We start from the raw sequence: 57,671 nt of genomic DNA, 5'->3' as shown, positions 1-57,671 counted from the left end.
CTACGCTATCTTTCGTCAAATCGTCATCAGTTGGCCCTAAGCCACCGCACAACACTACTAAATCACTTCTACCATCTGCTAGCCCCAAACACTCTTGCAAGCGCTGAGGATTATCGCCAACCACGTCATGGTGATAAATTTCAAAACCCAGTCCAGTTAATTGTTGTGATAAATAAGTAGCGTTAGTGTTCACCACTTGACCTAACAACAACTCTGTCCCCACTGCAATAATCTCCGCCTTCATAACTGCCTCTTTTCTTGCCTACATAATAAACATACGCAATCCTTTTTAAAATATTTTACCACAATTAAAAAAATATTGAAAAACACAAAAAAACAGAAGTCGTAAGCGACTTCTGTTTGAATGAACTTTTTTAGTTTACACGTACTGCAAAACTTGGTGCATAGTTTGAGTATGATGAAATAGATACTGTTTGACCAAATGTTGGTGCATGCAGATATTGTCCGCCACCCATCGCTAAAGCTACATGATGAGTGCTACCTCTTGAACCCCAGAATAATAAATCACCAGCTTGTGCTTGAGAAATATCAATGATAGTACCAGAGCTTTCTTGAGGTACTGTCCAACCACCAATATTTTTGCCAGTTACATTTAAGTACACGTAGTAACAAAATCCTGAGCAGTCAAAGCCACTTGGAGATTTACCGCCCCAAACATAAGGCACACCGATAAATTGCATCGCATAATCAACAATTGCACTACCAGAGGCATTTGGGCTTGGTGGTGCTACCGGGCCAGGAGCCACTGGATTAGGGGCAACTTCTGAAATACCGCCACCGCCAGTTGAGCCAGCATTTGAACCGCTGTTGCTGTCACCATTATCCACAACATTATTGGTATTATTATTACCAGCTGATTGTGCTGCTTCGGCTTCAGCTTGGGCTGCTACCACTTGCGCTGCTAAGGCTGCCGCCGCTGCTTCAGCTTCGGCTTTTTGTTGTTCTAAGCCAGCTTTTTCACTTTCAACAGTTGATTGTTCAAGCGCTAAAGTTGCTGTTAATACATCTAATTCGGTTTGTTTAGAAACTAAATCACCTTTTTGAGCTTCAAGCTGTGCTTGATTTTCAGAGATTTGCTGTTGTTGGCTTTCATTTTCAGCTTTTTTCTCTTCAACAGCTTCTTTATCTGTTTTTTGTTGAACAACTAAATCATTGTTAGCTGTCACGATTGTTCCCATGGCAAATGCCCGAGAAAGTAAATCTGATAAAGATTCGGCTGCTAATACGGCGTCGAATAAATCAGTTGTTTGACCGTTGACTTGCATTTCGCGAACTTGATCTTGAATTGCTGATTCACGTTTAGCAATTCGTTCTGTTAATGATTCAATTTCACTAACTAATTGTTGAGAAGCTTCGCCTAAAACTTGTTGTTGCGCTACTAATTCTTCTGCTTGTTGGTTAATTGTTGAAATTTCACCTTGTAAAGCTGAAATTTGGCTTTCAATTCCTGAACGTTGACCTTGAATATCAGCAATTTTTTGTTCTTTTTCTTGAATTTGTGTATCAAAGTCTTCAGCTGACGCCACAACTGGTGCTGCTAAAGATAGAACTAAGGTTGCTAACATTAACTTAGAAATCGTCTTTTTAATCACTTATATTCCTCCGAAAAAAATTTCACTTTATATTTAAATGTATGAATTTTATTTATTTTGATAACACTTAAGATTCTAGCACATCTTTATGACAAGTGGATAAAAGAAACATTACAAAAAGATTGCAGTTAGATTGACCGCTTAAAATCCCCTGTAATTTTTATCCTTTTTCAAAGATTTTTTGAAAGGGATAGACAAAAACGATAAATAATAAAATATTTAATAACAAACTAGGACCTAAGTAACGGGTCACAAAAAACAAAGTATTGACTCTGCCTAGCTGAAAAACTAGGTGAATAATCACAATATAGAGCTCATAGCCGGTTATCGCAATCACCCAGCCAAAAAACATCGTAAAAATATTCGTGTAAACCGCCGTTTTCATACTATACATAAAGAAAACCACCAACGGCAACGCCACCGTATAAATCCCAATGACGCCCGTATAATAACAATCATATAATAAACCTAGACAAATCATCACGCTAAGTAAATACTTTCTCGATAAAAAAGGTACCGCCACTAAAGCGACTAAAATCACTAAATGGGCATTCCCCACAAAGATGCCTTGACTGACCCGTTCTAAAAACTTAGTAACTTGGGTATCAATCAAAATTAGCAAAAACATAATCACCGGCAAATAATACTGAATATATTTTCTCAAAGCCGCTTACTCCTCTCCAACTGTTCGCTTAATAATAGTAACAGCAGAAAAATCGTACATATCAGCTGAGGCTTGCACATAAGCTTGCCGCTTCATTCCTAATTTATCCGTTTGCACGCTGACCACTTCACCGACAATTAAGCCCGCGGGTGAGTTGCCCCCTAAACCAGAAGTTTGTACCAAATCTTCTGCTTCAATTTCAAAATCACCAGTAATTTGCGTTACTAAAAACAGCCCAGTTGCTTCATCATATTCTTCTAACAAAGCATAAGAAACCCCAGTTTTTGAAGTGATTTTCACAGGGAAATGGTTGGCAGCTTTATTATCAGAAGTTAGCAGTTCAATTTTTGAAGTATGTTCACTAACTTCGATTACCCGACCGATTAAACCATTTTTCGCCATCACTGCCATGTTGACCTCTACGCCATCTTTGGCACCACTGTCTACGACTAACAATTCTTGCCAGCTATCAGGGGAACGAGAAATCACGCTAGTGACAATTTTTTCATAAGACTCTAAAGTTTTATTCATGTCTAAATCTTCTTGTAAATCTGCTAGTTGCCGCTTGTAATCATCATTGACTTGAACAATCATATCATATTCATCTAAGGCACTTTTCAAACGTTGATTTTCTTCATAAGTGTCAAATAAATCACCAATCGCGCCAAAAGCATTACCCACTAGCTTAACAGGTGCCTGCAAGACCTTATCTACCAAGCCTAAAGTATCATTAACCGTGCCTTGCACCGCATTGGCGTTACCGTCATTATCTCGCTTGGCTGCTGATAAACTAATCACCGCAATCGCCACAATCACGATTACCAAAGTTATAATTATATTTTTATTAGGATTAAACTTCTTCACAAAAGCACCTCATATTTTCTATAGTAAAAAAACGGAACAAGCAATTTCGATCTTATTCACGTAGTTATTTGCAAAATTTCTTCTATTATAATAGAAGTTTTATTTTCAAAAGTTATTTAGTTGATTTATTTTTAACCATAAACTGATAAATTTAATTTTAACATTAAACCAAAGGAAGCGAAAGTCTCTCAAGCAGACTTAAATGAATTTTTAGAAGATTTATTGCCACTTTAAATAAAAGCTAGCAGCTTAGCTAAATCTTTTCAATAAATAGACTTAACTTAAAAATCAAAAAGTGTTAGCTGCCAAATCCAATTTAGCAGCTAACACTCTTTTGTTAAGTCATATTTCCAGGGCTTAGATGATTGCATAGTTCGTTACACCAAAAGTCGTACCAAATAGTTGTGTTTTGGCTTCCAACTCAATCCTTAATTTTTCTAATTCTGCTTTAGAAAGAGCATTATTTTCTTTAATGATTTGTTTAGATTTTTCAATAACTTCTTTCATCGACAATTCCTCCATTCACTTGATATTCTGGTTCTGATACTTTTTTAGATAGCCAAAAGAAATCAATGTCATGTTTTTTAAAAGGGACTAAAAAGGTTTGATACTCTCGTTTCAGATAGAAAGGACTAGCACTTTTGCGTCCAGTTAAAACGACTCTTGAGCATCTTTGTTCTCTGGCAAACTGTTCGCAGCTGTCCATCAGCTGATTTCCGATTTGTTTTCCTTGAAAAGCTGGCGCTACCACCACTTGCCGCACGCGGGCAATTCCGAAAGGATATACTTGCACCGCCGCCGTTCCCACTACTTGATTTTTTTCTTTAGCGACAAAAATTGTTACTTTATCTTCTTTTTCTAAATCAACCACTGAGCCTAAGATTTCTTCTCTTAAAGTGATTGCTTCAAAATGTTCTTTACTATATTGGGTTGCTATTTGGATTTTCATAAAAATACCTCCTCAGTTTCTGACTAAGTAAGCTGAGCTGGCAATCTTTTACTTACCAGTTATCCCACTCAGACTCTTCCGGACAACAATCATTACAATCTGACATCGGGTTCATTGGGTTCAACGGATTCATTGGATTCACAGGGCCAAAGCCACCATGACGACCAAACCCTTGATTACGACCAAATTCTTGACGCATTTTTTCACGAGCTGCGCGTTTCATTTGATTTCGCTCTTTAGGTGAAAGATTTTTCATTTCATTCGCCAATTGCTCTTTCATAGCTTTAAAAGATTCCATTGAATCAAAAGGTGAGTTCGGTAAATCACAACCGGCACCGAAATCTTCTTGCCAGCCAGCGATAATTTTTGTTAATAATAAATCTAATTGTCGCTGTTCCTCTTCATTCAAGCCGAAGAAGAAATCTTCTGAACGATCCTGTTGTTGTATAGTCGGCGTTGTTTTCTTGCGACCTGCTTCCGTTAAATAAACTGATTTAATCCGTTTATCTTGCGGGTCTTCCACTCGCTCGATTTCACCGCGGCTTTCTAATTTTTTCAAAATTTCGGTTAGTGAGCTTGGACGAACGTCTAAAATTTCTGCTAACACCCCTTGGGTCAAGCCGTCTTCATTAGCCAAAATATCCAAGACCCGTTGTTGGGCGGGGGCTTTTTTCTTCACTGGATTCATGCCCATCCCTAGCAAGCGGCGACTGGCACTACCGACAAAAGATAAATCTTTCATTAGTTTTTTTGTATACTCTGTCATGCTCTTTTCCCTCTTTCAAAAATTAGAAACCAAATACTTAGGTACCTAAGTATTGTCAACAAGTATTTAAAATTTCTTAATAAATAGCTTAATCTGCACAAAAAAAGCCAGCAAAAGCCTAATTTCATCAGCTTTCCCCAGCAATATAAAATATTTATTTATTTCCTCGCAACGCTCTTTCTTTAAAAATCGTAATATCTTTTTTATAAATGTACTGACTAAATTGCTGACTTAAATACTTACTCACGTTGTGATAAGCAATCGTCGGCGTATTAGGTACGGTATAATAATAACGGCTATTTTCTTGATAAATCGGTTCAGACACTGTTGTAAAACGATTCCCTTCAATGGCATAACCAGCATCAGCGGCAATGTCAATTAAGAAAGCACCCGGTTTTAACAATGATTGATCTGCCAGCGTTAAAATCGGCGTTCCTTGCGCCCCCACTTCAATCCCGTTAATAATTAAATCAAACTGTTCCTTTTGTTGATAAAATTCCGGCAAAGTTTTGCGGTAAAACATCCGCACTTGCGCAGTAAATTTCGAAATTCCATGAAAAGCTCCTTGGGAAACATTGCCATTACCTAAAATCGCTACCTTAGTATTATCGTCCGGCAATAAACCAAAGCTTAAACAAGCGTGTAGCACTCCAGCATAGCCAGCATAAAAACTATTTTGACTGACAAAATTGATAGGCAACCATTCTGCTGGAAAAGTTGCTTTTTGATAAAGAATCGTTGGTGTCTGATTATCTAAATCCACCACGGTTAAATTTTTCGGATAAGCTTGCTGCTCCATAAAAGGTTTGCCTGAGCCTAAAGGATGCGTCTAACCAATAATCATTTGTTCTGGCCGAATCCGGTCATAATCTTCTGGCTGCATTAATTTCAAACAAAAAATTCCGTCCGCTTCTTGAAACACTTCAGCTCGCGATAAAATTTTGCAACCAGCTTGGCGATAACTTTCATCCGCAATCCCTAAAGCTGCCCCAAATCCGCTTTCGATTAGCAGTTCGTTTTCAAATTCATGAATATCTTCTGGTAATAATGGTACCCGTCGTTCGTCTGGAAAAGTAGATTGAATAAATCCTAATTTCATAATTTTGCTCCTCATTTTATTAATCTAGCTACAAAAGCTGACATTTTACTACTTTATCATCTCTACTTTAAAACTACTCTAGTTATGCTTAATCAAGATTAACCAATTGCTTTTTCTAAAATATCAAAACAACTTGTTTACCTATTTACCAGAGAAAAATCTCCCGAACTGCCTTCACCTCCATTGAAAGATGTTAAAGTATTAAACCTTAAATCATCTTTTTCCGACAATTATTTGCCAAAAAAAGACGATTCTCTAAAAAAGAATCGTCTTGCAGTCATTATTCGAAAATGGTTATTGCCTATATTTACATTATATTCCTAAAATAGGCATCAAAATAAGAACTTAATTCTATCTTTACGTTAACACTTACTAAGAGAAATAGCAAAGATTCTTTCATAAGGCACTAAATTTGAAACTTATTACTCAGCCTAAATATTCTGTATTTTTTATCGGACTGGGTTAACAGACTTAACAAAGTGGAATTTCTCATCAGCAAAATCAAATATTAGAATACAACAATTAGAAAATTTTATTTCCTTTATTTGCTCTTGTGATAGCCATTTTTGAATAAATCTATACATGGCACCGCCATGACTCACGCATAATACTTCCTCGCCATCACGCTCATTAAAAATATTCGTTATTGTATTATTAATTCGCTCTTGGACTTCCTTACTGGATTCTCCACCATAGACAACAAAAAAATCCCCGTAAGAAGTTTCCCCTTCTTTTATCTTCGGATTTAGCAATTCGCTTTCGCCTTCAAATAAACCAAAGTTCCATTCTTTCAAACCTTTTGCTGTATTTATTTTTAAATAGTCGCAAACAATTTCGGCGGTATCTACCGCTCGCTCTTGCGTTGAAGAATAAGCCGCATCAAAAACTATTTTATGCTTCACAAAATAAGCTTTCGCCATCTGGGCTTGGCTAATCCCTAAATCTGTCAATGGCGAATCACAAGCACCTTGAATCTTCCCCATCATATTAAATTGCGTCTGTCCATGTCTCATCAAGTATAATCTTTTCATAAAGCCTTTCCTTTCAAAGTTTTTAATGTCAAAAAAAGAGAGACCTATGCCCCTCCTACAAATTACTCCGGTTGTTTAAAGACCGGCAAAAGTTTTGAATAACTAATCACTAGCTTCGTTTGATTTTCTTTATCGAAATTTTCATTATATAAAATAATGATTGCTGAATTTTTCAGCATTTTCTCAACTAAACCAACATGTATCTCACTTTTATAAATAAAGGATACTTCTTGATTCACAGTAAATGTTTGTCCTAACTCAGATGGTTCTGTATCTTTTGGCCAATAAGGTCTCAAAGCTTTCACTTCCTTCTAATTTAAAAGATTATTCATTATAAATAATCTAGGTAGACATTCGCAGCTTGAGGGTTTCACAGCTTTTTAGCCGTTAACCTTCACCTAACAATTGAATCCGTTTTCTTTCCAACGTAAAGAACTGACAACAAAATCATCTTTAGTAAAAAAATGACAAGGGAAATTAGCTAAATTTCCACTTGTTTCTCTCTCTAGGTTAACAGAGAAACGGCAAAAAGGCAAATTTCCACCAGAAAACACCTGAGTAATCACTAACAATCCAGCACTTGATCTTGAATGACGCCAGCAGCTTTCAGAAACATGCAGGTAACGACTGGCCCGACAAAAGCAAAGCCCCTTTTCTTCATATCTTTAGCGATAATTGTCGCTTCTGGCAAGATGTTAGGTACCAAATCAGCTGATTCATATTCTTTAATTAGCGGAACGCCTTGATAAAAATCCCACAAATAATCGGCAAAACTTTCATATTCCGTTAATAAACCAACAATCGCCCGGGCATTTTGCACAACGGCCTTAATTTTACGAGGATTGCGAATCATTTCCGGGTCTTTTTCAATCGCTTCTATATCTTCAGGAAAGAAAGCCGCCACTTTACGAAAGTCCATCTGACAAAAATTACGCAAAAAAACTTCTTTTTTACTAGCGGCTGCTTGCCAACTTAAGCCCGCCTGAAAAACACCAATTGTTAACAATAAAAACAGATGGCGATCTTCTTTAATTGGCTTCCCCCACGTATCACTGTACCATTGATAACTCTTCATTTTGACACCGCCTGACACAAAAATAATAACCGTGAGATAGCTACCTTTTCAAACAGGCCATCTCACGGTTATTTTACGTGTTTACGATTAATAAAACAACTAGTCTTTAGCAGGAATAATATCGCTGTCTTTAGTTTCTTTAAATAAGCGGTAGCATAAGAAAGATACTGCTAAAATTAACAGGCTGATAATTAACATTGGCAGCAAGACTGAGCTATTGGTTTGTTTAAATAAAACACCCATCAGCAATTGCCCCACTGGTACCGCCCCTTGCGATACTGCTGCGATTGTCGCCATAACTTTGCCTAAGCTTCCTCGCGGTGTAATTCTTTGCACCACGGAAATTAAATAAATCGAAATCGCACTTAGCAAAATGCCAATTGGCACACCAGTAATCACTAAGAAGAACAAGCCGATATTATTGCCCATTGTATTACCAGCAAATAATAAGCCGAAACTCATCACAATCAGCAATACTCCAGAAATCGTAAAAGTTAAATAGAAATTATTAAAACGAATTCGCTTCGTAATTTGCATAGCAAAAATCGCCCCGATAATACTCGCCACACTAACTAACGACATACCAATTCCGTAAACCGTATCGTTAGCTTGTAAAACCATTCTTAAAATAATTGGCAGCCCCACAATAAAGAAAGGTACTAACAGAAAATTGACCAATGCGGCAATAAAAATACTTTTAGAAATAATTTTATTTTTACGGACTTCATGAAAACCTGCCACCAAATCATTTTTCAAAGTCGTTACCATGCCAGCTTCCGACACTTTTTTCTCGAAAGGAATCTTCAAGAAAGATTCAATAACAGCTGCGATAATAAAGAAGACAATACTAAAGGCCACCAAGGCTTGTGCCCCAAAGATACCGTAAAGCACGCCACCGATAATCGGCGCTGCCACATTTGATAAAGAAAGCACGCCCGTCACTAAACCGTTAACCTTTTCCAGCTCATTTTCCGGAACCAATAAAGGAATGCTGGCTTGAACCACTGGCGTATCAAAGCTTCCTACAAAAGATAAAACGAACAGCAGGGCACCAATTAGCCAAACGGATAAACCGCCACCTAACACCAACAAAAGCATGCCCGCCAACACCGCATTAGCAACGTCCATTAAAACCATCAAATTTCTCCGATCATAGCGATCGGCAATCGCCCCACCAATCGGTGAAAATAAAACCGGAATACTGGAAATTGCTAAAATCGTCGCAAAAATATCTGCCCGTCCTGTCTGATCCAACACATAAAGGGATAATGCAAAACGTAAAATTGCGCCCCCAAAAACCGAAATAACTTGTCCTAAAAGTAAAAATAGGACATTTTTATTATTCTTCATTTCAACCTATAACTCCTCTGTGCTTTATTTGAAATTGCGACTTAGCGTAACCTTTTCATATTCTTTAATCGCTAAAATCACAAAACTTAACTAATCATAGTTTCCCATAGCTTAAAATAAATTGAATGGTACGAAAGTCTGATTTTTCAAATAAACATAAAAAAAGTCAGAAAACAGCGCAAAACTGATTTCTGACTTTTTTATTTTGGTAAATTACGCTAAAACGGTGCCTAGCGGAAAGGCTTTTCTAAATAAATAGCGAACAACTGGCCCGGCAATTAATAGTTGAAATGGTAGTGCCATAATAAAATTAGTCGGAATATTCCCTAACCAAATAAATAAAATATTGTTCCAAGCTCCGCTTTTTAAACAAACTTCTAGCGCTCCATATAATGACATAAAAATCACCATCGGAACCACCATACAAGTTGATACGGTAATCACTTTTTTCATGGAATTATCTGTTGGTTTCAGCAAATATTTAAAGCTAAAACCTTTAGCAATGCTAGATACTACAAACCAATCCAGCAACATCGCCACCACATAAGCAAAGGGCAATCCTTCCCAAGCAGCTTTTAAAGTGTCCACTGATAGTCCGCCAAAATGTAGGGCAACATTATAAATGCTCATCCACAAAACCATTAAAAAGCACATCATAATGGTATAAATCAAACTTTCTCTTTTATTCGTTGGCATTTCTTCTCCTCCATATTCCTGATTATCCGTACAAAAAAATGGCTATTGTAACTTAAAACTCGTTACAATAGCCACTAAAGTTATAAACTTTAAGACATCCTCACTGCGTCCTTTTTTATACAAAAACCATTATAGCAAAGTTGAAAAATTTCCGTAAGTCTTGTTTGAAAAAAAGTTGATTATTTTACTCATAAGAGTTAGCACTAGAAAATAAGGGAACCTCTTAATTTCATTTAAAAAAACAAAAAAAGCTTCCGTTTATCATGGAAACTTACTCTTCTTATTTACAGATTACTTATCTTTACAATCCCATTTGGATATCAATGTTTAGCTTCGTTTGCGAACGGTTTAATTCTTTATGAATTACCTGATGTAATGTACTCTTCCCTGCCCCACTTTAGCCACCTTAAAAATAAGCTACTGGTTGTTCTACAGATATTCTATTTTTTGACAATATAGCTATACTTCTACCTAAATTGTAAATAAAATCTTTTTTTTCGAATCCTTACTTAAATCATTCATTCTGCACTAGCCTTAAGGGCTAATGAGATTTTTTGAATGAATTTATCTTGGCTTTTCCAATAGAATAGATACTCATTCAACTCAACATCAGTTTTTTCAAATAAGTTAACACTTTTAATTTCAGCTAACTCATCAAATAAAATCATCATCGGATTATTTACATCTTCCAGACTTACTTCCGTTTGTCTTAAATAATTAGTCAATTTATTTTGAACATTTGCGGCATATTCGTTAATTACTTCAACTCTTAATGTATGGTTATAATCAATTGGTTTCATCTAAATTCCAACCTTTCATTTACTTTGCACTTTGCAGTTTTTCAAGATACATATTCTTTTTTACTCTTTTTCTATAAATTCGTGATATTTTACCTTTTATTTTAGAATAGGCCTATAGGATAATCAACCCTATTTTAGCCCAGCTTATCATATAGTTTGGTGAACTGTCGAGAAAGTAACTCATCAAAAACGAACAGATATTTTTTATTATTATCAACTTTTTTTTCTTAAAATGAAAAAAAAATAAACAATGTTCGGTTTTAGAGTTTTTAATGTTGACTCTTTAAAAATATTAAAATATACTGAGTATCATATAATAAAAGTTATAATATTTTGGGGAGGAAACATTTTGTTTAAAAAAATAAAAATTTCTTTATTTTCCATAGCGCTACTCAGTACATTTTCTTTAGCAACTGTTACTGCGGAAGCTGAAGATGCTGTTGAAACAAGCTTACCTACAGTAAGAGCTGCAGAATCGATTGACGATTGGATGCCAGATAAAACATTACAAAGAATGGTTGCCGATAAATATACAGGTGGCGATGTTAGTCTATTAACACCGGAAATCCTAGCTGGTGAATCTATTCAATGGGATATCGGACAAGGCTACCCAGAAGATGATGAACTGCTAACTGTCGTTGATTTTACCGGCATGGAAAAACTAGATTTTTTTAATATTTCTGTCACAAATACTAATTTTGAAGAAACATTAGATAATATCGTGAAAACAGCAAACAATTTAAAGTATTTACATTTCTATGACAATTTAAATTTAACTTTACCAAACGGCCTTGATTTTTCAAAGTTAAATATGGCTGAGCAAGTATTTTTTTGGGATTGTTTTTACACGCCCAAAACAATCACTTTAGATCAAAATAACTATTCAGATTTCTCAAAATCTTATGACGAATTAGGCTTACTTAATTTATCTGGAAATGTGGTAGAAAGATCAATTTATGAAGATGATAATTATGTACCAGTTTCAGAAAGTAACCCTCAGTTTTCTTACGCCTACACTCCTTCAACAAACGATGTAAGTTTTTCTTTTGATCCAGAAGCAGCAGGGATTGTTTATGATACTGACCTTGCAGGAAAAACGTTTACGAATGATGATAGTCAACTAGAATCAGAGCCATTTATAAGGCTTACGGTCGACTCTCCTGAAAACGAAAATAAAATAGACGGTGATATTTTTCTACACCTAAACTTTGAATATCTAGTAGCGAAAACAGAATCTTCAGTTATTGCTAAATATGGTATGTATGATGCAGCTGGCAATTGGGTAAGCTTGGCAGATGATGTTATTACTCCTGGTCTTATTGGCACCGATTATACAACGACTCAAAAAATTATCGCTGGCTACACTTTTGTTAAAGTAATTGGAGAGCCAACCGGAAAATATGCTGAAGAAGACGTTACCGTTACTTATGTTTACAAGAAGAAACCTTCAACCCCTAGTGAACCAAATAATCCCGACACCCCTGGATCTGTTCCCGATGAAGTTTTATTACCTGTTTGGCGAGCATACAACTTCGGTGACGGCGATCACTTATACACTACTAGTCGTGATGAATATGACTGGATTGTCGGTTTAGGCTGGCAAGCAGAAGGGATTGCTTTCCACAGTGTAACACCTGCTTACGAAAACGCCTTGCCTGTTTATCGTTTATATAACCCAAATTCTGGCGAACACTTCTATACTTTAAGTAAAGCTGAATATGAAGCGGTAGCGGCTGAAGGTTGGAATAAAGAAGGCATTGGCTATTATATGGTTCCTGAAAACTTAGGCTATGCGATTTACCGGGTCTTCAATCCAAACGCAACTGGTCCTGGCTCTCATTTATTTACGAAGAGCCGTGAAGAAGCCGATTGGTTAATTAGCTTAGGCTGGGAAGATGAAGGCATTGCTTTCTACAGTGCAAGATAAGTTTGTTAGTTATGTAAAAAAAGGTGTTAGTATTACTAGCACCTTTTTTATAAAGTTATTAAATTAAAAGCTTAGTAAAAAATAAAGAAAATGTTATTAGTCAGAATATCAACTTTAGGAAGCCTATAATATATCATGCGATATTATATTACTTTTGTCATCTTTAATTGGTATAGTAGTGTCAATAATCTATACAAGTAATAAATTATTGACACTACTATACCAAGCTAAATATGCTTAACTTGGTATATCTAAAAAAGAAACAATTACCTAGGGGGAACCATTATGTTAAAAAAAACAAGGACTACTTTACTTTCCATAGCGCTACTCAGTACATTTTCTTTAGCAACTGTTACTGCAGAAGCCGAAGATGCTGTTGAAACAGGCTTACCTACAGTAAGAGCTGCAGAACCGATTGACGATTGGATGCCAGATAAAAATTTACAACAAATGCTTGTTACTGCACTGAATTTGACAAGTCCTGATGAGATTACTAAGGAGTTGTTAGCAAGCCAGGACTTAACTATTTCGATTCCTGAGAATCCTATTTATTATCAAATAACAAATTTTACCGGACTAGAAAATATAGCTGAGTTATCCCTTCGATTTCATTCGGATGCGAATTGGAATCTGGTTTCTGAATGTATGATTGATAATCTTATAAAATATCCAAATGTCTGTGCTAAAGTAGAGATACAGCTAAATGGAAATCTTGATGAAATCTTTCCGAATGGGATTGATTATTCAAAATTTACTAATTTCAAAAATGCTTCTATAGATCAATACAATCATTTCAATGGTGACTTAACAGTACATTTAGATCAAACAAACTATTCTAGTTTCTTTTTAAGCTTTAGTGAGCTTAAGCTATTTAATTTCCCAGTTGATAAAATTTCTGCTCATAGCAACCTTTATTTGTATGATCCAAACACCGGTACAAGTGTAACTTACACGGCAAAAGTCTCAGACGATGGCACGGGTATCAACTTTGACATAGAAGAAAGCTCAACTTTAAATTATGAACAAACACTTTCTGGTCAATCCTTCCTTAATGAAGGACTTGAAAATTCTACGACACCAACAGGGCCTGCTGTAAGTCTTGCTGGTGGTGGTGAGGACGGACTAGATTTCTTCTTTATCAGAAATTGTGTTAATGTTGTTTTTGCTGAATACAAACTTTATGACAATACAGTCGTTGAGTATTGGGAATATGATATAGCAGGGAATCCAATTGCACAAATTGCGACACCTACTAAAATCCAAGGGGAGCAAGGTGATCGTTATCACGCAGAAGTTGCTTATATTCCTGGCTACACTTTTAACGGCGTAGTTTCAGGTGATGGTTTGAGCCCTATTAGCGGTATCTATTCTTGGGACGATCAATTGATTAAATTAAGTTATCACAAAATCACTGCTGATAGTGCTTCTCAAGGGTTAGTCCTTGCTCAGTACCAAGATACGAAAGGTAAACCAATTTCTGCAGATGTTTTAACTAAGGGAACTGTTGGCGAAAGTTATTCAACAGAACAAAAAACAATTTCTGGTTATACTTTTAAAGAAGTGATTGGAAATCCAACGGGTGTATTTAATGATGATGTCATTGTTGTGACTTATGTTTATAGTGGGGGTCCATCAAACCCTGGAAACCCAGGTAATCCTGGAAATCCCGGCACCCCTGGATCTGTTCCCGATGAAGTTTTATTACCTGTTTGGCGAGCATACAACTTTGGTGATGGTGATCACTTATATACCATTAGCCGTGATGAATATGACTGGATTGTTGGTTTAGGTTGGCAAGCAGAAGGGATTGCTTTCCACAGTGTAACACCTGCTTACGAAAATGCCTTGCCTGTTTATCGTTTGTACAACCCAAATTCTGGTGAACATTTCTACACACTAAGTAAAGCCGAATATGAAGCTGTAGCAGCTGAAGGTTGGAATAAAGAAGAGATTGGCTATTACATGGTGCCAGAAAACTTGGGCTATGCCATTTACCGTGTCTTCAATCCAAACGCAACTGGTCCTGGCTCTCATTTATTTACTAAGAGTCGCGAAGAAGCTGAATGGCTGATTAGTTTAGGTTGGCGAGATGAAGGCATCGCTTTCTATAGTGCAAGATAGATAATATCCTAATTTATTCAATATACTCAAAAACAGTTAAGCAAGTTGCTTAACTGTTTTTTTATTCTCTATAAACAATTGTTAAAGATAAAAATATGGACAATAGCAATTTAATAGTATCTAGTTAATTACATAATAAAAAGAAAAGACTTTTTATATTATTTATCAAAACATAGCGTAATCAACTTTAGACCTTTCTATGCTTGTGCTCCCTATAACAGGCATTTTTGCATTAACTCCCAGCCACTTCTCAGCAGAAACTATTTACAACGAAACAGTGACAGTTAGCACATCCGTTGGCATCGATACATGGATGCCTGACAAAACATTACAAGAAATTATCGCAAATAAGTTAGGGAAAAACATTGATGAATTGACACCAGATTTGCTAAGCGAAAGTGATCTTTATTTATCTCCTTTTGCATCGTATATATCAGGTTCAATTGATGATAAACTATATGATGTTTTAAATTTTTCTGGATTAGAATACATAAATTCAGTCAATATCATTCTTGAAACTACTAGTTTGGATGCATTAAATATTAAGAATTATCCAGATGTTTGTGATAAAACCACAATACTTATGAATCACAACTTAGATAAAATTTTCCCTAAAGGTATAGATTTCTCAGACTTGGGCAAATTCCACTCAGTAGATATCGACCCACATAATACTTATAAAAAGCCTCCTATGGTTACTTTAAACCAAAATAATTATACTGAGTTTTTCATCAGCTTTGATGAAATGGAAATTTATAATTTTCCAACTAGTGAAGACTTGTTGGAAGGCTCCATGTTAAGTGGACAGGTACCGGTAAGTATAGATGGTTATTATTTTTATTATGATTTTGAATTTTTAGCAGATGGGGTTCAATTTAATTTAGCAAATCCTGAAACTTTCGACTACTCGAAAGTAGTTAATAAAACGGCTATTACTACTGAAGATACTTTTCCAGACGGCCCCTACGCGCAAGTTTATATTCAGTATGGTGATGAAATCCACATGGTACACGGCATAATAAATTTTTGTATTGATTTAAAATTTGTCGAAGCTTCTGACCTTTCAACTGTTACAGCGGAATACTGGGAGTATGATACTGCTGGAAATCCAGTGAAGAAAATCGCTGAAGATGAACCTTTCACTGGTGAAGTAGGCACTGATTATACAACGACTCAAAAAAATATCCCTGGCTATACTTTTGTTAAAGTAGCTGGAGAACCAACCGGAAAATATGCTGAAAAAGACGTTACAGTTACTTATATTTACAAGAAGAAGACACCTTCAACCCCTAGTGAACCAAATAATCCAGGTACCCCTGGATCTGTTCCCGATGAAGTTTTATTACCTGTTTGGCGAGCATACAACTTTGGTGATGGTGATCACTTATATACCATTAGCCGTGATGAATATGACTGGATTGTTGGTTTAGGTTGGCAAGCAGAAGAAATTGCTTTCTATAGTGTTACACCAGCTTATGAAAAAGCCATTCCTGCTTATCGTCTATACAATCCAAATTCAGGCGAACACTTCTATACTTTAAGTGAGGCTGAATACGAAGCGGTAGCTGCTAAAGGCTGGAATAAAGAAGGCATTGGTTATTATATGGTTCCTGAAAACTTAGGCTATGCTATTTATCGGGTCTTCAATCCAAATGCAACTGGTCCTGGCTCTCATTTATTTACGAAAAGTCGTGAAGAAGCCGATTGGTTAATCAGCTTAGGCTGGGAAGATGAAGGCATTGCTTTCTACAGTGCTAGATAAGTTTCCATTTAATTTTATAAAAAAATCGCAAGTTCTCTGAAAGTGAGGACTTGCGACTTTTTGCTTTATACTATTTCAAAATTGCTTTTTTTCAAATCAACCAGGGCACGCGGATTAGTTGACCTTCGTTAACAAGATGTTCTTTAAAACCCAAATGAATGGCTTTTAACGTGAATTTCCCTTCTATAATTATCTTAATCGCGACTTTGAATCACCGCAATACACCCTTCACTAAAACTAAAATCAGCCTTACTGGTTAAAAACTCATTGCTGATATAAGCAGTAGCTGTTGTAACACTGACATTATTTAACAAATATTTGCTATCTCGCAAAGTTAAATTTTTCACTGGCGTTAAGCAACAATAAGCTAAATAATCAAAACCGGGTATTTGCTGAACTGTATAACTGCCTGGCAAATAATAGCGTATGCGATTTTGCTTGTCCGCAATTTCCAACTGAGAAAGATACGGTTGAAACCGTTGCTCTAAACCTAACCATAAATTCGCTAACAAGTGATCTAAACGTCCGCCAGTTGCGCCAATAATTGTGATTTCCCCTTGGGGCCAACGTTGTAGCGTTTCCCACAGAGCCAATTGGGTATCACTATCATCTTTTTCAGCGGGGGCTGTTTCAACTTCACCAGCCTTAGCAAGAACGACGGTTTTTTCCGCAGGGATTAAAGAATCAAAATCCCCGACAGCTAAATCCAGCTGGCCGACTTGCTCTAATAAATACCAGCTGCCTTTATCCACGCCTATATAACGATCGAAAGTAGTAAAATCAAAATCCGGCCAAGTTTCCGGTTTGCCACCAGCTACTAGTAAAATTTTCATAGCTTACTTCAACGCGGCTTTTAACAGTTGAATCCGTTCAGTTGGATCTTCTGCATCATAAATGTAAGAGCCGGCCACAATCACATTAGCACCAGCTGCTTTACAGCGTTTCGCGGTTTCTGGATTGCCGCCACCGTCGATTTCAATGTCATAACTGTAGCCTTTTTCATCGCGAATCGCCGCTACTTCAGCAATTTTTTCCAAGCATTCATCAATAAAACTTTGACCGCCAAAACCAGGGTTCACTGTCATAATCAACACTTGATCCACCATGCTTAAAACGTGATTAATCGCTGAAACCGGCGTCCCAGGATTAATCACAACGCCAGCTTTCACCCCTAAACCTTTAATCATTTGCACCGCCCGATGCAGATGCACGGTAGCTTCCGCGTGAACGGTAATAATATCAGAGCCAGCCTTAGCGAAAGCTTCAATATATTGTTCAGGATTGACAATCATCAAATGAACATCTAAAGGTAATTTCGTCACGGGGCGAATCGCCGCAACAACATTAGGGCCTAACGTAATATTCGGTACAAATTGGCCGTCCATCACATCCACATGAATGTAATCAGCGCCGGCTTTTTCCACCAATTCAATATCTCTTTGCAAATTAGCAAAATCCGCACTTAAAATCGAAGGAGCTATTTTCATCATCATCAAAAAATTCCTCTTTTCTACTTATTATAAAGGCGACTAAACAGCTTATTTTTTCTTTTTATAAACAGGTCGCTTGCTTTCAATTTCACTGACAAATTGTAAATAATTTTCATAGCGGGTGGTGCTAATTTCTCCCGCTGCTACCGCTGCTTTGACGCCACAATTAGGTTCATGAGTATGACGACATTCCCGAAAACGACAATTTTCAGAAGCTTGAATAAATTCCGGGAAATATTTCGGCAATTCATAAATCGTCATTTCTAAGAAATCAATCGAGCTAAAGCCCGGCGTATCGGCAACTAAACCATCATAAAGTGGGATTAATTCCACATGACGCGTAGTATGTTTTCCCCGCCCTAAAGAGCTGGAAATTTCAGCCGTCGCTAAAGCTAATTCCGGTGAAATTTGATTTAACAACGTGGATTTTCCCGCACCAGATTGCCCCATAAAGACAGTTAAACGTTCAGGAAATAGTCGCTCTAACTCAGCCACGCCTTGTTCACTAGCGAAAATCACAGTATAACCTATCGTTTCATAAGTTTTTTTAATCTCCGCAAGTAGCGGTGAAGTCGGCGCTAAATCGGTTTTACTAATATAGATTACCGGCTCAATGCTTTTACTTTCCAGCGTAACTAAAAAACGATCTAATAAATTATAAGAAAAATCCGGCTCCACTAAACTAGTCACCACCACGCCTTGATCGACATTGGCAACTGGCGGACGAACCAACTCGTTTTCTCTTGGCAAAATTTCTAGTAAATAACCATCTGTCAAATTCTCACTGCTAAAAACGACATCATCCCCCACTAGCGGCGTGATATTGCGATTGCGAAAATTCCCCCGCCCGCGAGTTTGATACGTTTCTCCGTCTGCATATACATAATAAAAACCACTTAAAGCTTTTCTAATTTGACCTTTGATGATATCAACTCCTTTAGTAAAATCGGTGCCTTTAGTCGCCTATCCAAAAATATCGGTGCCGCAACTAAATTCACAAACTTTCTTCATCACTGCCTATTTTAGCATATTTTAGTGCGGAATTAACAATAAAAGGTGGAAAGCTCGCAAGAAATTTAAGCTAAAGATAAAAGCAGGATAAGTTAGTTGCAGAAAAAAACAACTAATCTATCCTGATTTAAAATATTATTCTACTTCATGAATCTCTAATTTCATCGCCTGAAAATCGCCAGTTAAACGATGACCTAAATATAAACCAAATTTCATCAATTCTTCCCCAGAAAGTCGCTGACCTTCAACTTGATAAAATTTATCAGAAGCTAGACCAACTAATTTGATTTTCTTCAAAGGTTTAGAGGCTTGTGACAAAATTTGAAAGAGCATCACAACACCATGGCTTTTTTCTTCATCCATAAACATCCAGCTACCATAATTGCTAGTATAAGGATTTTCCAAGCGGTAAAAATCACCAAATTGAATCAGTTGGCGATTGGCTTGATACCACTGAATGGCTTCTTTAATAATTACCAAATCTTCTGCTGTCTGCATACTTGGATTAATCATTAAACCGAAATTGGCTGACATCGCTACTAAAGCCCGCGTGTTTAAATCCGTGATTCTACCAATTTGATGATTTGGCGAATCAGATAATTGAGCACACATCATCACTGGCGGAAAAATCAAACTAGTACTGTATTGAATTTTTAAACGTTCAATTGCATCCGTGTTGTCGCTAGCCCAGCTTTGCGGCATATAATAACACATCCCCGGATCAAAACGACCACCACCACCAGAACAATTTTCAAATAAAATCTGCGGATAACGGCTCGTCAATTCTTCCAACATTGCATAAAGGCCTAACATATAACGATGAGCTGTCTCCTGTTGTTGCGCTGGTGCCCGCTTAGCAGAAGCCACTTCCGTCATATTACGATTCATATCCCATTTAATATAACTAATCGGTACACTATCTAAAATTTTAGTCAGCTGACTTAATACCCCAGCTCGCACTTCTTCACGACTGAAATCCAAAATCAGCTGATTTCTACCTAACGAAGAAGGATAACCAGCGACATGTAAATGCCAATCAGGATGAGCCGCAAATAATTGGCTTTCTTCTGAAATCATTTCTGGTTCCAGCCATAAGCCGAATTTCAATTGTTGCTTTTGAATTTTTTGCCTTAAGCCCGCTAAGCCCTCGGGCAATTTTTCACGGTTTTCAACCCAATCTCCTAAAGAAGTCGTATCTGAGTGGCGTTCACCAAACCAACCATCATCTAAAACGAAAAGTTCTACTCCAAGTTTTTGCGCTTCTTCTGCCAAGCCAACTAATTTTTCTTCATTAAAATCAAAATAAGTCGTCTCCCAATTGTTGATCAATACTGGTCGTTGTTCATCCCGATAAATCCCCCGCGCCAAACGTTCCCGATACAGGTGATGGAAAGCTTGCGACATCCCGTTTAACCCCTGATTTGAATAAACCATCACCACTTCTGGCGTTTGAAAAGTTTCAGCTGGTGCAAGTTGCCAAGTGAAATTAAAATCGTTGATGCCGACTAATACCCGCGTTTGATTATAAGTATCCACTTCCACTTTCATGGTGAAATTACCACTATAAACAAAATGGAAAGCCCGCACTTCCCCTTGATGTTCGTTAGTTTCTGGTGAAACTAAGGCTAAAAAGGGTTGTTGCACCACGCCACTTGCCCCCCGTTTACTATTTAAAACATGTTGGCCGTTAGTTAACGGATTGCGGCACAGTTGCTTTTCCCGGGCCCAAGCACCAGGTAATTGAATTAAATCATATTCGCTATCTGGTAAATCTAGACAACTACTGAAAGCTTTATCCAAGGAAATTGTCTCTTCTGAGCGATTTACATATTTCGCAGCTTTCGTTATCACCGGATAATTTTTAAAAATGGTATAGGCTAAAACAACCTGAACACCGCGATATTCATCTTCTAAAACAATTTCTAGCGAGTCGGCTTCTGCCTCGGTTTCCACGTAAGTAGCCGGCAAACCTGTTAATTTTTTCTTACCAGCAAAAATATGATGCTCTTTGTATTTCATACTGGTAGCTTTAGTGCCGTCTGAATAAGTAAACTCTGCCATACCTTCCCGATAATCCCCAGCATCATAACCAGGAAATTCTTGCAAAACATTATCTAGCGAAAAGCCACTATTGGCCATTTCAGCTGGATTCGGGGAAAAAGAAGAGCGATCCACTCGCGGATAAGGTGCCGTTTGATTGAATTGTTTGATTTTTTCTCCATAATAAACTTGTAGCAAGTAGCCTTCAGCTGTGATTTCCATAATATAACTAACAAAATCATTTTGTAGATGAAATTGCTTCGTCTCATTATTAAAGTCAATTGCCATTTGGTATCATACTCCTTTAACTTAACTAATTTACCAATCTTATATTTAATTTTTTGAGCCGGTTGAAGCAACCCCTTGAATAAATTGTTTTTGGAAAATCAAATACAAAATCAACATCGGAATCGTTGCTAAAACAGCTCCTGCCATCAATTGTGGATAATTGGTGGTGTATTGTCCTTGCAATAATGCCAAGCCTGAAGACAAAGGCATTTTATCTGGCGACATATTTACAATTAGCGGCCACATTAAATCTTTCCAAGCAAATAAAGCCGTGAAGATTGCTAAAGAAACCAAAGGTGCTTTAGCTAATGGTAACATAATTTTAATAAAAATCTGCCCATAATTACAACCGTCTAAAATCGCAGCTTCTTCAATTTCTTCAGGCACACTCATAAAGAATTGACGCATCAAAAAGGTACCGAAAGTGCTAGCAATCCCCGGAATAACTAACGCCAGTAAAGTATTGGTTAAGCCTGCTTTAGAAATCAATAAATATTGCGGCAAAATGAAAACTTGTCCTGGCACCATCATCGGCAGCAAGACTAATAGGAATAATAAATTCATGCCCCGCACTTGAATACGAGCAAAGGCATAACCCGCCATCGCACTGAAAATCGTCGAAGTAATTACACGAGCAACCATCATCACTACTGTATTAAAGAAGAATTTCGGGAATGGTAACGCCTGCCAAACATCTTTATAATTATTTAAATTCCACTGATCTGGAAAAAATTTAGGGGGAAAAGTTAAAGATTCCGTCAATGTTTTAAATGAAGTTAAAATACTCCAAATAAAAGGGAAGACCATGATTATCGCCCCTAATGTTAAACAAGCATATATTATAATATAGCCTTTACTTTGTTTTTTTCTCATTGAAACATCCCACCTTTTATCATATTCACTTTATTAACTGGCTTAGCCATAATGAACCCATTTCTTTTGCAGCTTCATTTGAACAGCCGTACAGATTAAAATCAGCACCAATAATAACACCGCAATCGAGGCGCCATAGCCTTTATTATTAGATTCAAAAGTTTCTCGATAGAAAAGATAAACGACTGATTCAGCTGATTTTAAAGCCGGATTCTTTTTATCAACCATCATGAAAATCGTATCAAAAACTTGCAAGGAACTGATAAAAGTCGTCGTTACGACAAAAAATAATGTTGGTGACAACATCGGAATGGTAATATTGAAAAATTGCTTAATTGGTCCAGCGCCGTCCATTTCAGCAGCTTCATAATAAGTTTTCGGAATATCTTGCAAGCCACCTAATAAAATAATCATGTTATAACCCAAACCCGACCAAATTCCAACAATCATAATTGCAATTAAAACTACATTGCTATCAGCAATCCAGTTAGGCCCTGAAATACCAATAAATGAAAGCATATAGTTAATTAAGCCAGAATCGTAATTATATAACCAACGCCACACCATCGCTACCGCTGCTGGTGCTGAAACGACCGGAATAAAATATAATACTCTAAAAAATGATTTAAACTTGATTTTACTATTTAAAAATACCGCAGTTATCAGAGATAAAGCCGTGCCTACCGGTACTGTCACTAATGTATAGACAAAAGTATTCCACAAAGCTCGGCGTAATTCAGTATCTTGAAAAGCTTTTACATAATTATCTAAACCAATCCACTTAGGCTGCCCCAAACCTTTAATCTGGTTAAAACTAAAATAAATGGATTGAATAATTGGCCAAACGTTCATGACTAAAACATAGAGCACAGTTGGTAAAATAAACAGGCCTGCCCAAATCATTCGTTGTCTTTTTAAATTCGCCATTGACCCCATAAAAAAATCCTTTCTTTAGAAAGCGAGCTGCTAAATAGTTAAACAATCCAGCAGCTCTTTTCTTTTTTATTCTAAAGCTTCATCAATTTCGGTTTGAATCTGTTCTGCCATTTCTTTGCAGCCGTCTTTAACGCTGATTTCTTGGCTGAAAATTTTAAGAATATATTCTTGTTCCGTTTTTGCCCATGCATCTCTAGTAGAAACATGCATTGAGTTATGGCCATACGCTTCAGCGTCAACAAAAACTTGTGCATTAATCGTCGGGAAAGTGTTCACCCAAGGTTCTTGTGTATCTTTTAAAGCCGGAATAGCTGCTCCTGATTCAGCTTGAATCAAGTTGGCTTCAGCACCAGCCATATAATTAACAAATTTCCAAGCTTCTTCAGAGTGTTTGCTATTATTGGCAATTGCATAACCCATACCTGAAGATACTGAACCACGGTCAACATTTTTTGGCATTGGCGCTACATCAGCATTTAATCCATCAATCGCCGTGTATTCCGTTGCCATCCATGAACCGGCAATCATCATTGCTGCTTTACCAGATTCAAAATATTGATCTGGTGTCGTATTGGCTTGATCAGAAGTTGTTGGTGAGTAACCTTTTTCGATAAATGATACCCCATACTCAAGAGCTTCCACCGTTTTCGGATCATTCATCATGATTGTCTTGCCATCTTTTGAAATCAAATCAGAACCATTTTGCCAAACTAAGTTGTACCAGAAATTTTGGCCATCAGGTTGAGCAATCATGCCATAAACACCAGCATCTTTATCCGTTAATTTTTCAGCGGCTTCCATCCAAGTATCCCAAGTCCAAGTTTCATCAGGATAAGCTACACCAGCTTGATCAAATAAATCTTTGTTATACCATAACCCTAACGTTCCATAATCTTTAGGAATCGCCAATTGTTGCCCTTCAATATTAAAGCCGTCGCCAATATAACTTGGAAAATCGGCCATCTCTAATTTGCTATCAGCAATATAATCAGTTAAATCTAGCAAGGCGTCGCCACTAGCGAAGTTATATACTTGATCTGGATGCATCCAGAATAAATCTGCCATTTCACCACCGGAAGCAGAAGCTTGTAATTTCGTCCAATATTGATCCCACGGGGTTACTTCAACTTTCACTTTGATTTCAGGATTTTCTTTGGTAAAGGCTTCAGCCATTTTTTCCATACCAGGCTGTTGATTTTTATCCCAGATTTGGAAAGTTAAGGTGGTGTTGCCATCGCTGCTCTTTTCTTCTTTTGAACCACAGGCGCTTAATGTTGCTAAGGTTGTCACTGCTGCCATTCCTAAAACTATTTTTTTAAGTTTCATTTCTCCATCCATCCTTTTCTTCTATGTTTAATATTTTATGACTTCAGTATAATACAGCGCTTTCAAAGCGAAAATGGACGATACTATAGAAAGCTAGACTTTCTTACACTGAATCGTTTTTCACGCCAAATCGCCATTGAGTCCAACTTGAAAATTTCTGTCCTTTTTTAACAATTATTTTAGGATTATTTTCACCATTTTTCGTTAGATATAATTCTTGTGTTTCTAAAGCCACCCCTCCGTGAAAAGCAACTTCTTTCGCGAGTTTAAAGTGGTTTCCTGTATAACAAACGACACTAGCTGCACTGGTAGTTAGCTGTAAACGCCTACCCGATAACGAGTGAAAAAGCGTCACCTGAGGTTGTGAATTTTCTAACAATAAAAATGGATGATTCAAGCCTTTTTCTTGTACTATCTGATTATTTTCAGCAGAAAAAACTTCTGTCAAAGTCACTGGTTGTTGAAAATCAAAAGCTGTCTCCGCAACTGATTGCAACGGAAAAGCCGGCAACTGATTTCTTTGCAAATAAGCGACTTTTTGACTGTTAATCTGTAAAAAATGGTCAGCCAGCGTCTCATGATTACCAGCCAAATTAAAATAAGTATGATTGGTGGGATTTAATAAAGTATCTTCATCCGCTAAGCCGCTATATTCAATTTCAACTGTTTGATCTGGTGAAATCGTATAACTAATTGTCATCGCTAAGTTCCCTGGATAGCCAGCTTCGCCCGCGCTGAAATTTTTCGTGAACATAACTGTCGTGGCTGCCGTTTTTTCAATCACTTGATAATCCCAATAAACATTATCAAAACCCTGACTGCCGCCATGTAAATGATTATCGCCTTCATTTAATTCTAAATTGATTAACTGATTATTTAGCGAGAACTCACCTTTTTCAATTCTGCCAGCACAGCGCCCCACACTACTGCCTAAAAAACTTCTTTCAGCAAGATAGCGTTTTTTATCTGGAAAATGCAACACGATATTGGCTAGTTTTCCTTGTCTGTCAGGCGCCCAAATTCCGCTAACGCCAGCACCATAATTCAATAGCTCTACCATAAAATCTGGATAACTAATTGTAATTTCAACTAAGTCTGTCGTGTCAGCTACTTTTTCAATTTTTATTTGTGGCCAGTCAGACATTGCGATTACTCCTTTCACAATTTTTATAACAAGCGATTAGAGACTGAGCATTTAAATTTTTGTCATAAATCAACTCTTCTACCCAGTCTCTTAATCAAGATAAAGCTTTTTACTTAATAAAAGCTAAATGTCGCAAAGCTCCTTGGTGATCAGGAACCTTCACCAAGATTTCTGTTAATAATTTTTTAGCTACAGTCATTTCTTTTAAGCCAATATGCCCTAAGGCAATTAAATAAGAACAGTAGATACTATTATTTTGCGTTAAATCGTTTTTAAAGACAACTGTTTCTGGCATTGAAACTGCAAAGAAATCATATTCTACTTCGTCAAAGAGATGTTTTTTTCCGTAACTAATTAACTGATAATAACAGCTGCGAGCTGCTTCTGCTTGACCTAATGCTTCGTGAGCCAGCCCGCGATATAAAATTGTATCCGCTGGTTGATCATAATAATAAAGAACACTTTCTGGTTGATTGCTGCCGCGGCTAGCTAATTCATAATAGACCGCTGCTTGGGCAGCATCACCTAATGCTTTATAGGCTTTGGCAATATAATAGTTAGAAATATTATCTTCAACGTTAGGTAATTTGCCTTCCCCTAAATTATCAGGATAACTTTGTGAAGCCAATAATGCCTCAATCGCTTTTTGTGGCTGACTAGTTAAATTCATTTTAGCTAGTTCAATTAAACTGAACATATATTGGGCGCTAGCTTTGCCTTCGCCACCTTCCCATGGATGAAACTGGCGTTGCATCATTAAATCAAAAGCTTCTTGATAACGCCCTTGACTATTTAACAAACCTATATAAACGATGAATAAATCATCCCGCTCTTGCGTGGTTGCCATATAAGTTTCTAAAACTGCCACCCGTTCTTTAAGGCTGGTACCGGCTTTTTGCGCTAACAAATCTCGTTCCATTAAAACTCGACCATCAGCAGGATTCAACTCAAAAGCTTTAATAATTAACTCTTGAGCTCTAGCTAAATCATCCAACTGATTGTAATAAGCAAAAGAAAGATTGCGATAAACCGTTGGGAAATCAGGGATTTGTTTGGCGCTATCTTCCCATAAAACAATCGCTTCATCGTAGCGGCGTTTATCATAAAATAAATTCCCTAAATAATATTTCGCGTATCCAGTTTTTTCTGGTAGTAAATTAATAGCTGCTTGTAAAATATGAATCTCTCGTAATTTATTGGGGAAACAATAATCTGGTGAAGCTTTTTCGGCTTTTGCCACTAAAGTTTTAGCTTTTTCGCTTGCGCCTAATTGTCGATAAATATCTGCTTGATAATAATAAACTAACGGTGATTCCTGTGGACAAGCTTGTAAAATTTTCAAACTATCTTCAAGTAAGCCAAAATGATAATAATCCAGTGCTAATTCCAGATAATTATTTAAGCTTCCTCGCATGACTTTTTCCCACTGAGTAGCAGCGCCTTTTTCATAGTAACTTCCTAAATCAAGAGGATCAAGTTTTAAAGATTCCACTAACCAATCTTCGGTTGTTTGACCGGTCTTTCGTAAAATCGCAGTTTTTAACAAGCGAGCTTTCATATTATATTGATTACGGACCAAAGCCCGCTCGACAAAAGTTAGAGCTTCTGCTGTTTGACCTTTCCCTAAAGCTAAGCAAGCCAGTTGGAAGAAAGCCGCTCCTTGCGTATCATCACTCCAAGTCGCTTTATAAAAACTATCATAGGCCGCAGCGTATTCACCTAATTGCAACTGCGCTAAACCTAAGTTAAATAAGGGCTCCCCATAATAAGGATTTGGTGATTTCCATTTTTGTTTTTTAACTGCCCGTTCAAAATAAGTTAAACTTTCCGCAAATTGCCCCCGTTTATAAAGAAACATTCCATAGCCATTATTCAAGCGAATATCGGAAGCATCTCTACGTAAACCTTCTAAGTAATAACTTTCCGCATCAGAAGTTGCATGGCGATATTGTTCAATATGCACCGCCGCTAAAAATAATTCTTCTGTGGATTTGATATCAGCCGGTTTAGCTAAAGCTTCTGCTGGTTCCGGCAATTTTTCTTCCTTAGCTGGCAATCCTTGATAAGCAACGATTTCCTGACCAGCTTCATCTAAAACTTCAATGCGGAAACGCTCATCAAAAGCTTCTGCTTCAACCGCCAGTTGTGTTTGATAATAGTCCACCGGTGAAAGATTAACCTGTTCTTCAAAAATCACTTGCTGATCTTGATAAATTTTAACTGTTACTTGTGATTGATTTTGGGTAGTATAAATCCGACAGAAAAGTTGACCTTCAACAATTTCAACGTTAACCGCGCCATTGATAGTAGCATTTTTCACGCGACCGACACCTTTATAAGGCATGAAATATTGTTTGAATTCTTTTTCTTCGTAGGGTTTTAACCAAGTAAAATCTGGTTGATTATCGGTGAAAACGCCGGTCATCAACTCTACATATGGTCCATCTTCGTCGGTTAAATTGCGATCCCAAGCTAAACCAAAATCACTATTGCCCCAAACCCATTGTTTTTTCCCCGGAGAAATATGGTGGTCTGCTACGTGAAGCAAGCCTGATTCCAATTTTTCATCATAATTACCCACAAAATCAAAATCAGAATGATGAGCCATGTATGAAGTTGGCACTTTAATATTTTTATATTTGGAAATATCGACACCAGCAGAATAATCATATTTATAATAGGTACCAGTAGCAATCGGAAAATCCGAAACCGCTCGTTTACCGTGGTCCATCACCGCATGAACATCCGGTGGAAAAACTGATAAGGTATGGTCATTCGCTGGCACCGCTGGATTTGCCCACCAAAGAAACGTCTGGGGAACATCCGTCCGATTATAAACTTTGCCGGTGATTTCAATATAAGCTTTATCAGGATAAAGGGTGAAACCCGCCATGCCTTTAGTACCGTACATTTGATCAATCTCGCTGACCCAGACCGTTTTACTGCCGTCAGAATTTTCAACTACTTGATATTCTGTGGGCATAAAAGTGGTTGGACGGTGATGTTGCGGCCAGTTAAATTCAATCCCGCCAGAAATCCATGGCCCCACCAAACCAACTAAAGCTGGTTTAATCACATGATTGTAATAAACAAAGTCATAATTATTCGTTTTATCTAACGCCCGCTGAATCCGCCCACCTAATGTTGGCAAAATCGTCACTTGTAAATATTCATTTTCTAAAATAAGGGCGGGATATTCCACATCCGTCTTTTCATCAAGAATTTTTTCAGTAATTGGTAAAGGATAGACTTTTCCACTACTTCCTTGATAAACCCGTTTTTCAAAAAACAGCGGGTTTTTATCTGGCGCTGAAGTCAGATAGGTGGGAATAATCAGACGCTCTTCTTTTACAGTTACTTGTTCTTTCAACTACTACTCCTCCTTATTAACTAGCTGCGAAACTTTAACCATTTATCAGACCTAATAAAAGTTCCGCTACTTTTTATCTACATTCATCTTAATATGATAGCCTTTTCAAAAAAATAGCTTAAATCAATCAAACATGGACTATATTACACTTAGTTGTTATAATAGCAAAATAAGGGGGCTTGCTTTTATGAACTTTATCAAAAAGAAAGATGGTTTTAAAGATGAACGGCATATTATTATTCCTTATGAATCCTCTAACCAATTAACCCCACATCCTTTGATTTCTGATACTTATTTGTTAGAACTAGGTTATTATCCCAGCGCTAAATACCACTATCGGGAACGGATTAACGGCGTCAACGAATATATTTTAATTTATTGTATTGATGGTAAAGGAATTGTTGAATTAAAGGATGGTCAACGGGAAGAATTACAACGAGGAGATATTTTTTGTATTCCTAAAAAAACTGGACACTATTACTATTCCAGCGAAGAAGACCCTTGGTCCATTTTATGGATGCATTTCAATACTGGCTTCGCCGAAGAATTTCACCTACAAGATAAAAAATTAATCGAAGTTCGCTCTAAAGAAAAAAATTCTTTACTGCAGAAACACTTTATTGATTTATTCAGTTTAGGGGAAACTATTAATTCCTTTGAAACGATCATTTGCATGTCTCAACTGTTAAAATTGATTTTAGCAGAAATTTATTTTCTTAAAGATCATTTACCCGCTGATCAGCAAAACATTTATTTAACCAAAAGCATCCGTTATATGCACGAACACATTGAAGAAGAAATTTCCTTAAACGATTTAGTTAGTCACTTAAAAATTTCCGCCAGTTATTTAAGTTCCCTTTTTAAAAAATATACTGGTAAATCTCCAATTGATTACTTAATCGAAATGCGAGTGGAGCAAGCTTGCAAATATTTGAAGCTCTCCCACTTAAAAGTTTATGAAATCTCCAAAAAAGTCGGTTATCAAGATCCATATTATTTTTCTCGCATTTTTAAAAAATTAATGGGCATCTCCCCAAAAGAATATCGTTCTAAAAATCAAACTAGTGAGCAATTGCAGAAGTTAGCTTTTAACGAAGACATGTTGGATTAACAAAAAAGCTGAGCCGTTTGCACGGCTCAGCTTTTTCAGATTTATTAATTCGCAGTTATCTCGCTTTCGCCAGAAACTACTTGTCCTACGATCTCTTCGGCATCGCGTTGCGTGTAAATCGTCGCACTTTCATTGCCTTTAGTAGTCACTTGAATTGTGGTGCTTTGCTCACCAGAATTTGGTGTGACGATTAAAGTTGCGATGATAGTTGATTTCCCATCGGCATCGTTTTTCCAAATATTAATTGTTTGAGAGTCATTATCTGAACTTGCTTGATATTTAGCAGAAACTCTCACTGAAAAATTATTGGTTTTCACTTCAGCACCTTTAGAAACAACTAAAGTTACTTTTTCACCTTTTTTAACTTTACTACCACTAGCTGGATTGGTACGAATCACGACGCCTTCTTCAACGGTATCGGAATATTCTTCTGTGACACTGCTAGTTAAACCTAAGTTAGCTAAATAATTTTCGGCAGAGCTTTGGCTTCTGCCAGTTAAGTCTTCCAGCATTTCTGCTTCTGGGCCGGTACTGACAACTAAAGTCACGGTAGAGCCTTTTTCTAGCTTAGTGCCTTCTTCAGGATCTTGATCCATTACATAACCTTCGTTATAAGTATCGCTGGCTTTCCGTTCAATTTTAACAACCATGCCTCTTAATTCTTCTAAATCATTTTTGGCAGTGCCTTCTTCCCAGTTTTCGTAATCTAAGATGCCGGTTTTTTCCGGCCCTTTACTAACGGTTAAAGTAATCGTATCTTTTTCTGGATCGACCTCGGAACCAGCGGCGGGTTCTTGTTCAATAATTTCATCTTCTGGGGTATCATCTTCGGTAGTCATGGATTTTTTCTTAATGCGATCGCCGGTGAAACCTTTTTCTTTCAAAATCGCTACGACGTCGCTATAAGCTTTTCCTTGATAATCTTCCAAAGTAATATTTTTAGCGCCGCTACTTATATAGAGCTTCACTTCGCGGCCTTCTTTTACACTTTCATTGGCTTTAGGATTAGTATAAACCACTTTACCTTTTTCAATTTCTTCGTTTGATACTTCAATCGTCGTTGGCGAAACTTCAAATTTAGCTTCTTGCAACTTAGTAGTTGCTTCTTCGACAGTTAAGCCAGTAACATCAGGAACATTGACATCTTTCGTCTGATTGCCTAACAGGTAAAAAGCTCCCAGCGCTAATGCAAGAATCATGGCAATGATACCGCCAATAATCCATGGTGTCTTACGACTTTTTTTCTCAGCCGGCGTTTGCGGTTTTTGTGATTGCGGCGGGGTAAACGTCGTTGGATCATTGGTCATCATTGTTTTCGGTTTATTATCATCAACAGGTGGTGTGACTGGCTGCATAACCACTGTTTCGCCGTTTAAAGCTGCACCCGGTTGCCATTTTGGTTCATTTAAACGTTCTGGATTTAAGGCAGTATCCAAATCTATTTGCATATCTTCCACGGTCGGGTAGCGATCCGCGGTATCTTTCGCGGTTGCTTTTAAAACAACATTTTCTAAAGACTGTGGGGTGTTAGGGTTATAATTACGAATCGTTGGCAAATCATCTTGAAAATGTTTCAAAGCGATCGTTACGGCAGATTCTCCGTCAAAAGGTACCTCGCCAGCTAACATTTCATATAAAATAATTCCTACAGCATAAATATCCGATTGTTTCGTTGCCATGCCACCACGAGCTTGCTCCGGCGAAATGTAGTGAACGGAACCTAACATTGAATTGGTTTGCGTTAAAGAAGTATCCGATAAAGCAATCGCAATTCCGAAATCGGTGATTTTTACCACACCATCTTCATTAATCAAAACATTTTGCGGTTTTAAATCTCGGTGAATAATCCGGTATTCATGGGCTAAGCCAACCGCCGATAAAATTTGCGTCATAATATCAGCAATCGTGCGGAAAGGAATCGGATAGTTGGTTTGAATATAACGTTTTAAATCCATGCCTCGAACATATTCCATCACGATAAAGTGCATGCCATCTTCTTCCCCAACATCGTAAACACCAACGACATTCGGATGAACAAGTTCGGTTGCAGCTAGAGCTTCCCGCTGAAAACGGCGAATGGCATTTTGATCATTTTGAAAGTCAAAGCGCAAAATTTTAACAGCAACTTCGCGATCTAAAATTAAATCTCGGGCCAAGTACACATTCGCCATGCCCCCGCGACCAATATTCCCAATGATTTCATAGCGACCACTTAACTTTCTTCCAATATCAATCATTGGTCTTCCCCCCCACATTCAATAATTAAGACAGTGATATTATCAGTCCCCCCGGCAGCATTAGCTTGCTGCACAAGGCGATTAACTTTTTCAGATAAAGTATTGCGACTATCAACAATTTGCGCGATTGCCCGTTCGGTTACCATGTTGGTTAAACCGTCCGAACATAAAATAATATAATCATCTGGCCGCCGCCGATGTCTGAAAGTATCTGCTCGAACCGGTCCCGGCATGCCAATTGTTCTTAATAAAACATTCCGTCGCGGATGGGTACGCGCCATTTCTTTGGTGATTTCGCCGCTTTGAACTAAGGCGTTCACCAAGGAATGATCTTCAGTCACTTGATGCAATAAGCTTTCCCGCAACAAATAACCACGACTATCGCCAACATTTGCAAAAATCATTTCTTCTGGTAATAAAGCCACCATTACAACAGTGGTGCCCATCCCTTGATATTCTGGATTGGCTTGACCCGCCGTATAAACTTGAGTATTAACTTCTTCGATTTGCTCTTTCATCCAATTTTCAATGGCCGTAGCTTCTGATAATTGATTTTCTTGCCAAGACGCGCCAAGGGCTTTCACAACCATTTGACTGGCAACTTCACCAGCTGAATGCCCACCCATGCCATCAGCTAAAATCGCCAAAATAATACCTGCCTGATTTTCAAAGACATCTGTATAATCTTGGTTAATCATTCTTCTTTGCCCAACATCAGATTGAAACCGAATTTCCATCAAGTTAACCTCCAATACAATACACAAGGAACCCCTTGTTTTATAAGAAAAGCTGAATGAGCTGGTCAACTCCCGAGTAAAATGCATAAACAAATATAGTGGTGTTCTTTACCACGGATTTGTTTATCATTTTATCGAGCGGAGTTAGCTCATGAAGCTAGACATTTAGAAAAGCGTAGAGAGTTGTTCTGCACCCGAGTAAAGTGCAAAAATAAATTATAGAGGTGTTCTCTACCGCGAATTTCTTTTTCACTTTACCGAGTGGTGCAAACTCTCGCAGCTAGACATTTAGAAAAGCGTAGTAAGCTTTGTCAGCTAAAATAAAATCAGCTTTTTATTTTTACTTTAACGACACCTATTTCTTCCGTAAACAGCCAATGAAAAAGCCGTCTGTCATAAAGTGGTGTGGGTAAATCGTAATATAATCATCAATTACCCGTTCTTTAACAAAATCATTGGTGATTGGTGCTATTTTTTCAAATTCAGGGTGCTTCGCTAAAAAGGTCGCCAGCACTTGCTGATTTTCTTCTTCAGTAATGGTACATGTACTATAAGTAAGTATACCCGATTTTTTCAAAGTTGGGGCAACACTTTCAAGAATTTCTAGCTGAATTGCTGCTAATTTTACAAAATCTTCAGGTTTTTTCGTATATTTGATGTCGGGTTTGCGCCGCATCAAGCCTAAACCTGAACAAGGGGCATCCACTAAAATCCGGTCAAAAGACTCTGGCGGAAAAGTTTCATGAACTTGGCGAGCATCTAAAGCTTGACAGTCAATCACTTCGGCCACATGCAAGCGTTGAGCGTTTTCTTCAATCAATTTTAATTTATGTTGATGAATATCTAAGGCGGTAATTTTGCCACCGGCTTCCGCTTCTAAAAAGGTCGCCATATGGGTGGTTTTTCCCCCAGGAGCAGCACAGGCATCTAAAACTTGGTGCTGTGGCTCCAATTGTAGCGTTGGCGCCACCAACATGGAAGTTTCATCTTGAATCGTCAACAAACCGTAAGTAAATAACTGATTGCTAGCTAAATGCCCCCGCTCCCCGACAATGCCATAAGGCGAAACTTGGCTGGGAACCAAATCCAAATCTTCTTCTTCGGCTAAAGCCGCCACCGCCTCTTCCTGCGAAATACGGCGCGTGTCAATGCGGGCGCTGACTTTGCTTGGCGTTAGCAAAGATAAGCCTAATTGGCGGGCTTCCGCTAACCCTAATTGCGCGACTAATTTTTTCGTCAACCATAAAGGTAAGCTAGTTTCCACTGATAAGCGTTTCACTTCATCTTCAATCTCCGCAAAATCACGGCGTGGTGTCCGCTCGTAATTGCGTAAAACGCCATTGACAAACTTAGCAATCCCTTGATTGCCCCGCGCTTTAGCGATTTCCACCGCTTCGTTTAAAACCGCATGAGCCGGCACTTTATCTAAATAAGTCAGCTGATAAGCCGACAAACGCAACAATTGATAAACCCAATCATCAATGTTCTTCGTTTTCTCCACAAAAGGTTTTAAATAAAAATCTAAAGAAAGCTTTCGACTAATGGTACCATAAACGAGTTCTGTCAACAATCGGCTATCTTTTTCATTTAAATCAGCACTAATAATTAAATCATTTAATAAAACATTCGAATAAGCTCCGCCAGCAAAAACTTTTTCAATCGCCGTTAAAGCCGCATAGCGAACAGAATTGATAATTTTTTTCGGTAATCTTTTTGCCATTAGCTTAATTGCTCCCCTTCGCTGACTTTTTGGCCACTGCCATTTAGAAATTCTTGAATCGCTAATTTCCCTTTACCAGCTGGTTGTAATTCGTTAATCGCTAAAACCGTGCCGGCACCACAAGCCACCCATAACGCATTTTTACTGCGTTTGATAATAGTACCTGGCGCGGCGCTTGTCGTTTCTTCCGCTAAAACACTAGTTTGCCACAATTTCCAACGGGTTTCTTGATACATAGTAAAAGCAATCGGCCATGGCCGCAAGCCCCGCACTTTTTGATCGACTGCGGTGGCTGTTTGTTGCCAATCTACTGCTTCTTCTTCCCGAGAAATGTTAGGTGAATAGCTGACTGCTGTTTCATCTTGCGGAATTGGCGTTAATTCGCCAGCGATAATTTTAGGCAAAGTCGCTAATAATAACTCCCGCCCTAACAAGCTTAATTTATCAAACATCGTGCCGACATCATCGCTATCAGTAATCGCCAATTTCTCTTGAGCAAAAATTCCGCCAGCGTCCATTTTTTTAATCATTTCCATAATCGTTACACCAGTTTCAGTTTCCCCGTTCATGACAGCGTAATGTACCGGTGCTCCGCCACGATATTTTGGCAATAAAGAAGCATGCACGTTTACAGGGTAATATTTAGGGGCTTGCAATAATTTTTCTGGTAAAAACTGTCCAAAAGCCGCCGTTACAATTAAATCGGGGGCTAAAGTAATAATTTCCGCCATTTCTGGTGAACCGCTGATTTTTTCCGGTTGCAAAACAGGTAAGCCATGTTTTACTGCCGCCGCTTTAACTGGCGGTGGGGTAATCACTCTTTTGCGGCCCACTGGTCGATCTGGTTGAGTTACCACCGCTAAAATTTCATAGCCAGCGTCAATTAAGCCTTCTAAAATCGGCACTGAAAAAGCCGGCGTTCCCATAAAAACAACTTTAGTCATCTGCTTCCTCCTCCTCTTTGGCTTGAATATATGCTTCTAATTGATCCACAGGAATTTTTTCAATCACTTTTTCGATAAAAAGAATACCATTGAGATGATCGACTTCATGTTGGATGGCGCGGGCTAAGTAATCGTAAGCCGTTAGCTCCATTTCTTCCCCTTCGCGATCAAAGTAGCGTACCACGATTTCTCCGGCGCGTTCCACCGTGCCGTAAGTTTCCGGAATGCTCAAACAGCCTTCCACAAAAACATCGGAACCTGTTTTCTGAATAATTTGCGGATTAATCAACTCAATCCGATCATTTTCTTCCACTTCTACCACTGCCACTTGCAAATTTCTGCCCACTTGCGGCGCCGCTAACCCCACCCCGTCATGAGCCATCATCGTTTCATATAAATTATCTAACAACTCAATAATTTCATCAGTAATCACCTGAACCGGCTCAGCCACTTGTTGCAAGCGTTGGTCAGGATATAAAATAATCGGATAGCGCATAAAATCTCCTTTGTTTGCAGCTGGCGGTGGCCATTAAATAAAGCTCAAGGGTTCATTATCAATCGTTAGATAAAGGCCTTTGCGTTGGTCCGCTTGGCTTTCCTCTAAAATCTGAGTTAAAATTTGTTGCACCTGGTCTGCTTGTTTATATTTAATAATCATTTGATAATAGTAACGATTTTTCACTCGTAAAATCGCGCTAGGACTTGGTCCTAAAACGATACAAGTATCCTTTAATTCGGCTTTTAATAATTTCGCCACTTGGAAAATTTTCTTCGCTGCCACATTTTCTTCAGGATGGCTAGCGGTAATTTTCACCGTATAATAATAAGGGGGATAGCCACCATGATGACGAATCTGCATTTCCCGCTGATAAAAAGCCTCGTAATCTTGGGTTTGCGCCAAACGAATACTGTAATGCTCAGGATTAAAGGTTTGAATGAAAACTTCACCTTTTTTCTCCCCGCGACCTGCCCGGCCACTAACTTGCGTTAACAGCTGAAACGTTCGCTCGCTAGCGCGGAAATCTGGTAAATTCAAGGAAGTATCAGCATTTAAAACGCCCACTAAAGTAACGTTAGGGAAATCTAAGCCCTTAGCAATCATCTGTGTGCCTAATAAAATATCCGCTTCTTTGTTGCCGAAAGCTTGCAATAATTTTTCATGGGCGCCTTTTTTACGGGTGGTATCCACATCCATCCGCAAAATTCGGGCTGCGGGTAATAAAGCTTGTAATTCTTCTTCAACTTTTTGGGTACCTGTGCCATAATAACGAATTTTATCTTCTCCGCAATTCGGGCAACGATGGGGAATCCCTTCTTCATGGCCGCAATAATGACAGCGCATGGTTTTCGTATCCATATGCAGCGTTAAAGAAATATCGCAATTCGGGCAAGGTAAAACAAAACCACAATCCCGACACATGACAAAAGAAGAATAGCCCCGCCGATTTAACATTAAAACACTTTGCTCTTGTTTTTCAATCCGTTCGGTTAAATTTTGCAAAAGCACTTGTGAGAAAGAAGAATGATTTTTTTGACGAAATTCATCGCGCATATCAACAATCGTCACTTCTGGCAAACTGGCTTGCTGATTGCCTCGTTGCGTTAAACGCAATAAATGATAGACATTTTTTTGCGCCCGTGCTCTTGATTCCAAAGATGGCGTTGCACTACCTAAAACCACCGGACAATGATGATAGCGCCCTCGCCAAATCGCTAAATCTCGCGCATGATAACGGGGTGTTTCATCTTGTTTATACGTGGCTTCGTGCTCTTCATCAATAATAATAATGCCTAAATTATTTAACGGCGCAAACACCGCTGAACGGGCGCCCACAACAACTTGGGCTTCATTTCGTTCGATTTTCCGCCACTCATCATATTTTTCTCCTTGTGATAAGCCACTGTGGAGCACCGCCACTTGCTCGCCAAAACGGCCTTTAAAGCGTTCCACCATTTGTGGCGTTAAAGAAATTTCTGGCACTAACATCATCGCCGTTTCTCCTTGGACTAAAACTTCCGAAATAGCTTGCAAATAAACTTCGGTTTTGCCACTGCCAGTAATACCTTCCAGTAAGAAAACTTGTGAATCCGCAGCTTCTTTACCTGCTAAAATTGCTTGTAAAGCCTGCGCTTGCTGATCATTTAGCTGCAAATGTTGGGTTGTTGCAAATTCGTGATGAGCATAAGGATCCCGATATTCTTCCACTTCAATAAATTGCAACCAGCCTTGATCCCGGCCGTGGTTTAACTGACTTAAAGAAAAACCATTTTCTTTATACCAAGCGACGGTTTGTGGCTGCTGCTGTTGACTTAAACTCACTAATAAAGCCCGCTGTTTATGGGCGGTTTTTCCTAAACTACCCGCAATTTCTTCATAAGCGGCTTCATTTAGCAAAGCTTCTACGTAACGCCGGGTTTTCACGCGATTTTTTTCTTTTACGTGATAACGAATATCGACTTTTTCTTGTTTTCTTAAAGCTAACAATTGCGGCAAAGTACCGGCCGCTTCAGCCACTTCCCAAAAAATCTCTTTTTCATCGCCAAAATACTGTAAAACTTCTGGTTCTTTTGACAAAGGAATAATGCTCTTTTGATAAGCAGCTTTCATCACCGCTGGCAACATCGTTTGCAGACAAGTGATTTTAAAAGAATAAGTGGTGTTTTTCATATAATCTGCCAAAGCTAATTGTTCAGCATTTAAAACCGAACGAATATCAATCAAGCGAATGATTGGCTTCAAGGTCATTTCAGCTTCAGCCATTTCCCCCAAAGCCACTACAAAACCTTGTAAGTGGCGATTGCCTAACCCAAAAGGAACTTCTACCCGCATGCCGACTTCAATCACTTTTGCCAAAGAAGAAGGAACTTCATAAGTAAAAGGCTGGTCGGTTTGCATCGTTGGTACATCAACAATCACATAAGCTACTTTTAACAAAAGACATTCCTCCTGATTTATTTTTTGCTATGTAATAATCATTAAAAAACGAAAGCAAGCAGGTCTCTACTGAATGCTTTCGTTTCCTGATTTCTTAAGATTCTAGTGTATCTTCGACGATTTCTTCTAACACTTCAACTGCTTCAGCAACTACTTCTTCCGCTTCAGTTAAAGCTTTCGTTTCCGCTTCTAATTGAGCTTTAGCCTCGCGAGCTTCACGATTTAAACGCGCTTGTTTAGCTTGACGCTCTTGCTCTTGGCGCATTTTGTCTTCTAATTCGCGTTTTTCTTGTTCAGCTTTAGCTTTTTTCGCTTCAACCGCTAAACGAACTTGTTCCCGTTTTAAATCAGGATTGAGATGATTAACAATCGTTGCTGCTTCGATTTCTTCTAACGCTTGACCGACGCTTTTTACTGATTCAAATTCATCAATCGTGGCTTTGGCACCCGCATCTAATTCGTGGGCTCTTTTACTTGCTAAAATTACTAAAGAATATTTAGAATTTATTTGATTCAACAAAGAATCAATGGAAGGTTTTAACATCATGGCTTTATATCTCCTTTATCATTTCTTTATATTTACCGATGACCCGTTTCACAGAAAAATGCTCACTGGCAATAATATTTTTAATTCGCTCAACAGCTAGATCGACTTGGTCGTTGACTACCGCATAATCATAAAGAGACATCATCTCAATTTCCGCTTTAGCGACTTGCATCCGCTCTTCAATCACTTCCGCTGAATCGGTTCCCCGACCAACAATCCGTGATTTCAACTCGGCTAAATCCGGCGGGGTTAGAAAAACAAATACGCCATCCGGCACTTTTTCTTTCACCTGTTGTGCCCCTTGAACTTCGATTTCTAAAAAGACATCCTTACCGGTTGCTAAAGTTTGATTGACATAAGTCCACGGTGTGCCGTAATAATTCCCGACATATTCCGCATATTCCAGCATCTCGCCAGCTTCAATCATCGCTTCAAATTCTTCCCGTGTCCGAAAATAATAATCCACACCTTCAACTTCACCTGCTCGCATTGGACGAGTCGTCATGGAAATTGAATATTCAAACTCATGATTTGTACTTTCAAAAATAGCTTTACGCACCGTGCCTTTTCCAACTCCGGAAGGGCCAGATAAAACAATTAACAATCCCCGTTCTGACATAACGACGTCCTTTCCTTATAAAAGCAATCACTTTTCTTCAAAAATCATTCACAAAGTGACTATAATCACCGGCAAAAACCAGCATCAATTCAGTGAAAAAAAGCTAGCTCTCACAGCTAACCGCTAAACAATGTACTCAATCTCTATTGTGCACTTTTTTCAGACAATTTTCAAGGACTTTGTGAAAATTTATCTGCTGTACGGAGTGAAAAAACTCCCCATACCAACTATTTTTTCACTTTTATAAAAATACACGCCATTAAACTGTAGCAAAACAATGGGTTAGGGTTTCAACAAAGGTTTCAAAAGAAGCTATCTGACTTAATCTGTGAACATTTTGCTCGTCAGTACAAATCATCGCCAAATCATCAAAAATCTCTCGAAAAACATGTCGATTAGGATAGTTAATTGATATCAAAAAGACTAACGTGACTTTGCTATTCTCCCACTGAAAACCATTCGGATTAACAGCAATTGAAATACTGGTTTGCTTGGCATTCATTGTTAAGGAATGAGGAATTGCAACGGAGCCAAAAGCAGTTGAAGAAAGCTTTTCACGTTCCATCACTTGAGAGAAAAATTGTGCATCCACAATTCCTTCTTCTTCCATTTGATTACATAGTTCTCTTAGCAAATCATCAGCTGACATACTTTCAGTTTTATAGCAAAAACGGTTCTCATCAACAATTGATAAAAAATTACTAGCAAAGCGATCACGTCGCTTCTTTTCTTTAATATCAAAAATTTTAGCGGTAACTTGTTGGCGATCTTCTAAAGTGAAAAAAGGATTGATAATCACACAAGGTGTAGTTACAACTTGATTCAGTTTAACTGCTGAAATAATTAATTCCGTTTCAATATATTGTAATTCTTTTTCATTAGTTAAAATATTTTGAATATCTAAGTCCTCGGCAAAGTTTTTTTGTAATTTCTCTAAAATTTGAATATTCATGTTGTAATACAACGGAACCAAAATCGTGCAATTAATTTTGCTAGTTCGTTGTTTTTGAACCTCTAGAGCGTAACCTAAATGAAAGGCAATATAAGCAATCTCATCTTCACTAATAGTGTAGTTTACTTCTTTTTGAATGACGTGGGAAACTTGTACTGCACAATCATAAATAAGCGGACATTCTTTTTTTAAAGTCTCAGTCATGGGGTTGCGACTGGCGTAGCCATTATCTAAACGATAAAGCAAATTTTTCAAATGTAGAGTAAAACGAATTAAAAATTCCGATTCATTATTATCAATAAAATAAAGTTCATGAACTTTTTCCAATATTTTAGTGACTAAATTTAAACAACGCTGATCCGCTACTCCAGCCAAATCTTCGCTAGAAATTTGAGTGAAATTAACACTCGTACCATTAGCAGAAATCAGCAAAGCTAAGTCACGAATTTCTTCATTGGGAAAATAAATATCATAGTGACTTGCTACATGGCTAGCCACCTCCTCCGCAATTTTATAAACCTCAGGAGGAATTGATTGCGGTGAAAGCATTTCAACTTCCGAAAATTGAAAATTACTTCTCATACGATCCACTGCAATCGCTAAATGAATCACAATATTCGTTAAAGCATAGTCATTTGTAAAAAAATCATAATTTGAAAACACTTCAGCAACAATTTCTTTTATATAATCCAAATCAAAATCAGCGAAACTCTCTTGTAATTTTGTGATATCAACAAAATTATTATCTACCTCAGAAAGTAATACGGTATGGATTAATTGCCGTTTCGCTTTTTCAGTGCCAAATAATTGTAAAGTATCTTTCGTTTGTTTGATTTCTATTGACTGCTCGGCACATTGTTTTTTCAATTTTTTTGCATCGTTTAATAAAGTTGATTCACTGATATACAGCTCACCAGCTAAATCATAAATTGAAAGAGGTTCCTCTGTTGAAATCAATTTTAACAAAAGAAAAGCCAGTCGTTCAGAAGGGGTCTCAGGAATGCTTTTTTGTGTTGCATTTAAAAAAATTGCTAATTTATCAATATCCACTCGATAACCTTTATTTGATGAAATAATGACACCTGGTGCCAAACTTTGAATATCAGAAATGTATGTTTTTATTGTTCGCTTTGATAAGGCAAATTTTTCAGCCAATTGACTGGAAGATAACCAATGATGCTGTTCACTTAAGAATTGAAGTAGATTAATATACTTTGCTTTCACTTACTATCATCCTTTCTTTCACCCCAGTGGTGCAAAAAAATATTTGCTTCACCGCTAGATATTATCTATAGTATAACCATGATTGATAGCGCTATCAACATTAAATTAAAAACGGAGGAACAACAATGAAAAAACTAAATGTTTTACTAGTCTGCGGTTCAGGTGCAAGCTCAGGTTTTATGGCAGCTAACATTCGGAAAGCTGCTGCAGAAAAAAGTTTGGATATTAAAATCACCGCTCGTGGTGAAAGCGAAATCGAAAATTACATTGATGAAATTGATGCACTAATGGTAGGTCCACACTTAGCTTATATTCTAGAGGAAGTTGAAGAATTTGTTGGTGATGCACCAGTCAAAGTTATCTTAATGAAACCAGAATATTACGCTACGTTAAACGGCGAAAAAGCCTTAGAACATTTGTTGGCAGAAGTTGAATAATCTTGAAATGGGGATATCAAAATGAAACCTTTAATTAATTGGTTGGAAAACAGCTTTACACCAAAAATGAATAAAATCAATCATAACACTTGGATTGTCACGCTAAAAGATTCAATTATGCAAGCTTTACCTTTAATCTTTTTAGGCTCTGTTTTTTGTATGTTAGCTATCTTAAATGAATATTTCCCAAGTCTACCTAATTTTTGGGTTCCTTATGGTTGGACGATGGGGATGATTTCTCTAGTTATTTCTTTCTTAATTCCTTTTAATTTAATGGAAAAGAAACGTTTAAGAAAACAAAGAATTAATGCGGGAATGTCTGGAATTATTTTATTTCTAATTATCATTTCTCCACAAGTTATCGCTGACGGCCAACCTGGCTTTAGTCACAGTGCACTTGGAGCTGGCGGAATGTTTGTTGCTATTGTTGCTGGGTTATTTGCTGGCTTTGTTTTAAATCTATTTGGCAAATTTTCATTTTTCGGTGAAGAATCAGTCATCCCAGACTTTGTACGTTCTTGGTTTGACGCAATGTTACCAATTGGTATCGTTGTTTTAATCGGTTGGATCTTAGTTGATATTTTAGGCTTTGATGTTTATAACGCTGTACCGGCCGTCTTCATGCCTTTACAAAATGTTCTTGAAACACCATGGGGCTTCTCACTAATTATGTTTGTTGTCTGCTTCTTATATTCACTAGGCATTTCTACTTGGGTATTAACACCCGTTTTAAACCCTGTTCTATTAGCAGCTATCCAAGCAAATATTGATGGTACTGCATTGAACTTAGTAACTGACCCTACAATATATTCCGCTTACTTATGGATTGGCGGTATCGGTTGTACAATGCCACTAGTCTTTATGTTAATTCGTTCAAAATCAAAAAAATTAAGAGCTTTAGGAACTGCTTCAGTAGCTCCAACCATTTTCAACATTAATGAACCTGTTGTTTTTGGTTGTATCGCTTGGAACCCTATCTTAATGATCCCAATGTGGCTTCAAGGCCTGATTTTACCTTTAATTGTTTGGTTATTTACAAAAGTAATTGCTTTTGCACCAATTCCAACAGTAATGTTTCAAATGTGGTACTGCCCATTTCCGATTGCTACTTGGTTAACAACTGGAACAATTTCAGGAATCTTATTAATGTTACTAATTTTTGTTGTTGCAACAATCATCTGGTACCCATTTTTCAAAACTTATGAAAAACAAGAATGTGAAAAAGAGGCTAATGAAGCTTAGTTTTTATAAATAAACTGTAAGAAAAGAGGAGTGATTAAATGGTTAAAGAACTCGTTGTTCAAAATGCCATGCAAATCATTTTGCACGCAGGTGATGCAAGAAAACATTGCATGGATGCTTTAAAAGCAATTGAAACTAATAATTTTGAGTTAGCTGAAGAAAAAATGGTTTTAGCCAATGAATCAATTGTTCAAGCACACCATGTTCAAACAGACGCAATTACTGAAGAAACTTCAGGGGCACAAGGAGAATACTCTGTTCTATTCACACATGCTCAAGATACTTTAATGACGATTTACAGTGAAATTAATATCGCCAAGCGTTTATTAGCTATTTTCAAAAATTATGATTATCGTATCCAGCAATTAGAAAATAAATTAGAAAGTAGGGAAGATGATGAATAAAGTACCTAGCGGATTTCCCAAAGACTTTTTATGGGGTGGCGCAATTGCCGCAAACCAAGCAGAAGGTGCTTGGGATATTGACGGCAAAGGCTGGTGCGTAGCTGACATTAATGAATTTCGTGATGATATAGACTTAGAAAAAAAATCTAACATGGAAATGACCACGACCTATATCAAAGATGCAATGACTAACACCGATGCTATTTTCCCTAAACGTTGGGGAATTGATTTTTATCACACTTACAAAGAAGATTTAAAATTACTTGCTGAATTAGGTTTAAAAACTTTCCGCACTTCGATTAACTGGGCAAGAATTTTTCCAAATGGTGATGAAACAGAACCAAATGAAGCTGGTTTAAAATTTTACGATGACTTATTCGATGAAATTATCAAAAACGGCATGGAGCCTATGATTACCATGTCTCATTATGAAATTCCAATTCATTTAACAACCGCTTATAAAGGGTGGTACTCAAGAGAAGTTATTGATTTCTTTATTCACTACGGTAAAGTAATTTTAGATCGTTACCATGGTAAAGTAAAAAAATGGATTATTGTTAATCAAATTAATTTAATCATTCATGAATCTTTTAACCACCTTGGCATTGCTGAAGATGTTGTTGATGATTTATTATCTGCAAAATATCAAGGGGTTCATAATGAAATGGTAGCTAGTGCTTTAATTACAAAATACGCTCACGAAAACTATCCCGATAACGAAATCGGCATGATGCTTTGTGGTGGACCTTCTTATCCAGCCACTTGTAAAGCTGAAGATGTTTTAGCTACTTTAAAGCTGAATCAAATGGAATATTTCTTTGCGGATGTTTTATTACGTGGGTACTATCCTGGCTATGCTTTCCGCTACTTTGAAGATAAAGGTATTAACGTGACCTTCGAACCTGGTGACGAAGAAGCTCTGCAGCATACCGCTGATTTTATGTCATTCTCTTATTATTACACACAAATCTGTGATAAAGACTCATACGATAAAGATTTAGGCCCTCATAGAAATAAAGAATTGGATGCAAATCCTTGGGGCTGGGCGATTGACCCAACCGGTTTGAGAATTTTATTAAATGACTTCTACGACCGCTATCAATGTCCGATTTACATTACCGAAAATGGCGTTGGTTATTTTGATAAATTAGAAGACGATCACGTTCATGATGATTATCGAATTGACTATTATCGTGATCATATCGCAGCTATGAAAGAAGCGATTAAAGACGGTGTTGATTTACGCGGATACTACACTTGGGGGCCAATTGATATTGTTAGTTGTTCGTCTAGCGAAATGAGCAAACGTTATGGCTTTATTTATGTAGATATTGATGATTACGGTAAAGGCAGCGGAAAACGGTTGAAAAAAGATAGCTTCGCTTGGTATCAAAAAGTAATTCAAAGTAACGGTGAAAATCTAGCATAGATAAAGGAGACGAACATGAAAAAATTCAAAATATGGGGTAGTCTTTTAATTATAAGTACCTTTTTAGTTGGCTGTGCTTCAAATCCAGAGCCAGAAACCACCACTCAAGAATCCAGCGTTACAGAAACTACTGAAACAGTTTTTTACTTTGTTCGCCATGGGAAAACAATGTTCAACACTACCAATCAAGTACAAGGTTGGGCCGATACGCCTTTAACTGAAGTTGGTGTCCAAGGTGCACAAGATTTAGCTAAAGGTCTTGCAGAAGTTCCTTTTTCATTAGCTTTTTCAAGCGATTTAGGTCGCGCTGTGTCAACTGCAAATTATATTCTTGAAGAAGGTGAACGAAATCAATTAACCCTTCAACCATTATCTGGTTTACGAGAATGGAATTATGGTGGTTATGAAGGTCGCGATAATTCTGAAATGTGGCAACCAATTTTTGAAGCGCAAGGTTTAACTTTTGATGATGATTGGTCTCAATATGCAGAGTTAACAGAAAAGCTTTCCGATGCAGATATTGCTAACGAAATCGCTAAAAATGACCCTACCCAAACAGCTGAAACTTATGCTGAAATTGTAAAACGATCTGAAGAAGCAATGAATGAGATCATTACAGCAAGTGAAAAAGCTGGGGGTGGCAATGTTTTAATTGTTGCGCACGGTAGTGAAATTCCGACTATCTTAGAAATTTTAGTTCCTGGTGGTTATAAAGGTGAATCGATTGGCAATTGTAGTGTCACAACCGTTCGAATACACGATGGTGAATTTACAATTGAAAAAATTGGTGACACTAGCTATTTAGAAAATGGTGAAAAAAAATAACTTTAACAATAAAGAGCGTGAAAAAATAAATTTTTTCACGCTCTTTATATAGTTCAGTACTGCATAGTCAACTCTTTTGCCAATGCCAAACAGCCAAAGGTCCCTGCATTATCCTCTAAAGCCGGTGTTACAATATAATCCACTAAATCAGGGGTTGTCACATAACCTTGCAACAATTCTGTAAAAGCTTGATGAACTTTTTTCATCATATGGTGTTGTTTCATAACACCACCACCAAAAATAATCACATCGGGTGATAACATTAAGGTTGTATTGTACGCACATTGGGCGATATAATTGGCTTCAATTTCCCAATATGGATCATCTTCTGTTAAGTCTTGGCCTTTCTTTCCTAAGCGTTTTTCAATCGCTGGGCCAGCTGCCATGCCTTCTAAACAGCTCCCGTGGAAAGGACAACTGCCGCTGAAATCATCAGCTGGATGGCGTTGCACCAGCATGTGACCCATTTCCGGATGGCTGAACCCTTCAATAAAACGGCCATCTTGCAAAGCACCACCGCCAACACCGGTGCCAATTGTATAATAAACCACGCTACTTAAACCTTGTCCCCGACCCATTACATACTCACCATAAGCAGCCACGTTAACATCCGTAGTCCAAGCAATCGGTAAATCGAAATGTTTCTTCAACTCCCCGACAAAATCATAATTTTGCCATGCTAATTTAGGGGTTGAAGTAATATAGCCGTAAGTAGCTGATTCCCGATGAATATCAATCGGACCAAATGAACCAACACCTATTGCACCTAAGTTTTTTTGATATTTTTTGAAAAATTCTACAACTAACGCCATGGTCTCTTTTGGTGTAGTTGTTGGAAAATTTACTCGTTCTTGTATGTTTAACTCTTCATCGGCAACAGAACACACAAATTTTGTGCCACCGGCCTCTATCGAACCATAAATCATTCTTATCCCTCTTTCTGCAAATTAAATTCACCGCTATTTAAGGAGAATTTGACTTTACTGTCAGCAGTCAAAATGAAATCACGGCCTTTTTCTGTTTCATAAAAAGTCATGGTCATGGTTTTGCCACCATTTAGAAAAATTTCAATGGCAGAAGTATCACGAAAAATTTCGATTTCTAGTGGTTGCTGATTTAAAGCCAACTTAACGCTTCGTTCTGTTAACATTTCTTTTTCTGAACCAGGCAATTCATAGCCGATATTTTTTCGTGACATTGTAAAACAAGTTTCTGCCGCGTCATAACTTAATTCTACTGCTTCTGTAGCACTTTTGGCATATTGCAAATTGATTTTTGTCGCCTGCTGCATATCAATCACTAAATGCAAATAATCTTGCTCTGCAATACAGTCTTTCAATTCATAGCTTTGCGCTTCTAAGTCCTTCACCGCTAACGCTACCTCTTCTTCAATCGCTTGATAGATTGTAGCTATCGGTTTTTGCACAAGACAATTATTTTCAACATGTAGTTCTCTTGGTAAGGTCATGGACCCAGCCCAACCATGTTTAAATTCATTCGTCGGCATCCGCCGATCCCACATTTGCATCCAGGCTACCATCATACGTTGCCCTTGAAGGTTTTCACAAGTTTGCGGAGCATAAAAATCCAACCCACAATCAATTTCATGATAATTTTCTGTTGAAAAATGCCCAGTTTCCCAATCTACTTCACCGATAAAAGCTACTGTAGAGCTGGTATTTTTATAAGAATAGCCATCTTCTTGCATTTGAATAGGTGAAAGAATTAAAACATCTTTGCCATCTAACTCAAATAAATCCGGACACTCCCACATAATCCCTTGGTTCACTTCTCCTGTTAATAAAACCGAATAAAAGTCCCAATTCAACAAATCACTTGAGCGGAACAATAATATTTGCCCACGGGCATCTGCTGTTTTAGCCGCTACTACTGCATAATAAGCATCGCCTTTTTTAAAGATTTTAGGATCTCGAAAATCTTCTGTCGAGGCAATCCCCTTTAACTGTTCTTCGTCGATAATCGGATTGCCTGCATATTTTTCAAAATGAATGCCATCTTCTGAAACAGCTAAACATTGAATTTGGCGCATTTTACCATCTTTTTTATTACAGCCGGTGTAAACCAAATATAATTTACCCTCTTTTTCAATGGCGCTACCCGAAAAACAGCCTTCATTATCATAACTTTCACTGGGGGCTAACGCCACTGGCAACTCTTCCCAATGGACTAAATCACGACTTTTAGCATGTCCCCAATGCATCGGTCCCCAAACACTATCATAAGGATAATATTGATAAAATAAATGATATTCTCCTTTGAAATAAACAAAACCATTAGGATCATTAATCCAGCCAATCGGTGCCATCAAATGATACTGATTGCGATAATCAGTAATCACCTCTTTAGCGTGCCCCGCAATAAAGCGGTTGGCTTTTAAAAGCTCTTGCAACATCAACATTTCACTCCTACTTAATTCCCGTACCAGAACCACCTAGTCCTTGAAGAATATATTTTTGTGCGACAACATAAACAATAATTAATGGTATCGTCGAAATCGTTAAAACCGCCATTACTTGATTAATATAAACTGGTTGCGTAGTGTTAATCGTGGTAATCGCAACTTGCATAGAAAATTTGCTTCGGTCAGTTAACACCATCAGCGGCCAAATATAGTCATTCCAGCTACCAATAAAAGATAACACGCCTACTGTAGCAATTGCCGGTTTTGACATTGGCAACATAATCCGGAAAAATATTCTAACAATACCTGCTCCATCTAATTTAGCAGATTCAATAATCTCTTCTGGAATGGCAATAAAGAAATTGCGAAACAGATAAATATTAAAGGCACTGGCCATCGCTGGCAAAATAACTGCTAAACGATTATTAACTAAACCTAATGTATTAATGATAGTAAACTGTGGAATTAGCACGGTTTCCATCGGTACAATTAGCAACGCTAATAAAACACCAAAAATAAATTTCTTGCCAACGAAATTAAGCTTAGCAAATGCAAAACCAGCTAAAGAATTGACAATAATTGAACCAAAAGCAAAGGTTAACCCATAAAAAATACTATTTAATAAATAAGTTACGATGCTAAACCGTTCAATCACTTCCTGATAAGTTTTAAACCAATTAGTGGGATTTAAACTGGGTAAGAAAGCCTTTAAAGAAGAAAGGTTGTTATAAACATCAGCTTCAGGTTTCATGGAAGAAACCACCATCCAAATCATCGGAAAGATAAATAAAGCAGCTAACAACAGTAACAAAGCATATTCAAGAATCGTCATGGGTCCAAATTTTTTTCTCATGCTTCTTCATCCTCCTTAACCAGTTTTCTTTGAGCAATCGTTATTAGACCGATTACAGTTGTAAAGACTAAGGCAATCGAGCTTGAGTATCCCACTAAGCGATCTGTAAAGCCTGTTTGATAAATGTAGTAAACCATCGTCATCGTTGACCCCATCGGCCCACCTTGCGTCATAACCATTGGTTGAACAATTAATTTGAAAGCTGAAATCAAAGTGGTCAATAAAATAAAAATAGTAGTCGGTTTTAATAGTGGCATCGTGATATAGCGAAACTGTTGAAATTTTGAAAAACCATCAATTTCAGCTGCTTCATAAACATCTTGCGAAATATTTTGCATCCCGCCTAAAAATAGCAACATTTGATAGCCTGCCCCTTGCCAAGCAGAAACAAAAACAATCGTATACATCGCTTGTTTGGGACTAGTTAAAAAGGGCTGACTAGCAATTCCGATTTTACTAAGTAGAGTATTAATTAACCCTTCATTAGGATTCAATAAATACAGCCATAAAATCGAAATAACAACCAATGACATTACCACTGGCGCAAAGAAAGCCACTTTGAAAAACATGTTGCCTTTTCGTTGTTTATTAATAATTAAAGCCATCCCTAAGGCAGCTCCCAGTTGAACAGGAATAATCCAAATCACAAATTTCGCAGTATTCCAAATACTTTTAATAAAAATCGGATCACTAACTAACCTTTTAAAATTATCTAAGCCAACAAATTGGCGAGCATCTGGTGTTAATAAATAATAATCAGTAAATGCATAATAGACCACCATCGCAACAGGTATAATCAAAAATATAATTATTAATAATAGCGCCGGTGCTAAAAAGCTATACCCTAGTATATTTTCTTTAGCCGTAGGTTTTTTTAACATTTATTAAAGCCCCCTTTACAATTAAAGACTAAGACATCAATTATAAACAGTCAGACAATCACATCAGTTGAAACTAATACTCGTTTAAAATTTATGCCTTAGTCACTCTTAAATTTATCCCTTGAATCTAAAAAGAAATCTTTTTTTCATTTCACTTCAGAAGTTGAACAAGTCTTTCTGCTTTTCTTTATGTCTAGCTACAGGGCTTTGCACCACTCGACAAAGTGAAAATAAAATTCGCGATAAAAATCATCGCTATAATTTGATTCTGCACTTTGCTCGGGTGCAGAACAAACCCTTCTGCTTTTCTTATTTCAAAGAATTGTTGATTGCTTGTTGCATTTCGGTAGCACGGCTGTCGGCGATTTTTTGAACGTCGGGATTTTCTTCAAAATAACTGACATCTTGAATAGCTTGTTGGAAGGCTCTCGAAACTTGTGGATAAGCCACTACAACCGGACGTGCATGACCAGAAATTTGATTTTGTTCCATTAAAACTTGCATGCCTTCAGAAACTTCATCTTTGATCAATTCAATTGTTGAATTTCTGATTGGTAAAACACTATTCCCTAAACTAATAATTTTGCTTGATTCTGTGTTGGTCGCAAATTTGATAAACGCTGCTGAAGCATCTTTTTTCTCTGTTTTCGTCGTCATTGCTAATTGCCAGCTACCCGTTGGCGAAACTAATTGCTTCGTCTTATCAGAAACTGGATAGGGTAAGATACCGTACTCGATATCTTGATAATTTTCATCTAAATCAGCCATTGCCCAAGAACCACTTAACAACATTGCATATTTGCCAGTTTCAAAGCCTTTTTCAATAGGACTAATTGTTGTATACTCTTTTTCTACTAAATCTTGGACAAATGATAGAGCTTCAACTGTTTTTTCTTCGTTAAAATAGCCTTCAGCTTCAGTCCCCGTTTCATTAACAATTTCACCACCGTTTGACCAAACAAAAGGTGTATAAGCATAAGTTAACATTTCGTCACTAGAAGCCAGTTGCATATCAATTGCTGGAGCTTGATATTTATCTGTTAATTTTTGACAAATTGCTTGAAACTCGCTCCAAGTCCACGGATTTTCCAAAGTCGGCATTTCTTCAGCGGTAATACCAGCTTCTTTAAACAATGCTTTATTATAATAAATTCCTACATTTGATTCTGAAAAACCAAAAGCATACATTTTTCCATCGTAAGTTCCTTGCTGAATAATACTATCTAATACATCATCCATATCGGCGTCTTCCAAGTATTCCTCCAAAGGCGCAATCACACCGGAATGTGCGTAAGCAGCTGTATTCGGTCCATCCAAAGTAATAATATCTGGTAAACTATCTGTTGTAATCGCTGCATTTACTTTATCTTCATAACCACCACCGCTGCCGCTACGAGGAATATATTCTGTTACTGCTTTAAATTCACCTTCATATTCAGCATTAAAATTTTCAACAACTTCTTCCCACGCTTTTCCTTCTGGCGTTTCATCAGAAAACTGAACCCAAACCTTAATTTCTCCCGGATCACTACTGCTACTAGCTTCTTTACTACCGCCACAACCAGCTAATCCTCCTAACGCTAAAGCAGTTACTGTGGCCATTGACATTAATCTTTTCTTCATCATGTATCCTCCTTATTTTTGAAACGTTTCCGATTTTGTTTTAAAAAAGTGGAAACGTTTCAATTTCCACTTAAAAGATACCATCGAAATACTTGGCTGTCAAGATTATTTAAAAAAAATATTTACTATTGTGCTATTCCTTATTACGCAAATAAAGAGCTAATTTTAAAAAATTAGCCCTTCTCCTTTATTATTTTGTCGTTTCTCCTCCATGGAAAAAGACTGGTAAAATCACTCTTTTAGGCGGTTCTTCATTTAGAATCATCGCCATCAAGGTTTCTACTGACGTTTTTGCCATCTCTTCAATCGGTTGCACAATTGTTGAAATCAAATAATCCCGCTCCTGAGAAATTTTCACACCATCAAAACCGATAATTTGATAATCCGTTGGCGCTTGTTTCCCTAACTTTTTCATAACTTTGATTACATCCAAAGCCATGTAATCATTAACAGTAAAAATTCCATCAATATCGAGATTGTTAGTAAAAAATTCAGTAAGTTGCTGCTCCAACTGTTGAATCGGCTCTGGCATATCTAAAGTTTTCACTGGCAAACCCTTTTCCTCACAAACATTATAAAAGCCAGCTTTACGATTATTGGTTTCATTAGGATAAGGAGAGGTACCACCTACATAACATAAGCTTTTACAGTTGCGATTCAGCAATTCTTGAGCTGCAATTTGCCCGCCTACATAATTATCCGCTGTTACATAAGAAATCGGTTCAGAGAAATGTCGATCAATACTGACAAAAGGTAAGTTAGAGGATACGTATTTATCAATATCCGAATAAGTAATGCCTATAATGCCATCTACTTTATTCTGTTTAATCATTTGAATGTATTCTTTTTCTTTTTCAGCATTTCCGTTGGCGTTACATAGAAATAACTTATAGCCATTTTGACTCAAAGTTTCTTCCACATAGTAAGCAAATTCAGAGAAAAAAGGATGCCAAATAGTTGGTAAAATCAAGGCAATTGTATTACTACGATTAGTTTTTAACCCACGAGCATACTCATCAGGCTCATAATTCAACTCCGCAATGGCTGCCATGACTTTTACTTTTGTTTTATCTTTAACTTTTACGCCGTTGATTACTCTTGAAACTGTACCCACACCTACTTCCGCCAGTGCTGCTACATCTTTCATCGTTGCTTTCATAAATTTCGAAATCCTTTCCAACCTATCTTCATTCAAACATTATAGCAGAAAACTGAAACGATTCCAAATTCATTGGAATTAAAAAGCCTCTAAAAGAAAATCGGCTCCTATCGCCTGATTTTCTTTTAGGGCTTCCCTACCTACTCCACGTTCTGAATTTGCTCGCGAATCTTCTCTAAAATGGTTTTCAACTGAACTACCATGTTTTTAATTTCGATGTTGGTGCTTTTTGAGCCAATGGTGTTGACTTCGCGATTCATTTCTTGAATTAAGAAGTCCAACTCTCGCCCGATTGGTGTGGTTTTCTCTAGCATTTGCGCTAAGCTCTGTAGATGAATATTTAAGCGATCTAATTCTTCGTGAATATCGCCCCGTTCAATTAACAAAGCGATTTCTGTTAACAGGCGGTCTTCAGTGACTTTATCCCCTAACCACTGGCGCAGTTTCGATTCAAAACGTTGTTGGAAATCGGCTTCATAACTTTCATTGAAAGTTGCTAAATTATTGATTACCTCCAGCAACATTTGACGATTTTCTTCTAAAACAGCCTGGATGCCTTGACCTTCTTGGGCACGGCTTTGATTTAGGTTAGTGGCGGCTTGTTTCACCGCTGTGATTACTAAGTTTTCCAACTCTTCCACGTTGCCTTGTTGCTCTTCAATAGTGATATAAGCATCTTGGGTAACCAAAGTAGGCAACACTTTTTTCAGAATTTTTTCTGATGAGCTTTCAGGCATCCCCACTGCTAGTTCAGCTAATAAACTATTAATCAACGGCCACTGCACAACGACTTCTTTAGTGGCGCTGGCTTTTTCTTTTAAATTAACAAAAACTTCCAAGCGACCTCTTTGGATATTTTCTTTGATTTCTTGGCGAATCGTTAATTCAAAGGGGTTAATTTGCCGCGGTGCGCGAATTTGCATATCTAAAAAACGGTGATTAACGCTTTTGATTTCCACATCAATTAGATAAATTTCTGATTCTAAAGTTGCCTTGCCAAAACCAGTCATACTTTTCATAATTAGACTTCTCCATTCTCCATTTTTTTTAGTGCTGCTTGTAATGCTTGAAATTCTTCGTTAGATAAAGTTACACCTTTGCCCATTTTTTCATGTTCTGGTGCCCAATCTCGCAAATCGAATTTAGCGGGTCGACCATTCCAACTGACTAAATTTAATTCCTTGCGCCAACCTTTCGGATTTTCCGATAAAACGGCGATTTCTTCTAAAATTTCATAAGAAAAAGCTTCTGCCACAACTGCTCATCCTTCCTCTGTTTGATTAATCTCTAATAAAAAGCCCGCCAACATCATCTGAACTGGAAATAATTTATATACGGTTAATAGTTCGTTGCACCAAGCTGTTCCTTGCTCCTGCAACTGTTGATAAGCCCAAAAAATCTGTTTTTCTTCGGCTAAAGGGCTGTTTTCTCGATAATACTTCTGCAGCCACTCACTTAAAGACAACTCACTATGGACCGCGCCAGCTTCTCGTCGGGAAAGAGCTGCTTTAAACTCACTTTCATTATAAACAACCGTCGGGTCAATGGCGAGTAGTTTCCCGATTAATTCATAGAAAACCAAGCCACAATTTTCCCAAACAACGGCCTTACGATAAAACTTACGCAATTTTTTCAACATTTCATCAATTGGCAGTATATTTTCTTTGCCTAACCAATTTTGCCATTTTTCATAAAATTTTCGCCAATCTTCTTCAAAATTACTAGTTAAAGTAAAACTGTACCAGTAACCTTGCAAGCGACCAAAGGTTTTTAAAGTTTCCAAATAACCTAACTGCAAATTATCTTGCGAGCGCTCAGGGGAAAATAGTAGAAACGAACCTAAAGACCACGGGCTATGGAGCGCCAACTGATTGACTGCCGCTGGTTTCGTTACGATTTTAGTTATCCCGGGACCTTTGACGTCCACCGCTAAACAGTCAGTTACCTCTTTTTCGTAAAGCAAATCCACCGGAAGATTGTTGCGGTAACCGCCGTCAATATAGGCTTCCCCCTTGATTTTTTGCGCCGCCATCGCGGGAAAAAAGGAAGCTGAAGCCAATAACCACTGCAACCATTCCTCTTGCGTGGTCTCTTGATAAGTAATCACGGTTTCTTTTAAGCCCCGTAAGCGGGTGGTAACAAAAGAAAAATCAACCTGCTTCGCTGCCATTTTTTCATGAGAAACTAAACCCTTTAAAATTTTCTGCAAAGGTGCCGTGGAAACCCCTTGATGCACTAGCGCATGACTAGTCAAAGAAGCAATTTGTGCGATTAAAGCTTGCAAAGTTTCGGTTTTTTCCGCTGCGGCGGGAAATTGCAACACACCTGCCGTCGCTAAATCTTGCCATAACTCTTTCGCCGCTTCAAAATCACCTTGCGCAAACAAAGCACCATTTAACGCCCCGACTGACGTGCCACTGACTACTGCTATCGGCAGTTCCAGCTCTCGCAAAGCTTGCCATACGCCAATTTGATATGCCCCATGGGAGCCGCCACCACCAAAAGCCAATCCCCACTTCACTGTTATTTTTTTCGTGAAAACTTGCCCGTTTTGCTGGAAACCTGCCGCCAATAAGTTTTCTGACCAAAAAGTCCCTTGAGATTTTGAAAAATCTAAGCGAATTTCTTTTGCAAATAAAGCTCGTGCCGCTTGTTCCAGCCAGACAACTATTTTTTGTTGTGAAAATAAATCAGTTGCCAATAAATTTTTAACGGTGCAGATTCCGCTTGCAACTTCCACTTGTATAAAAAACCGCTGACCCGCGTTTTTAACTAAATAGCTTTCGCCTTTTTTCGCGCCAAGCGCCAATTCTTTGCGACCTTGGGCATGACTATCGTAAAAAGGCAACAGCAATTGACTAGCTTGCAATTTTGGAAACCACTGCTGATTTTCTGAAAGGTAGAGTTTCGTTAATTTCAAGAAGATTTCCCTCCTTTAAAATAGTTTGATTATGGCTATTTTAACAGAAAATCAACTGTTTCGTGGAGATTTCCACCGAAATTGGTTGTAATTTTTTTATTGACAGTCGTAAATTAGTGTGTGATAACCTAATAGTTAGCTAGCTAATTATATAGGAGAGAATGACTTATGGATAACTTTAATTTTATTGATCGCCCCGATAATCAGCGGATTGAACTTATGAATCAGGCTTACGCTGAGCTGAATTCCCAAATGGTCGAATTATTTATTGATTTTCAATGGACTTATCGCAATATGCAAAAAATTTACGATACCGTCCTTGATAAAAACGACCTTAGTGAATCAAGATTTATCATTCTGATGTTTTTAAAACAGGCACCGAATCGCAGCTTGCTGCCTTCTGTCATCGCCGATAAATTAGGCGCTACCCGTGCCACCGTCAGTAAATTATTAAAAGCTATGGAAGCTAAAAATTGGTTAACCAAGACAGCGTCTCCTGACGATAAACGTTCCTTATCGGTTCAGTTGACCGCAGAAGGCTTACAAGTTTTAGATAATTTTCTGCCTAAAAACTTTCAGATTGTAAACACGATCTTCAGCGACCTATCTAATGAAGATATCCAGCAATTTTCCGCCCTATTAAACAAAATTGGAAAAGGCACGAAAAAAGGTGCCCAAGAAATGGAGCAATAAATCATGGAAAACAAAAAAATCGAATTACTAGAAACTTACCTTAGTTTGTACATCAATCATTTTACCGTTTTAGAAAATATGGACAATGCCGATTCACCTTACGTGGTGCTTGATGTCCGCAATGCACCTGCCGCAGTGAAAAAGGACCAAATCAAAGGTGCGCTAGCAATTCCTGCTAAAGAGTTAGCTAGTCATTTAGATGAATTAGATAAAAGTAAAACTTATGTGGTTTACGATTGGACAGGCGGCACAACTTTAGGAAAAACTGCTTTGCTTATTTTATTATCTGCTGGTTTTGAAGCTTATGAACTTGCCGGAGCCTTAGAAGGTTGGAAAGGCATGAATTTACCAATCGAAACATTGTAAAAATTAGTGAACAAAAAGGGGCTGTGACATAAGTAAATTATGTTCGTAGTTTCAAAAAAAAGAAATTCTATGAAAACCATTATGGTTTTGTGGGATTTCTTTTTTTTTAGGTATGATTTAATTATTATTATCTTACTTTTGATAGTTTCATCATATTTATTGCGGTAATTAAAATGCCAGATTGCTTTCTGACTTT

Annotated in this window: 50 protein-coding genes and 2 pseudogenes (1 of these 52 running past the window's edge); 11 read left to right on the top strand and 41 right to left on the bottom strand. The window is 37.6% G+C overall.

The features are described 5' to 3' along the window. The 14 genes and pseudogenes from M2139_RS06295 to M2139_RS06230 all read right to left on the bottom strand — a co-directional run. A protein-coding gene (locus tag M2139_RS06295; RefSeq protein WP_280737957.1) for a competence/damage-inducible protein A crosses the window boundary here: on the bottom strand, window positions 1–244 show its 5' end (the start). The gene continues 1,010 nt to the left of window position 1, outside the view; 244 of the gene's 1,254 nt are visible here — the first part of the coding sequence; the start codon lies at window positions 242–244; the stop codon falls past the left edge of the window. A gap of 130 nt (window positions 245–374) precedes the next feature. Beyond that, window positions 375–1,613 (bottom strand): C40 family peptidase, encoded by a 1,239-nt coding sequence (locus M2139_RS06290; protein ID WP_280737958.1) that lies wholly within the window; start codon window positions 1,611–1,613, stop codon window positions 375–377. A 160-nt stretch (window positions 1,614–1,773) separates the two neighbouring features. After that, window positions 1,774–2,277, bottom strand: coding sequence for a rod shape-determining protein MreD (gene mreD / locus M2139_RS06285; protein WP_280737959.1), 504 nt, complete (start codon window positions 2,275–2,277; stop codon window positions 1,774–1,776). Window positions 2,278–2,283: 6 nt separating this feature from the next. Then, complete coding sequence (mreC, locus tag M2139_RS06280) at window positions 2,284–3,141, bottom strand: rod shape-determining protein MreC (protein ID WP_280737960.1); 858 nt, start codon at window positions 3,139–3,141, stop codon at window positions 2,284–2,286. Window positions 3,142–3,498: 357 nt separating this feature from the next. Next, entirely contained in the window at window positions 3,499–3,648 is a 150-nt protein-coding gene (locus M2139_RS06275) for a hypothetical protein (RefSeq protein WP_280737961.1), read from the bottom strand. Next, a complete protein-coding gene (locus M2139_RS06270) occupies window positions 3,632–4,090 on the bottom strand; it encodes a GNAT family N-acetyltransferase (protein WP_280737962.1) in 459 nt (152 codons plus the stop codon). Before M2139_RS06270 ends, M2139_RS06275 begins: the two co-directional genes overlap by 17 nt. Window positions 4,091–4,142: 52 nt before the next feature. Next, entirely contained in the window at window positions 4,143–4,856 is a 714-nt protein-coding gene (locus tag M2139_RS06265) for a MarR family transcriptional regulator (protein WP_280737963.1), read from the bottom strand. A 154-nt stretch (window positions 4,857–5,010) separates the two neighbouring features. After that, window positions 5,011–5,955: pseudogene (locus tag M2139_RS06260) on the bottom strand (N(5)-(carboxyethyl)ornithine synthase). 449 nt (window positions 5,956–6,404) lie between these two features. Next, the gene (locus M2139_RS06255) at window positions 6,405–6,986 is read right to left on the bottom strand and encodes a histidine phosphatase family protein (RefSeq protein WP_280737964.1); all 582 of its coding nucleotides are present in this window, start codon (window positions 6,984–6,986) and stop codon (window positions 6,405–6,407) included. 62 nt (window positions 6,987–7,048) lie between these two features. Further along, the gene (locus M2139_RS06250) at window positions 7,049–7,282 is read right to left on the bottom strand and encodes a hypothetical protein (protein ID WP_280737965.1); all 234 of its coding nucleotides are present in this window, start codon (window positions 7,280–7,282) and stop codon (window positions 7,049–7,051) included. A 269-nt stretch (window positions 7,283–7,551) separates the two neighbouring features. Continuing rightward, the gene (locus tag M2139_RS06245) at window positions 7,552–8,061 is read right to left on the bottom strand and encodes a DNA-3-methyladenine glycosylase I (protein ID WP_280737966.1); all 510 of its coding nucleotides are present in this window, start codon (window positions 8,059–8,061) and stop codon (window positions 7,552–7,554) included. Window positions 8,062–8,160: 99 nt separating this feature from the next. Further along, window positions 8,161–9,411: an MFS transporter gene (locus M2139_RS06240; protein ID WP_280737967.1), complete on the bottom strand. Its 1,251-nt coding sequence runs from the start codon at window positions 9,409–9,411 to the stop codon at window positions 8,161–8,163. Window positions 9,412–9,624: 213 nt separating this feature from the next. Next, complete coding sequence (locus M2139_RS06235) at window positions 9,625–10,107, bottom strand: DUF2798 domain-containing protein (protein ID WP_280737968.1); 483 nt, start codon at window positions 10,105–10,107, stop codon at window positions 9,625–9,627. A gap of 518 nt (window positions 10,108–10,625) precedes the next feature. Next, complete coding sequence (locus M2139_RS06230; RefSeq protein WP_280737969.1) at window positions 10,626–10,907, bottom strand: hypothetical protein; 282 nt, start codon at window positions 10,905–10,907, stop codon at window positions 10,626–10,628. A 349-nt stretch (window positions 10,908–11,256) separates the two neighbouring features. On the opposite strand from M2139_RS06230, the gene M2139_RS06225 reads away from it, so the two are divergent. The 3 genes from M2139_RS06225 (at window position 11,257) to M2139_RS06215 (ending at window position 16,717) form a co-directional block, all read left to right on the top strand. Next, entirely contained in the window at window positions 11,257–12,834 is a 1,578-nt protein-coding gene (locus M2139_RS06225; protein ID WP_280737970.1) for a MucBP domain-containing protein, read from the top strand. 285 nt (window positions 12,835–13,119) lie between these two features. Further along, window positions 13,120–14,955: a MucBP domain-containing protein gene (locus tag M2139_RS06220; RefSeq protein WP_280737971.1), complete on the top strand. Its 1,836-nt coding sequence runs from the start codon at window positions 13,120–13,122 to the stop codon at window positions 14,953–14,955. A 313-nt stretch (window positions 14,956–15,268) separates the two neighbouring features. Continuing rightward, entirely contained in the window at window positions 15,269–16,717 is a 1,449-nt protein-coding gene (locus tag M2139_RS06215) for a MucBP domain-containing protein (protein WP_280737972.1), read from the top strand. A 194-nt stretch (window positions 16,718–16,911) separates the two neighbouring features. Here the strand turns inward: M2139_RS06215 and M2139_RS06210 are convergent, their stop codons facing one another. From M2139_RS06210 to M2139_RS06170, 9 genes are all read right to left on the bottom strand, one after another. Beyond that, the gene (locus tag M2139_RS06210; RefSeq protein WP_280737973.1) at window positions 16,912–17,550 is read right to left on the bottom strand and encodes a thiamine diphosphokinase; all 639 of its coding nucleotides are present in this window, start codon (window positions 17,548–17,550) and stop codon (window positions 16,912–16,914) included. A gap of 3 nt (window positions 17,551–17,553) precedes the next feature. After that, window positions 17,554–18,204: a ribulose-phosphate 3-epimerase gene (rpe, locus tag M2139_RS06205; protein ID WP_280738006.1), complete on the bottom strand. Its 651-nt coding sequence runs from the start codon at window positions 18,202–18,204 to the stop codon at window positions 17,554–17,556. Window positions 18,205–18,255: 51 nt separating this feature from the next. Then, on the bottom strand, window positions 18,256–19,131 hold the full coding sequence (gene rsgA, locus M2139_RS06200; RefSeq protein WP_280738007.1) for a ribosome small subunit-dependent GTPase A: 876 nt from the start codon (window positions 19,129–19,131) through the stop codon (window positions 18,256–18,258). 222 nt (window positions 19,132–19,353) lie between these two features. After that, window positions 19,354–21,546: an alpha-galactosidase gene (locus tag M2139_RS06195; RefSeq protein WP_280737974.1), complete on the bottom strand. Its 2,193-nt coding sequence runs from the start codon at window positions 21,544–21,546 to the stop codon at window positions 19,354–19,356. 45 nt (window positions 21,547–21,591) lie between these two features. Then, window positions 21,592–22,419, bottom strand: coding sequence for a carbohydrate ABC transporter permease (locus M2139_RS06190; protein WP_280737975.1), 828 nt, complete (start codon window positions 22,417–22,419; stop codon window positions 21,592–21,594). Window positions 22,420–22,461: 42 nt separating this feature from the next. Further along, window positions 22,462–23,346: a sugar ABC transporter permease gene (locus M2139_RS06185; protein ID WP_280737976.1), complete on the bottom strand. Its 885-nt coding sequence runs from the start codon at window positions 23,344–23,346 to the stop codon at window positions 22,462–22,464. A gap of 75 nt (window positions 23,347–23,421) precedes the next feature. Further along, the gene (locus M2139_RS06180; protein WP_280737977.1) at window positions 23,422–24,681 is read right to left on the bottom strand and encodes a sugar ABC transporter substrate-binding protein; all 1,260 of its coding nucleotides are present in this window, start codon (window positions 24,679–24,681) and stop codon (window positions 23,422–23,424) included. Between the two features lie 103 nt (window positions 24,682–24,784). Then, complete coding sequence (locus tag M2139_RS06175; RefSeq protein WP_280737978.1) at window positions 24,785–25,825, bottom strand: aldose epimerase family protein; 1,041 nt, start codon at window positions 25,823–25,825, stop codon at window positions 24,785–24,787. A 109-nt stretch (window positions 25,826–25,934) separates the two neighbouring features. Beyond that, the gene (locus M2139_RS06170; RefSeq protein WP_280737979.1) at window positions 25,935–29,195 is read right to left on the bottom strand and encodes a DUF5107 domain-containing protein; all 3,261 of its coding nucleotides are present in this window, start codon (window positions 29,193–29,195) and stop codon (window positions 25,935–25,937) included. Between the two features lie 187 nt (window positions 29,196–29,382). Here M2139_RS06170 and M2139_RS06165 point away from each other — a divergent pair, with 187 nt between their 5' ends. After that, window positions 29,383–30,306, top strand: coding sequence for an AraC family transcriptional regulator (locus M2139_RS06165; protein WP_280737980.1), 924 nt, complete (start codon window positions 29,383–29,385; stop codon window positions 30,304–30,306). A gap of 44 nt (window positions 30,307–30,350) precedes the next feature. Here M2139_RS06165 and pknB read toward each other — a convergent pair whose 3' ends face one another. From pknB to M2139_RS06120, 9 genes and pseudogenes are all read right to left on the bottom strand, one after another. Further along, entirely contained in the window at window positions 30,351–32,543 is a 2,193-nt protein-coding gene (gene pknB / locus M2139_RS06160) for a Stk1 family PASTA domain-containing Ser/Thr kinase (RefSeq protein WP_280737981.1), read from the bottom strand. Next, window positions 32,540–33,280, bottom strand: coding sequence for a Stp1/IreP family PP2C-type Ser/Thr phosphatase (locus M2139_RS06155; protein ID WP_280737982.1), 741 nt, complete (start codon window positions 33,278–33,280; stop codon window positions 32,540–32,542). Before M2139_RS06155 ends, pknB begins: the two co-directional genes overlap by 4 nt. A 355-nt stretch (window positions 33,281–33,635) precedes the next feature. Continuing rightward, window positions 33,636–35,000, bottom strand: coding sequence for a 16S rRNA (cytosine(967)-C(5))-methyltransferase RsmB (gene rsmB, locus M2139_RS06150; RefSeq protein ID WP_280737983.1), 1,365 nt, complete (start codon window positions 34,998–35,000; stop codon window positions 33,636–33,638). After that, window positions 35,000–35,944 (bottom strand): methionyl-tRNA formyltransferase, encoded by a 945-nt coding sequence (fmt, locus tag M2139_RS06145; RefSeq protein ID WP_280737984.1) that lies wholly within the window; start codon window positions 35,942–35,944, stop codon window positions 35,000–35,002. The genes rsmB and fmt overlap by 1 nt, the downstream gene beginning before the upstream one ends. After that, complete coding sequence (gene def / locus M2139_RS06140) at window positions 35,937–36,440, bottom strand: peptide deformylase (RefSeq protein WP_280737985.1); 504 nt, start codon at window positions 36,438–36,440, stop codon at window positions 35,937–35,939. The genes fmt and def overlap by 8 nt, the downstream gene beginning before the upstream one ends. A 33-nt stretch (window positions 36,441–36,473) precedes the next feature. Further along, window positions 36,474–38,879, bottom strand: a complete 2,406-nt coding sequence (priA, locus tag M2139_RS06135; protein WP_280737986.1) for a primosomal protein N' — start codon at window positions 38,877–38,879, stop codon at window positions 36,474–36,476. Window positions 38,880–39,126: 247 nt separating this feature from the next. After that, window positions 39,127–39,426 (bottom strand): annotated as a pseudogene (rpoZ, locus tag M2139_RS06130) (DNA-directed RNA polymerase subunit omega); the annotation flags it as partial. Between the two features lie 4 nt (window positions 39,427–39,430). After that, on the bottom strand, window positions 39,431–40,045 hold the full coding sequence (gmk, locus tag M2139_RS06125; RefSeq protein ID WP_280737987.1) for a guanylate kinase: 615 nt from the start codon (window positions 40,043–40,045) through the stop codon (window positions 39,431–39,433). A gap of 259 nt (window positions 40,046–40,304) precedes the next feature. Next, window positions 40,305–42,221, bottom strand: coding sequence for a BglG family transcription antiterminator (locus M2139_RS06120; protein WP_280737988.1), 1,917 nt, complete (start codon window positions 42,219–42,221; stop codon window positions 40,305–40,307). Between the two features lie 125 nt (window positions 42,222–42,346). On the opposite strand from M2139_RS06120, the gene M2139_RS06115 reads away from it, so the two are divergent. Genes M2139_RS06115 through M2139_RS06095 form a run of 5 tightly spaced genes read left to right on the top strand, consistent with a single transcriptional unit; the run spans window position 42,347 to window position 46,558 of the window. Continuing rightward, window positions 42,347–42,658, top strand: a complete 312-nt coding sequence (locus tag M2139_RS06115; RefSeq protein ID WP_280737989.1) for a PTS sugar transporter subunit IIB — start codon at window positions 42,347–42,349, stop codon at window positions 42,656–42,658. A 21-nt stretch (window positions 42,659–42,679) separates the two neighbouring features. Continuing rightward, window positions 42,680–43,900, top strand: coding sequence for a PTS transporter subunit EIIC (locus M2139_RS06110; protein ID WP_280737990.1), 1,221 nt, complete (start codon window positions 42,680–42,682; stop codon window positions 43,898–43,900). Window positions 43,901–43,938: 38 nt separating this feature from the next. Next, a complete protein-coding gene (locus M2139_RS06105; protein ID WP_280737991.1) occupies window positions 43,939–44,304 on the top strand; it encodes a PTS lactose/cellobiose transporter subunit IIA in 366 nt (121 codons plus the stop codon). Then, on the top strand, window positions 44,297–45,733 hold the full coding sequence (locus tag M2139_RS06100) for a glycoside hydrolase family 1 protein (protein ID WP_280737992.1): 1,437 nt from the start codon (window positions 44,297–44,299) through the stop codon (window positions 45,731–45,733). Before M2139_RS06105 ends, M2139_RS06100 begins: the two co-directional genes overlap by 8 nt. A 15-nt stretch (window positions 45,734–45,748) precedes the next feature. Further along, window positions 45,749–46,558: a histidine phosphatase family protein gene (locus M2139_RS06095; protein ID WP_280737993.1), complete on the top strand. Its 810-nt coding sequence runs from the start codon at window positions 45,749–45,751 to the stop codon at window positions 46,556–46,558. 53 nt (window positions 46,559–46,611) lie between these two features. Here M2139_RS06095 and scrK read toward each other — a convergent pair whose 3' ends face one another. The 9 genes from scrK to M2139_RS06050 form a co-directional block, all read right to left on the bottom strand. Next, window positions 46,612–47,484: a fructokinase ScrK gene (gene scrK, locus M2139_RS06090; RefSeq protein WP_280737994.1), complete on the bottom strand. Its 873-nt coding sequence runs from the start codon at window positions 47,482–47,484 to the stop codon at window positions 46,612–46,614. Between the two features lie 2 nt (window positions 47,485–47,486). Beyond that, entirely contained in the window at window positions 47,487–48,971 is a 1,485-nt protein-coding gene (locus M2139_RS06085) for a glycoside hydrolase family 32 protein (RefSeq protein ID WP_280737995.1), read from the bottom strand. Between the two features lie 13 nt (window positions 48,972–48,984). After that, the gene (locus tag M2139_RS06080) at window positions 48,985–49,833 is read right to left on the bottom strand and encodes a carbohydrate ABC transporter permease (RefSeq protein WP_280737996.1); all 849 of its coding nucleotides are present in this window, start codon (window positions 49,831–49,833) and stop codon (window positions 48,985–48,987) included. Further along, window positions 49,830–50,714, bottom strand: a complete 885-nt coding sequence (locus M2139_RS06075) for a sugar ABC transporter permease (protein ID WP_280737997.1) — start codon at window positions 50,712–50,714, stop codon at window positions 49,830–49,832. Before M2139_RS06075 ends, M2139_RS06080 begins: the two co-directional genes overlap by 4 nt. A 309-nt stretch (window positions 50,715–51,023) precedes the next feature. After that, window positions 51,024–52,340, bottom strand: a complete 1,317-nt coding sequence (locus M2139_RS06070) for an ABC transporter substrate-binding protein (RefSeq protein WP_280737998.1) — start codon at window positions 52,338–52,340, stop codon at window positions 51,024–51,026. A gap of 187 nt (window positions 52,341–52,527) precedes the next feature. Further along, complete coding sequence (locus tag M2139_RS06065) at window positions 52,528–53,496, bottom strand: LacI family DNA-binding transcriptional regulator (RefSeq protein ID WP_280737999.1); 969 nt, start codon at window positions 53,494–53,496, stop codon at window positions 52,528–52,530. 140 nt (window positions 53,497–53,636) lie between these two features. Next, the gene (locus tag M2139_RS06060; RefSeq protein WP_280738000.1) at window positions 53,637–54,515 is read right to left on the bottom strand and encodes a YicC/YloC family endoribonuclease; all 879 of its coding nucleotides are present in this window, start codon (window positions 54,513–54,515) and stop codon (window positions 53,637–53,639) included. A gap of 2 nt (window positions 54,516–54,517) precedes the next feature. After that, window positions 54,518–54,751 carry a YdbC family protein gene (locus M2139_RS06055; RefSeq protein WP_280738001.1) on the bottom strand — a complete coding sequence of 78 codons (234 nt, stop codon included), beginning with the start codon at window positions 54,749–54,751 and terminating at the stop codon, window positions 54,518–54,520. A gap of 6 nt (window positions 54,752–54,757) precedes the next feature. After that, entirely contained in the window at window positions 54,758–56,416 is a 1,659-nt protein-coding gene (locus M2139_RS06050; RefSeq protein WP_280738002.1) for a patatin-like phospholipase family protein, read from the bottom strand. Between the two features lie 168 nt (window positions 56,417–56,584). Between M2139_RS06050 and M2139_RS06045 the strand changes: the two genes are divergently transcribed. Together M2139_RS06045 and M2139_RS06040 are read left to right on the top strand one after the other, a co-directional pair. Next, complete coding sequence (locus M2139_RS06045) at window positions 56,585–57,109, top strand: MarR family transcriptional regulator (protein WP_280738003.1); 525 nt, start codon at window positions 56,585–56,587, stop codon at window positions 57,107–57,109. 3 nt (window positions 57,110–57,112) lie between these two features. Beyond that, complete coding sequence (locus M2139_RS06040) at window positions 57,113–57,475, top strand: rhodanese-like domain-containing protein (protein ID WP_280738004.1); 363 nt, start codon at window positions 57,113–57,115, stop codon at window positions 57,473–57,475. Window positions 57,476–57,671 lie beyond the last annotated feature (196 nt).

The sequence above is a fragment of the Enterococcus sp. PF1-24 genome (assembly GCF_029893325.1).
Taxonomy (GTDB): Bacteria; Bacillota; Bacilli; order Lactobacillales; family Enterococcaceae; genus HY326.
The sequence above is the reverse complement of the archived record's forward strand: the minus strand, read 5'-3'. Positions and strand labels throughout refer to the sequence as shown.

Excerpts from the sequence above, each read along its gene's own strand:
- M2139_RS06275 (WP_280737961.1), bottom strand. The coding sequence starts at position 3,648 with ATGAAAGAAGTTATTGAAAAATCTAAACAAATCATTAAAGAAAATAAT.
- M2139_RS06270 (WP_280737962.1), bottom strand. The coding sequence starts at position 4,090 with ATGAAAATCCAAATAGCAACCCAATATAGTAAAGAACATTTTGAAGCA.
- M2139_RS06265 (WP_280737963.1), bottom strand. The coding sequence starts at position 4,856 with ATGACAGAGTATACAAAAAAACTAATGAAAGATTTATCTTTTGTCGGT.
- M2139_RS06255 (WP_280737964.1), bottom strand. The coding sequence starts at position 6,986 with ATGAAAAGATTATACTTGATGAGACATGGACAGACGCAATTTAATATG.
- M2139_RS06245 (WP_280737966.1), bottom strand. The coding sequence starts at position 8,061 with ATGAAGAGTTATCAATGGTACAGTGATACGTGGGGGAAGCCAATTAAA.
- M2139_RS06240 (WP_280737967.1), bottom strand. The coding sequence starts at position 9,411 with ATGAAGAATAATAAAAATGTCCTATTTTTACTTTTAGGACAAGTTATT.
- M2139_RS06235 (WP_280737968.1), bottom strand. The coding sequence starts at position 10,107 with ATGCCAACGAATAAAAGAGAAAGTTTGATTTATACCATTATGATGTGC.
- M2139_RS06230 (WP_280737969.1), bottom strand. The coding sequence starts at position 10,907 with ATGAAACCAATTGATTATAACCATACATTAAGAGTTGAAGTAATTAAC.
- M2139_RS06220 (WP_280737971.1), top strand. The coding sequence starts at position 13,120 with ATGTTAAAAAAAACAAGGACTACTTTACTTTCCATAGCGCTACTCAGT.
- M2139_RS06215 (WP_280737972.1), top strand. The coding sequence starts at position 15,269 with ATGCCTGACAAAACATTACAAGAAATTATCGCAAATAAGTTAGGGAAA.
- M2139_RS06210 (WP_280737973.1), bottom strand. The coding sequence starts at position 17,550 with ATGAAAATTTTACTAGTAGCTGGTGGCAAACCGGAAACTTGGCCGGAT.
- rpe (WP_280738006.1), bottom strand. The coding sequence starts at position 18,204 with ATGAAAATAGCTCCTTCGATTTTAAGTGCGGATTTTGCTAATTTGCAA.
- M2139_RS06195 (WP_280737974.1), bottom strand. The coding sequence starts at position 21,546 with ATGGCAATTGACTTTAATAATGAGACGAAGCAATTTCATCTACAAAAT.
- M2139_RS06190 (WP_280737975.1), bottom strand. The coding sequence starts at position 22,419 with ATGAGAAAAAAACAAAGTAAAGGCTATATTATAATATATGCTTGTTTA.
- M2139_RS06185 (WP_280737976.1), bottom strand. The coding sequence starts at position 23,346 with ATGGCGAATTTAAAAAGACAACGAATGATTTGGGCAGGCCTGTTTATT.
- M2139_RS06180 (WP_280737977.1), bottom strand. The coding sequence starts at position 24,681 with ATGAAACTTAAAAAAATAGTTTTAGGAATGGCAGCAGTGACAACCTTA.
- M2139_RS06175 (WP_280737978.1), bottom strand. The coding sequence starts at position 25,825 with ATGTCTGACTGGCCACAAATAAAAATTGAAAAAGTAGCTGACACGACA.
- M2139_RS06165 (WP_280737980.1), top strand. The coding sequence starts at position 29,383 with ATGAACTTTATCAAAAAGAAAGATGGTTTTAAAGATGAACGGCATATT.
- pknB (WP_280737981.1), bottom strand. The coding sequence starts at position 32,543 with ATGATTGATATTGGAAGAAAGTTAAGTGGTCGCTATGAAATCATTGGG.
- M2139_RS06155 (WP_280737982.1), bottom strand. The coding sequence starts at position 33,280 with ATGGAAATTCGGTTTCAATCTGATGTTGGGCAAAGAAGAATGATTAAC.
- rsmB (WP_280737983.1), bottom strand. The coding sequence starts at position 35,000 with ATGGCAAAAAGATTACCGAAAAAAATTATCAATTCTGTTCGCTATGCG.
- fmt (WP_280737984.1), bottom strand. The coding sequence starts at position 35,944 with ATGACTAAAGTTGTTTTTATGGGAACGCCGGCTTTTTCAGTGCCGATT.
- def (WP_280737985.1), bottom strand. The coding sequence starts at position 36,440 with ATGCGCTATCCGATTATTTTATATCCTGACCAACGCTTGCAACAAGTG.
- gmk (WP_280737987.1), bottom strand. The coding sequence starts at position 40,045 with ATGTCAGAACGGGGATTGTTAATTGTTTTATCTGGCCCTTCCGGAGTT.
- M2139_RS06115 (WP_280737989.1), top strand. The coding sequence starts at position 42,347 with ATGAAAAAACTAAATGTTTTACTAGTCTGCGGTTCAGGTGCAAGCTCA.
- M2139_RS06110 (WP_280737990.1), top strand. The coding sequence starts at position 42,680 with ATGAAACCTTTAATTAATTGGTTGGAAAACAGCTTTACACCAAAAATG.
- M2139_RS06105 (WP_280737991.1), top strand. The coding sequence starts at position 43,939 with ATGGTTAAAGAACTCGTTGTTCAAAATGCCATGCAAATCATTTTGCAC.
- M2139_RS06100 (WP_280737992.1), top strand. The coding sequence starts at position 44,297 with ATGAATAAAGTACCTAGCGGATTTCCCAAAGACTTTTTATGGGGTGGC.
- M2139_RS06095 (WP_280737993.1), top strand. The coding sequence starts at position 45,749 with ATGAAAAAATTCAAAATATGGGGTAGTCTTTTAATTATAAGTACCTTT.
- scrK (WP_280737994.1), bottom strand. The coding sequence starts at position 47,484 with ATGATTTATGGTTCGATAGAGGCCGGTGGCACAAAATTTGTGTGTTCT.
- M2139_RS06085 (WP_280737995.1), bottom strand. The coding sequence starts at position 48,971 with ATGTTGCAAGAGCTTTTAAAAGCCAACCGCTTTATTGCGGGGCACGCT.
- M2139_RS06080 (WP_280737996.1), bottom strand. The coding sequence starts at position 49,833 with ATGAGAAAAAAATTTGGACCCATGACGATTCTTGAATATGCTTTGTTA.
- M2139_RS06075 (WP_280737997.1), bottom strand. The coding sequence starts at position 50,714 with ATGTTAAAAAAACCTACGGCTAAAGAAAATATACTAGGGTATAGCTTT.
- M2139_RS06070 (WP_280737998.1), bottom strand. The coding sequence starts at position 52,340 with ATGATGAAGAAAAGATTAATGTCAATGGCCACAGTAACTGCTTTAGCG.
- M2139_RS06065 (WP_280737999.1), bottom strand. The coding sequence starts at position 53,496 with ATGAAAGCAACGATGAAAGATGTAGCAGCACTGGCGGAAGTAGGTGTG.
- M2139_RS06060 (WP_280738000.1), bottom strand. The coding sequence starts at position 54,515 with ATGAAAAGTATGACTGGTTTTGGCAAGGCAACTTTAGAATCAGAAATT.
- M2139_RS06045 (WP_280738003.1), top strand. The coding sequence starts at position 56,585 with ATGGATAACTTTAATTTTATTGATCGCCCCGATAATCAGCGGATTGAA.
- M2139_RS06040 (WP_280738004.1), top strand. The coding sequence starts at position 57,113 with ATGGAAAACAAAAAAATCGAATTACTAGAAACTTACCTTAGTTTGTAC.